The sequence below is a fragment of the Amycolatopsis sp. 3B14 genome, assembly GCF_050958625.1.
GTDB lineage: Bacteria > Actinomycetota > Actinomycetes > Mycobacteriales > Pseudonocardiaceae > Amycolatopsis_E > Amycolatopsis_E thermoflava.
The window spans coordinates 57,672-113,359 of sequence record NZ_JBHZEN010000045.1 but is presented as its reverse complement, the minus strand read 5'-3'; the positions used below and the strand labels follow the sequence as shown (position 1 = coordinate 113,359).

The following is a 55,688-nucleotide window of genomic DNA, read 5'->3' as shown; positions in this document are numbered from 1 at the left end:
TCCAGTGCCATGCGGATCCGCGGCACCGGCGCCAGTTCCGCGTTGATCGCCGGGACCAGCCGCGAGAACAGCAGCTCGGTGCCCCGCTGGCCGAGCGCGTCGTACAGGTCGGCCTTGTCCGCGAAGTGCCGGTACAGCACCGGTTTGGTGACCCCGGCGGCGACCGCCACGTCGTCCATCGCCAGGTCCGGACCGCGCTCGTCCAGCGCCTTCAGCGCCGCCTCGACGAACTCGGCCCGGCGCTCGACCCGGTGCTTGCGCCACCGGTCCCGGCGCGCGTCGCCGGTCGTAGGCTCGCCTGCCGAGGGGTGCTTGCCGCTGCGCTTGACACGATCCGTCACGCGCCTCATGCTACCAGAGGTAACTGTTACCACGGGTTACACAATGTGGGGAGCACGCGATGACGCGAACGCTGGACGACCACGGCCGCGAGAAGACCGCCGACCGGTTGCTGAAGTCCTCGGCCAACAAGTTCTACGACCCCGACGTCGACATCGACTGGTCCGCCCCGCTGGCCGAGGGCAAGCCCTTCCAGCTGGAGCGCCGCAGCTCGCTCTACGGCACGCACCTGTGGGACCGGCTCACCGAGGAACAGCGGCTCGAACTGGGCAAGCACGAGCTGGCGAGCATCGCCAGCAACGGCATCTTCTTCGAGGTGCTGCTGATGCAACTGCTGCTGAAGGAGGTCTACAACTCCGACCCGACCACGCGGCACGTGCAGTACGCGCTCGCCGAGATCGCCGACGAGTGCCGCCACTCGACGATGTTCGCGCGGTCGGTCGAGGCCGTCGGCGCGCCGGCGTACGGCCCGGTGAAGATCGTGCACCGCCTGGGCAAGCTGCTGCCGTTCATCGGCTACGGGCCCGCGCTGTACGGCTCGATCCTGGTCGCCGAGGAGATCCTCGACCGGATCCAGCGGGAGAGCATGGCGGACGAGGACATCCAGCCGCTGGTGCGCATGGTCAACCGCATCCACGTGCTCGAAGAGGCGCGGCACGTGACCTTCGCCCGCGAGGAGGTCACCCGCGGCATGGCGAAGTTGAACAAGGCCGAGCTGTTCTACCAGCGCTGGCTCATCGCCGTGGTCAGCTTCGCGATCACCCGCAGCCTGATCAACCCGCGCGTCTACAAGGCGGTCGGCCTCAACCCGCGCGAGGCGTGGGAGGCGGCCATGAACAACCCGCACTGGCACGAGACCCTCCGCTGGTCCGGCGAGCGCATCATGGCGTTCCTGGGCGACGCCGGGCTCGTCGGCCAGCCGGGCACGTACTGGTGGCGCAAGTCCTTCCTGCTGGGGGCCCGATGACGGCGACGGTCCGTCGGAGGGGGACGGACCGTCGCTTCACCACGAGCGACGGCACCGCCCTCCACGTCGAGCTGTCCGGACCGCGCGATGCCGCGGTCACCCTGGTGCTGGTGCACGCGTGGACGCAGGACCACCTGGAGTGGGACCCGGTCCTGCCGCTGCTGCCGACCGGCGTCCAGGTGCTGCGCTACGACCACCGCGGGCACGGCTGGTCGGAGCCGGCGAAGCCGGGGACGGCGACGGTCGCGCAGCTGGCCGACGACCTCGCTGAGCTGATCGCGGAGCTGGCGCCGGAGGGCAGGCTCGTACTGGCCGGGCATTCGATGGGCGGGATGACCGTGATGGCGCTGGCCGAGCGGCACCCGGAGCTGGTCGAATCGCGGGTGGACGGGGTCGCGTTCATCGCCACCTCGTGCTGCGACATGGACCGGCTCACGCTCGGGCTGAACGGGCGGGCCGGACGGGTGGCGGCGCGCGTCGACAAGACGTTCGGGCGGCTGCTGAACCGCTGGGGCGCCGAGCACGTGCCGATCCCGGCGCCGCTGGCCCGGCCGTCGGTGAAGTGGCTGGCGTTCGGGAAGAAGGTGCGGCGGGCCGACGTGCGGGCGATGACGGAGCAGTTCCTGCGTGCGCACCCGCGCAGCGTCGGCGGCTTCCGGGACTCGATGTCCGACCACGACCGGCGCAAGGCGCTGGCCACGCTGCGGGAGAAGCCGACCGTGGTCATGGTCGGCGACCGGGACCGGATCACGCCGGTGCACCACGCGCGCGTGATCGCCGAGGAGTTGCCGGAGGCGGAGTTCGTGCTCTTCCCCGGCGCGGGTCACGAGCTGACCTACGAGCGGACGCGCGAGGTCGCGAAGCGGCTGAGCCGCCTGCTGGAGAACTAGGCGGGCTCGCCTGGCGTGTGCTGGAGCGGGAAGCCGCCGCCGATGCCGCGCCAGGCGAGCGTCGCGGTCAGCGACACCGCCTCCTCACGGCTCATCGTGCTGTGGTGGGCCAGCCAGAACCGGGCGCTGACCTGGCTCAACCCGACCAGGCCGACCGCCAGCAGGCGCGCCCGGCCCTCGTCCAGGCCCGCGTCGGCGGTGATGGTGTCCGTGATCGCGTTGACGCACTCGGTGGTGGCGCGGTCGACGGCCTCCTGCACGACGGGCTCGCCCCGCAGGTCGGACTCGAAGATCATCCGGAAGGCGCCGGTTTCGCTGGCAACGAAGTCGAAGAACGCGCCGACGGCGGCCCGCACGCGGAGCTTGTTGTCGGTGGTCGAGGCGAGCGCCTCGTTCACGCGCGCGACCAGCTCGTCGACGTGGTTCTCCAGCAGCGCGGTGTAGAGGTCCAGCTTGCCCGGGAAGTGCTGGTACAGCACGGGCTTGCTGACCCCCGCCTGCTCGGCGATCTCGTCCATGGCCGCCGCGTGGTACCCGTTTGCCGAGAAGACCCGCTGCGCCGCGGCCAGAAGCTGAGCGCGCCGCTCGGTCCGGGGTAGCCGGACTCCCCGCTGTTGCGCCGCCGCAGTCTCCGTCATGCTTTCCTCCCAAAGAACCCGTTCGAGATTACTCGCCGGTATCGCCGAGTCGCCAAGGGCCGGGTGGGTAGGCATCCTGGATTGATGACCGACACCGTCCCGGCTTCCCGGCCGTCCCCGGATTCCGGGGCGCCCAGGGTGCCCGTCACGCACGTACCGCTGTCCACTCGTGAGTTACCCGAACTCGACCCGAAACTCCCGCCGTGGCCGGGGAAAACCGAGCAGGTCGGGGGCGTGTCGCTGCACGTCCGGCGCACGCCGGGCGCGGCGGAGGAGACCGTCCTCTACGTGCACGGCCTCGGCGGGTCGTCGACGAACTGGACGGACCTCGCCGCCCTGCTGGCGCCGACGGCCGGGGGAGCGGCGATCGACCTGCCCGGCTTCGGGTTCTCCGAGCCGGAACGCGCCTTCGATTTCAGCCTCGACGCGCACGCCGAGGTGGTCGCCAGGTTCGCGGAGGGGCTCGGCGCCGGCCCGGTGCACCTCATCGGCAACTCGATGGGCGGCGCGGTGTCGCTGCTCGTCGCGGCCCGGCACCCCGAGCTGGTCAAGACGCTGACGTTGATCTCGCCCGCGATGCCGGACCGGCGACCGGACCCGCGGCGGCTGTCCGACCCGCTGATGGCGCTGGCCTACCTGCCGATCGTCGGCCGCCGCGCCCGGCGCAAGCTCGCCGCCTACACCGCGCACCAGCGGGCCAAGCTGGTCATCAAGCTGTGCTTCGCCGACCCGGACTCCTTCCCCGAGCACCGGATGGCCGAGCTGGTCGAGGAGCACAGCGCCCGCGCCGAGCTGGCCTGGGCGAACGCGGCGATGTCGCGGAGCACGTTCGGGATCTTCCGCACCTGGTTCGCGCGGGGCGCCGCGTCGCTGTGGCGGGTGACGCCCAACGTGACGGTTCCCACGCTGGTCGTGTGGGGCACCGAGGACAAGGTGATCTCGGTCCGCCGGGCGGCCCGGACCGCGAAGCTGTTGCCGCGCGGGCGGCTCCTCGTGCTGCCGCGGACCGGCCACGTGGCGCAAATGGAACGCCCGGTTGTCGTAGCGAAGGCTGTTCTGGGTATGTGGGAGGCGGTCGCCGCCGGTTCGTGGTAGCCCATTCGAGTTACTCCGAGCCCGCTCCGTGACGGCTTGGTCGCGCGTTGCGTAACTCTGCGCATGTGGCAATCTGGGAGCCGTGAAGCGGGCGAGCAGCGGCGAGCGTGGCGAAGGACGGCGAGTGCAGTACGCGCCCCCGTCGGGCCGGCCGTCGGTTCGCCTGAGCGAGGACCGCTACCGGCCGCGTGCGCGGCGCGTGCAGGCCGAGCCGCTCGCCGCGTCGTGGAAGCCGCCGCAGGCGCAGCTCGAGCAGGACCCGGAGGAAGCCCGCCGGGAGCGGCGCCGCAAGGGCAAGGTGGGCCGTCTCGTCGGCGCCTACGGCTGGCGCGTGTACGCGCTGCCGGTCCTCGTCGTGATCACCGTCCTGGTGGTGTTCAACACCGCGACCGAGCCTGCCTCGCCGCAGACGGACTCCGCGGCGCAGACCGTCGACGGTGGCGCCGCGCAGGGCGGGGACAGCGCGCTCTCCGAACAACCGGCCGCGCCGCGCGACCTCAACATCCCCACCGCCGAGCTGCCGACCGGCGGTGATTTCACGCAGAGCGGCTCCATGGCCTACCACGTCGTCCCGGTGCCGAGCGACGGCGTGAGCGGCAAGGAGGCCGGCAGCGGCGGGAAGCTGTACCACTACACGATCGAGGTCGAGAACGGCATCGACGCGGCCAGTTACGCCGGCGACGACGCCTTCGCCAGCGCCGTCGAGCGGACGCTGTCGGACGTGCGCAGCTGGATCGGCACCGGCAAGGTCAAGCTGCAGCGCGTCGGCGCGGACTACCCGGACATCGACTTCCGCGTGAGCCTCACCACCCCGGAGACCGCCAAGCGGCCGGACGTGTGCGGGTTCAGCATCCCGTTCCCGACCTCCTGCTACTCGCGGTCCTTCGACCACCGCGTGGTGATCAACCTCGCCAGGTGGGTCCGCGGCGGGCTCGCGTTCACCGACCTCGGGATGTACCGGCAGTACGCGATCAACCACGAGGTCGGGCACGCGCTGGGGAAATCGCATGTGGGCTGCCAGGAGAACGGCGCGCTGGCGCCCGTGATGATGCAGCAGACCTTCGGCGTGTCGAACAACTACGTGGCCCAGCTGAACGCGGTCGACCAGTACAACTCGAAGGCCGTGCCCGCCGACGGCAAGACCTGCGTCCCGAACGCCTGGCCGGTGCTGCAGTTCGGCGATTCGGCTCCGGCCGGCTGACCGGTTCCACATCCTGGGACGGCGGGAAGAGTCCGGTCGCGCTCCGTGTTGTGGATACTTGGGGAAGCGACAACGACAGCCGCGCGATTTTGGAGGACCGATGGCAGGCACGCTGCCGCCGCTCGTGGAGCCGGCGGCCGAACTCACCAAGGAAGAGGTGGCCCGCTACAGTCGGCACCTGATCATCCCGGATGTCGGGATGGACGGGCAGAAGCGGCTGAAGAACGCGAAGGTGCTGGTCATCGGCGCGGGCGGCCTCGGCAGCCCCGCGCTGCTGTACCTCGCCGCCGCGGGCGTCGGGACGCTCGGTGTCATCGACTTCGACGTCGTCGACGAGTCGAACCTGCAGCGCCAGGTCATCCACGGCCAGTCCGACATCGGCAAGCCCAAGGCCGTCTCGGCCAAGGAGTCGATCGCCGAGATCAACCCGTTCGTCAACGTCATCCTGCACACCGAGCAGCTGACCACCGCGAACGCGCTGGACGTCTTCCGCGGCTACGACCTGATCCTGGACGGCACGGACAACTTCGCGACCCGTTACCTGGTCAACGACGCCGCCGTGCTGCTGGGCAAGCCGTACGTGTGGGGTTCGATCTTCCGGTTCGAGGGCCAGGTCAGCGTGTTCTGGGAGGACGCGCCGAACGGTCAGGGCCTGAACTACCGCGACCTCTACCCCGAGCCGCCGCCTCCGGGCATGGTCCCCTCGTGCGCCGAGGGTGGCGTGCTGGGCGTGCTGTGCGCCTCGATCGGCTCGATCATGGTGACCGAGGCGATCAAGCTGATCACCGGCATCGGCGAGCCGCTGCTCGGCCGCCTGATCAGCTACGACGCGCTGGAGATGAAGTACCGCGAGGTCAAGATCCGCAAGGACCCGGAGACGCCGAAGATCACCGAGCTGATCGACTACGAGGCGTTCTGCGGTGTCGTGTCGGACGAGGCGCAGCAGGCGGCGTCGGGCAGCACCATCACCCCGGCGGAGCTGAAGGCCAAGTTCGACGCGGGTGAGAACTTCGAGCTCATCGACGTCCGCGAGCCGCACGAGTACGAGATCGTGAACATCAAGGGCGCCAAGCTGATCCCGAAGGACCGCATCCTGTCGGGCGAGGCGCTGGCGGAGCTGCCGCAGGACAAGCCGATCGTGCTGCACTGCAAGTCGGGCGCCCGCTCGGCGGAGGCGCTGGCGGCGCTGCACCGGGCCGGGTTCAAGGACGCCACGCACCTCGGTGGCGGCGTGCTCGCCTGGGCGCGGCAGATCGACCAGAGCCTGCCGACGTACTGACGCTTGCCGGAAGGGGCCCGCCGCGGTGTTTGCCGCGGCGGGCTTTTTCGTTACTTCAACCACGTGGCGATGTCGTCGACCACCGCCTCGTCCACGTGCCGCGGGTGCGTGTACTGCTCGGGCCGGGAGGCTTCCGTACCGGGGAAGAACAGGTGGTCGCAGGCATCGTGGACGCGGATGTCCACATCCGCGCGGTGGGCGAGGCCCGCGCGCCAGCGGGCCAGGTCTTCGTCGACGGTCACCTGGTAGTCGCGGCCGCCCTGGAGGATCAGCATCGGCACGTCCAGCGCGGCGGCGGTCGCCACCGGGTCGTAGTCGCGCAGGTCCAGCCAGTACGACGCGGGGAAGCCGAACAGCAGGTCCGCGGCCGGGGTCGATGGTTTCAGGTCCGGGCCGCCGACCAACGTGGCCTGCCGGACGATCGTGTCCAGGAAACCGTCCGGCAGTGCCCCGAACGAGTCGAGGTGCCGGGCGACGCGGACCGCGGCCTCGTGCATCGGCTGTGCGACCGCGGCCAGCAGCACCATCCCGGCGACCGGCTCGGCGGCGGCGACGCGGGGCGCGACCTTGCCGCCCATGCTGTGCCCGGCGAGGAACACCCGGTCCACCTCCGGCCGCGTGGCCAGCAGCCGAACGGCGGCGCGTGAGTACGAGGTCGCGGTCGGCGCGGTCGCCGGCACGCTGACGCTGCCCGTCGGTGCCGGGCCGCAGGACCGCGACGAGACGACCGGACCGAACAAGCCGCTCAAGGACCTCGCGTGGGGTCTGGCGAGCCGTGGCTTGGCCGTCGTCCGGTTCGACAAGCGGGCCGGCGCGCAGACGATGGCCGAGGAGTACGTGCCCGACGCCTCGTGAACACCTTGGAGCTGCTCGCCCACCCGGTCCGGCTGCGGATCGTGCACGCGATGCGCGGCGGGCGCTCCCTGACCACCGCGGAGCTGGGCGACCTGGTGCCCGACGTCTCGAAGGCCACGCTCTACCGGCACGTGGACGTGCTCACCGGCGGCGGGGTACTGGAGGTCGCCGAGGAGCGGCGGGTGCGTGGCGCAGTCGAGCGCCGCTACCGGCTGCGCCAGGAGCGCGCGGTCGTCGACGCCGAGGGCCTGTCCGCCGAGGACTACCGGCGGGCGTTCACCACCGCGGTCGCCGCGCTGGTCGCCGAGTTCGGGGCCTACCTCGACCGCGACGGCGCGGACCCGGCCGCCGATCTGGTCGGGTTCCGGCAGCACGCCGTCTGGCTCAGCCGGGACGAACTGGAGGCGCTGATCGCCGACCTGCGCGCGGCGATCGCGCCCCGGCTGGCGAACCAGCCCACCGCGCAACGGGCGCGCTACCTGCTCAGCCCGATCCTCTTCCCGGCGGCCGAACCGACCGCTTGAACGCGGGAAAAACGTCGTCGTCACGGGGTAACCTCGGGCGGTGCCCGACGGTCCGAGAGCAGGTCAGCCACCGGCGACTGTCCTGATGGCGTTCGGCCTCCAGCACACCACCCCCGAGCCGCTGCCGGGCGGCCGGGCGCACCGCTGCGGCGACACCGTCCTGACCCCGGTGCGGGACCGGCCGAAGGCGCTCTGGCTGGCCGGCACCATGCACGCCCTCGACGTCCCCGACCTGCGCATCGCCCGGCCGCAGCGCGCCAGGGACGGGCGGTGGATCGTCGCCGGGTGGGCGGCCCGCCGCTACCTCGACGGCGCGCCCGAGCACCGGCACGACGAGATCATGCTCGCCGCCCTCAAACTGGCCCACGCCCTCACCGGCCTGCCGCGCCCGAAGCACCTCGCCGCGCGCACCGATCCGGACGGGATCGCCGACCGCGTCGCGTGGGGTGAGGCCGAGGTGCCGGTCGACGAGGCCAAGGGCGGCCGCTGGTTCGAAGTCCTCGCCGTGGCGCGAAGACCCGTGGGGTTGCCGGACCAGGTCGTGCCGGGCGACCTCTTCGGCGCCGTCCTCTTCGACGGTGACGCCCCGCCCGGCATCGTCGACTTCGACCCGTTCTACCGGCCCGCCGAATGGGGCGCCGCGGTCGCCGCCGTCGACGCGGTCGCCTGGGGCGACGCCGCCCCCGACTTCCTGCAGCGCTGGTCCCACCTGCCGGAATGGCCCCAGCTCCTGCTGCGCGCCGTGCTGTTCCGGTTGGCGGGCAACGCCCTCAGCCCGCGTGCCACGGCCGCTTCCCTGGACGGTTTGCGTGCCGCCGCGGCCGCGGTGAGTGAGATCCTGTAGCGCCGGTCACTTCTCACCGGGCATCCCTCGAAATGCCGTAGCAATGTCAAACGCCTGAAACATTCGGGAGTTTTCAGGTAACACGCCGTTCCTACCGTCTCTGGGCAGAGGCGGAAGGAGGTGCGCGTGACGCTCACCGCGGAACCCCAGGTCAAGGTGGCCACCCACTGTCCCTACTGCGCCCTGCAGTGCGGGATGAGCCTGTCCGGCACCGCCGTCGCACCCCGCGAGTTCCCCACCAACGGCGGCGGCCTGTGCCAGAAGGGCTGGACCTCGGGCAGCCTGCTCACCACCCCGGCGCGGCTGACCACGCCGCTGGTCCGGGTCGACGGCGAGCTGGTGCCCGCGACCTGGGACGACGCGCTCGACCTCGTCGCGCGCCGGATCGCCGAGGTCCAGGCCGAGCACGGCCGGGACGGGGTCGCCCTGTTCGGCGGCGGCGGCCTCACCAACGAAAAGAGCTACCTGCTCGGCAAGTTCGCGCGCGTCGCGCTGGGCACCTCGCAGGTCGACTACAACGGGCGGTTCTGCATGTCGTCCGCGGCGGCAGCGGGCAACAAGGCGTTCGGCCTGGACCGCGGGCTGCCGTTCCCGCTGACCGACGTCGGCGGGGCGGACGCGGTCCTGCTGATCGGCGCCAACCCGGCCGAGACCATGCCGCCGTTCATGCAGCACCTGCGCAGGGCCATCGACACCGGCGGGCTGGTCGTGGTCGACCCACGCCGCACGCCGACCGCGGACCAGGCGAGCCTGCACCTCGCGCCCGCGCCGGGCACCGACCTCGCGCTGGCGCTGGGCATCCTGCACGCGCTGGTCGCCGAGGGCCGGTTCGACCGCGACTACGTCGAGCGGCGCACCCGCGGTTTCGACGCGGTGTGGCAGATCGCGGCCCGCTGGTGGCCCGAGCGCGTCGAGCGGATCACCGGTGTCGCCGCCGCCGACCAGCGTCGCGTCGCCACCCTGCTGGCGAACGCCCGCAACGCCTACATCCTCACCGCGCGCGGCACCGAGCAGCACGCCAGCGGTTCGGACACCGTGAGCGCCTGGATCAACCTGGCGCTGGCGCTCGGCCTGCCCGGCCGCGAAGGCTCCGGCTACGGCTGCCTCACCGGCCAGGGCAACGGCCAGGGCGGGCGGGAGCACGGCCAGAAGGCCGACCAGCTGCCCGGTTACCGCAAGATCGACGACCCGGCCGCCCGCGAGCACGTCGCGCGCGTGTGGGGGGTCGACCCCGCCGAGCTGCCCGGACCCGGCCGCTCGGCCTACGAACTGCTCGACGCGCTGGGCACCGAAACCGGCCCCAAGGCAATGCTCGTGTTCGGCAGCAACGTCGTGGTGTCCGCCCCGCGCTCGGCGCACGTCGCGGACCGGTTGCGCAGCCTGGACCTCCTCGTCGTCGCGGACTTCGTGCTGTCCGAGACCGCCGCGATGGCCGACGTCGTACTCCCGGTCACGCAGTGGGCCGAGGAGAGCGGCACGATGACGAACCTGGAGGGCCGCATCCTGTTGCGGCAGAAGGCGATCGACCCGCCCGCCGGCGTCCGCAACGACCTGGAGGTCCTCAGTGGACTCGCGCAGCGCCTCGGCCAGCCCGCCGGACGCTTCCCGGTCGAGGCGAAGACGGTGTTCGCCGAACTCCGCGAGGCTTCGAGGGGCGGGCTCGCGGACTACTCCGGCGTCACCTACGAGCGCCTGCACGACGGCGAGGCGCTGTACTGGCCGGTGACCGGCGCCGCGCACGCCGGGACGCCGCGGATGTTCCTGGACACCTTCGCCCACCCGGACGGCCGCGCGCGGTTCGTCCCGGTCGAGCACCGCGGCCCGGCCGAGCCGACCGACGACGAGTTCCCGCTGATCGCGACCACCGGCCGGGTGCTGCAGCACTACCAGTCCGGGGCGCAGACCCGGCTGGTCGGCGAGCTGAACGACGTGGTGCCCGAGGCCTACGTCGAGGTGCACCCGGACACCGCCGCCCGCGCCGGACTGGCCGACGGCGACTGGGCGCGGGTGGTCTCCCGGCGCGGGGAGACCACCGCGCGGGTGCGGTGCATCGCCTCGATGCGGCCGGACACGGTGTTCCTGCCGTTCCACTTCCCCGGCGCGCAGCGGGCGAACCTGCTGACCAACCCCGCCCTGGACCCGACGAGCCGCATGCCCGAGTTCAAGGTGTGCGCGGTTCGCCTGACCACGAAGGACGGTGCGGAATGACCCGCAAGGTGGTGGTGCTGGGCTACGGCATGGCCGGGGCCCGGCTCGCCGACGAGATCCGGGCCCGCGATCCGGAGGGCACCCGCGTCACGCTGACCGTGATCGGCGAGGAGCCGCACGCCGCGTACAACCGCGTCCTGCTCTCCGCCGTCGTCGCCGGCACGATGCGCCCGGAGATGGTCCGCCTGCACGACGCCGGCTGGGCGGCCGCGCACAACGTCGACCTGCGCACGGACGTCAAGGCCGAGCACATCGACCGCGCCGCCCGGCGGGTCCGGCTCAGCGACGGGTCCACTGTGGACTACGACGCGCTGGTGCTGGCCACCGGCAGCCGCCCGTGGCTGCCGCCGGTCGAGGGCCTGACCCTGGACGACGGGACACCCGCGCCGGGCGTGGTCACCTTCCGCACGCTGGACGACTGCGACCGCATCCTGGACGCGGCCAAGGCCGGCGCGCCGGTCGCGGTGCTCGGCGGTGGGCTGCTCGGCCTGGAGGCCGCCCGCGGCCTGGCCGGGCGCGGCAACCTGGTGACCGTCGTGCACCCGGTCGGCCACGTGATGGAACGGCAGCTCGACGCCGGCGCGGGTGGCGTGCTGGCCAAGGCGCTGGGCGAGCTGGGCATCGACTTCAAGCTCGGCGCCGGCGCGGCCCGGTACCTGCCGGGCGACGGGCTCAAGCTCGACGACGGCAGCAAGGTGCACGCCGACCTGGTCGTCGTCAGCACCGGTGTGCGGGCCGAGACCACCCTGGCTGTCGACGCCGGTCTGGAGGTCGACCGCGGCGTCCTGGTCGACGGCGCGCTGCGCACCAGTGACGGCCGCATCCACGCGATCGGCGACTGCGCGCAGCACCCCGGCACCGTGTCCGGCCTCGTCGAGCCGGCCTGGCAGCAGGCCAAGGTGCTGGCCGACCTGCTGACCGGCGCCGACGTGTCCGCGCGGTACCGCGGCACGCAGGTGATCACCAAGCTGAAGGCGCGCGGCATCGACCTCACCGCGCTCGGCGACGTGCACACCGACGCCGCCGACCCGGACGCCGAGGTCGTCTGCCTGACCGACCCCACCCGGGGCCGCTACGCGAAGCTCGTCGTCCGCGGGGAGCGGGTGGCGGGGGCGATCCTGCTGGGTGCGCCGGACGCCGCCGCGAACATCACGCACCTGTTCGACCGGGGTGTCCCGGTTCCCGAAGACCGGCTCGCCGTCCTGCTCGGGCGCGCGCTGCCGGGCGGGGCGACCGTCGCGTCGAGCCCCGCCGACATCCCGGCGGCCGCCGTCGTCTGCCGGTGCAACTCCGTGACGAAGGGCCGGCTGGTCGAGGCATTCCGCGCCGGGGCCACCGACGTCACCGAACTCGCGTCCGTGACCAGAGCGACGACCGGATGCGGCAGCTGCCGCGACGCCGTGTGCGGCATCGCCGACTGGCTCGCGACCACCGCCTAGACCTTTCCGCATTGAAGGAGCAGGGATGACGACGACTGCCAGCGACACCACCGCGCCCAGCGGGCGCAAGCACTGGATCGAGCACTGGGAGCCCGAGAACGAGTCGTTCTGGGAGAGCACCGGCAAGAAGATCGCCAACCGCAACCTGTGGTTCTCGATCTTCTCCGAGCACATCGGCTTCTCCATCTGGACACTGTGGTCGGTCATGGTGCTGTTCATGGGGCCGCAGTACGGATTCTCGGCCGCCGACAAGTTCCTGCTGACCTCAACGCCGACGCTGGTCGGCGCGATCGCGCGGCTGCCATACAGCTGGGCGGTGGCGAAGTTCGGCGGTCGCAACTGGACGATCGTCAGCGCGTTGCTGCTGCTGATCCCGAGCGTCGGCGCGGCGATCGTGATGGAGCCCGGCACCCCCCTGTGGGGCTTCCTGATCGTGGCGGCGCTGGGCGGTGTCGGCGGCGGCAACTTCGCGTCCTCGATGACCAACATCAACGCGTTCTTCCCGGAGAAGGCCAAGGGCATGGCGCTCGGCCTGAACGCGGGCGGCGGCAACCTGGGCGTCGCCGTGATCCAGCTGCTCGGCCTGCTGATCATCGCCACGGCGGGCACCGGCGCGCCGCGGATCATCCTGTTCATCTACATCCCGCTGATCGTCGTCGCGGCGCTGTGCTCGGCGCTGTTCATGGACAACATCGCGTCCGTGAAGAACGACAAGAAGGCGATGCGGGAGATCATCGGCGACGCCCACACGTGGGTGATGTCGTTCCTCTACATCGGCACCTTCGGCTCGTTCATCGGCTACAGCTTCGCCTTCGGCCTCGTGCTGCAGAACCAGTTCGGCCGCACCCCGCTGCAGGCCGCCGCGGTCACCTTCCTCGGCCCGCTGCTCGGCTCGTTCTCCCGCCCGGCCGGTGGCTGGCTGGCGGACAAGCTCGGCGGCTCGCGGGTCACGTTCACCACGTTCGTCGGCATGGCGGCGATGACCGTCATCCTGATCATCGCGTCGAACACGAAGTCGCTGGCGTTGTTCACCACCGCGTTCATCGTGTTGTTCGTCCTCACCGGGATCGGCAACGGCTCGACCTACAAGAGCATCCCGGCCATCTTCCGCACCAAGGCCAAGGCGGCGATCGCGGCCGGCGCGGACGAGGCGGCCGAGCTGCTCAAGGCCCGCAAGCGCTCCGGCGCCCTGATCGGCCTCGCCGGCGCGATCGGCGCGCTCGGCGGCCTGTTCATCAACCTGGCGTTCCGCCAGTCCTTCTTGGACACCAAGAGCGGTGTCCCGGCGTTCGTCGGGTTCCTCGTCTTCTACGGGATCTGCTTCGTCCTCACCTGGGCCGTGTACCTCCGCAAGTCGGACGCCCCGGTGAGCGAGCGCGGGCTGGCTCTGGCCGGCGCCCGGGTCTGAAGCAAGAGAAAGCAAGCAGGAGGTTTCGGTAATGCGCACACTCGTCGTCGTCGGGAACGGCATGGTGAGCCATCGATTGGTGGAGGCACTGCGGGCCGAGGACACCGAGGGCGCCTGGCGGGTCGTCGTGCTCGCCGAGGAGCCGCGCCCGGCCTACGACCGGGTGGCCCTGACCTCCTACGTGGATGGCTGGGACGTCCAGGCGCTCACCCTGTCCGGTTCGGACTACGCGGGTGACGACCTCGTCGAGCTGCGGCTGGGCGACCCGGTCACGTCCGTGGACCGGGCGGCCAAGAAGGTGACCACCGCGTCCGGCCACGTGCAGGCCTACGACGCGCTGGTGCTGGCCACCGGCTCGCGGCCGTTCGTGCCGCCGGTGCCCGGCCACGACCTGCCGGGCTGCTTCGTCTACCGCACGATCGAGGACCTGGACGCGATCCGGGCCGCGGTCGAGCACGCGAAGGCGACCAAGCGCGGCCGCGCCGCGGCGATGGTCGTCGGTGGTGGCCTGCTCGGGCTGGAGGCGGCGAAGGCCCTGCGGGACATGGGCCTGTCGCCGCACGTGGTCGAGATGGCGCCGCGGCTCATGCCGATCCAGGTCGACGACGGCGGTGGCCGGCTGTTGCGCAAGCTGGTCACCGACCTCGACCTGACCGTCCACACCGGAACGTCGGCGGAGAAGATCGAGCAGGACGGCGACCGCCTGTTCACCAAGCTCACCAACGGCACCGAGCTGGACCTGGACCTGGTGGTGTTCTCCGCCGGTGTCCGCCCGCGCGACGACCTGGCCCGCTCGTCCGGTCTGGCGGTCGGCGAGCGCGGCGGCATCATCACCGACCTGGCCTGCCGCACGAGCGACCCGGACATCTGGGCGGTCGGCGAGTGCGCCGCCGTCGAGGGCCGCTGCTACGGCCTGGTCGCGCCGGGCTACACGATGGCCGAGATCGTCGCCGCGCAGCTGCTCGGCCGGGCAGGCGAGTTCCCGGGCGCGGACCTCTCCACCAAGCTCAAGCTGATGGGCGTGGACGTGGCCAGCTTCGGCGACGCGCACGCCACCACGGAGAACTCGGTCGAGGTCGTGCTCTCCGACGCCGTCGGCGGGTACTACAAGAAGCTCGTGGTGTCCGAACCCGATGAGCAGGGCGGACGACTCCTTCTGGGCGGTGTGCTGGTCGGCGACGCGAGCGCCTACAACCTGCTCCGGCCGCTGGTCGGCAGCCCGCTGCCGGCGGACCCGGCCGCGATGCTGGCTCCCGAGGGCGGTTCCAGCGCCGTGGGAGTGGACGCGCTGCCCGACGAGGCGCAGATCTGCTCGTGCAACGCGGTCAGCAAGGGCGCCATCACCAGCGCGATCCACGACCAGGGTTGCGACAGCGTCGCGAAGATCAAGGGCTGCACCAAGGCGGGCACGACCTGCGGTTCGTGCGTGCCGATGCTCGCGAAGCTGCTGGACGCCTGCGGGGTCGAGCAGTCCAAGGCGCTGTGCGAGCACTTCGCCTACTCGCGCCAGGAGCTGTTCCAGATCCTCAGCGCCACCCGCATCACCACGTTCGGCGAGCTGATCGCCAAGCACGGCACCGGCGCGGGCTGCGAGATCTGCAAGCCCGCGGTGGCCTCGATCCTCGCCACGCTGGACACGACCGACCGCGACGGCGGGCACGTCCTGGCCGGCGAGCAGGCCACGCTGCAGGACACCAACGACCACTTCCTGGCGAACATGCAGCGCAACGGCACCTACTCGGTGGTGCCGCGGATCCCCGGCGGCGAGATCACCCCGGCGAAGCTCAAGGTCATCGCCGAGGTCGCCGAGGAGTTCGGCCTCTACACCAAGATCACCGGCGGGCAGCGGATCGACCTGTTCGGCGCGACCGTGGACCAGCTGCCGCACATCTGGCGGCGGCTGGTGGACGCGGGCATGGAGTCCGGCCACGCGTACGGCAAGTCGCTGCGCACGGTGAAGTCCTGCGTCGGCTCGACCTGGTGCCGCTACGGCGTGCAGGACAGCGTGGGACTGGCTGTCGAGCTGGAGCTGCGTTACCGCGGCCTGCGCTCGCCACACAAGCTCAAGGCCGGGGTGTCCGGCTGCGCCCGTGAGTGCGCGGAGGCCCGCGGCAAGGACTTCGGCGTGATCGCCACAGAGAAGGGCTGGAACCTCTACGTCGGCGGCAACGGCGGCGCCCTGCCGCGCCACGCCGAGCTGCTGGCGTCCGACCTGGACAAGGACACGCTGATCACCTACATCGACCGGTTCCTGATGTTCTACGTCCGCACCGCCGACCGCCTGCAGCGCACCGCGCCGTGGGTCGAGGAGATGGACGGCGGGCTGGACCACCTGCGCGCGGTCATCGTCGACGACAAGCTCGGCATCTGCGAGGAGCTGGACGCCGCGATGGCCAAGCACGTGGAGAACTACGCCGACGAGTGGCGCGGCGTGCTGGAGGACCCGGAGAAGCTCGCCCGGTTCACGTCGTTCGTCAACGCGCCGGGCACGCCGGACCCGACCATCTCGTTCCGGGCGGAACGAGAGCAGAAAGTGCCCGTCCTGCTGGGTGTCCCGGAGGTGGTTTCGCGATGACCGCGGTGGAGGAGAAGCGCGCCACGGAGGTGGTCGAGATCTGCCGGTTCGACCGGTTGATCCCCGGTCGCGGGGTGGCCGCGCTGCTGCCGGACGGACGGCAGGTGGCGATCTTCCGCACCGTCACCGACGACGTCTACGCGCTGTCCAATGTGGATCCGTTCACCAAGGCCGCCGTGCTGTCCCGCGGGATCATCGGCGACGTCAAGGGTGTGCCGCACGTCGCATCACCCATGCTGAAACACCGTTTCGAGCTGGCCACGGGCTACTCTCTGGAGGACGAAACGGTGGCTGTGCGGAAGTATCCCGTGCGGGTGATCGAGGGCGTGGTGTACATCCAACCATGATCGATTCCTCCGGAATCCTCCCGCTCGCCGGTTTCGCGGTGGGCATCACGGCCGCGCGCCGCGCGGACGAGCTCGGCGCGCTGCTGGTACGCAAGGGCGCGACCGTGCGGTACGGGCCGGCGATCCGGATCGTGCCGCTCGCCGACGACACCGAGCTGCACGCCGCGACCGTGCGGATGCTGGAGGAGCCGGTCGACGTGGTCGTGGCGACCACCGGCATCGGGTTCCGCGGGTGGGTCGAGGCAGCAGAGGGCTGGGGCCTCGGCGAGGCGCTGGTCGACCAGCTCGGCAAGGCGTCGCTGCTGGCCCGCGGCCCGAAGGCGCGCGGCGCGATCCGGGCGGCCGGGCTGTCCGAGATCTACTCGCCCGCCTCGGAGAGCAGCGCCGAGCTGCTCCAGCACCTGCTGGAGTCCGGTGTGGAGGGTCAGCGGATCGCGGTGCAGCTGCACGGCGAGCCGTTGCCGTACTTCGTGGAGTCGTTGCGGGAGGCCGGGGCCGAGGTCATCGAGGTGCCGGTGTATCGCTGGGTGGGGCCCTCCGACCCGGGGCCGCTGGACCGGCTGATCGACGCGGTGCTGGACGGTTCGGTGGACGCGCTGCCGTTCACCAGCGCCCCGGCCGCGGCGAGCACGCTGGCCATGGCCAAGCGCACCGGACGTCTCGCGGCGCTGGTCGACGCGCTGACGCACCGGGTGCTGGTCGCGTGCGTCGGGCCGATCACCGCCGCCCCGCTGGCGGCCGTCGGGATCCCCACGGTGCAGCCGGAGCGGGCGCGGATCGGCGCGCTGGCGCGGACGGTGGCGCAGGCGCTGGTCGAGCGGTCGCCCAAGCTGTGCGCGGCCGGGCGGCTCATCGAGCTGCGCGGACAGGCGGCCATTGTGGACGGTCAGCTGTGTGAGGTGGCGCCCGCGCCGATGGCGGTGCTGCGGGCGCTGGCCCGCGAGCCCGGACGGGTGGTGTCGCGCCGGGAGCTGACGTCCGCGCTGCCCAGCGGCGGTGAGGAACACGCGGTGGAGACCGCGATCGGGCGGCTGCGCACGTCGCTCGGTGAGGGGAAGCTCGTGCAGACCGTGGTGAAGCGCGGATACCGGTTGGCGGTGGAACGATGATCGTGCTGGCAGCGCATGGAACGCGGGACCCGCAGGGCGCGCGGGTGATCGAGGAACTGGCCGACCGGGTGCGGGCCGAGACGCCCGTGCCGGTGCGGGTGGCCTACGCCGACGTGCGGCAGCCCGACGTCACCACGGTGCTCGACTCGGTGCGCGGCTACCAGGCGATCGTCGTGCCCGCGTTCCTGGCGGCCGGCTACCACGTGCGCACCGACATCCCGGCGCAGATCGCCGCGAGCGGGCACCGGAACGTCCTGCTGGCCGGCCCGTTCGGCCCGGCGCCGGAGCTGGTCGGCGTGATGCGCGACCGGCTGGAGTGGGCGGGTTATCGCGCGGGCGACGCGGTCGTGCTGGCCGCGGCGGGCTCCAGCGATCCGCGTGCGCTGGCCGAGGTGCGGGTCGCCGCGGATGCGCTGGGCGCGTTGCTGGGCGTGTCCGTGCAGGTGGGTTACGTCGCGACGGCGCGGCCCTCGATCGCGGACGCGGTCGCCAGGGCGCGAGGCCGCGGGCGGCGGGTGGCGGTGGCGTCGTGGCTGCTCGCGCCGGGGCTGTTCCAGCGGAAGGTGCTGGAGGCGGGCGCGGACGTGGTGGCGGACCCGCTCGGTGTGCACCCGGACGTCGTCGACCTGGTGCTGGCCAGGTACCAGCAGGCGCAGCGGCAGCTCGCGGTGGCCGCCTGACCCTTGTGGTTCGCTTGATGAAACAGTAGTTTCTGTTTTCGTGATGCGTTACACGAACAGGGTCGTTCTGATCACCGGTGCCGGGCAGGGGCTCGGCCGGGCCATGGCGCACAGGTTCGCCGACGAGGGGGCGTCGCTCGCGTTGTGCGACGTCAACGAGGGTGCGCTGAAGGAAACGGCGGTCGACTGCATCGATGTGCGCACGTCGGTGGTCGACGTGTCCGATCCCGAGCAGGTCGACTCCTGGGTCGCGGAGGCGCTGTTCGAGTTCGGGCGGGTGGACGTGCTGGTCAACAACGCCGGCGTGATCCGCGACAACCGGCTGGAGCGGATGACCGACGACGAGTGGGACGCGGTGCTGAACGTCAGCCTGCGCGGCATGTTCAACTGCAGCCGCGCGGTGTTCCCGGTGATGAAGCGGCAGGGGTACGGGCGGCTGCTGTCGTTCTCGTCGATGTGCTGGCGCGGCAACTTCGGGCAGGTCAACTACGCCGCGGCGAAGGCCGGTGTGGTGGGCATGGCGCGCACGATCGCGCTCGAAGGCGCCCGCCACGGCGTGACGTCGAACGCGATCGCGCCCGGGCTGATCGCGACCCCGATGCTGGCGTCGATGGACGAGCGGGCGCGGGCGAAGCTCGCCGCGCGGGTGCCTGCAGGGCACATCGGCGACCCGGAGGACATCGCGGAGGCCGCGGCGTTCCTGTGCTCCGAGGCGGCCGGGTACGTGACCGGGGTCGTGCTCGACGTCGACGGCGGGATCAGCATCGGCAGCGCGTTGCGCTGAGCTCACGCGCGCTGCGGTGAGCTCACGGGTGGTTCGCCGCGTCCGGCCGGGCAGCGGCCTGTCCGCGCCGTGGCCAATCCGCCGCGCCGCGCTTTGCCCAATGCGCCGCGCCGCGCCCAGCCGCGGCCTGTCCGCGCCCTGGCCAACCGTGGCTTGTCCGTGCCGTGCCAATCCGCCGGGTCGCGCCGTGCCAATCCGGCGTGCGCGCGGCCTGCTCGCGCCGCGCCTAGCCGTGGCCTGGTCCGCGCCCTGGCCAACCGTGGCTTGTCCGCGCCTGCCCAATCCGCCACGCTGCCCCGGCCAATCCGCCGCGTCGCGCCCGGCCCGCTTACGCCGGGGGCGCCCGGCCCGGCGCGTCAGCCCCAGCTCACCCGCAGATCCGCGAACCCCCGTGCTCGCGCGACGCGTTCGGCCTCCTCTTCCGCCGCCTTCCGTGCGGCGGGCGGCAGGGGGTCGAAGGCGGTGATCGTGAAGTCCAGGCGCTTGCGGCCGCTGCCCTTCGTCCGCCACACGCCGGCCACCTCGCCGCCCGCGAGGAGCGCTCCGGGGTTGCCCAGGATCTTCCACACCTCCTTCTGCCGCGCCCGGTCCGGCACCAGCACCGCCCGGTCGCGCGACTGCAGGAACGGGTCCCACGGCGGCAGCAACCGCAGCAGGTCGGGCTCCGGCGGGTTCTCCAGCGCGGCCACATCCCCGGACGGCAACCACACCTCGCGGCCCGCGAAGCGCACAGGCGTCAGGTCGTCCGGCCACATCCGCTTCGCGATCGCCGTCTTCGTGCCGACGAAATCCGCCGCCTCCTTGGGCGTCGCCGGGCCGTGCAGGTGCAGGTAGTCCCGGACAACGTGCATCGCCGCCTCAAGATCCGGCGTGGTCCGCATCCGCGACCTGCCCTCCAGCGGCGCGAGCGCCGCGGGCTGCGCGCCGGCCTCCAGGCGCACCCCGCCGTGGATCGCCGCCAGCCGCATGACCTGCTCCAGGATGTGGGTGGCCTGGCAACCGCGGCACCAGTACGACAACCCGGCCGGGATGATCTTCGTGACGGCCTCGCTCACCGCCCCCTTGGTCATCACCCGCGTCACGACCTTCCGGATCGCCCGCGCCGCCGTGAACAGGCCGTCCACCGCGCTCATCCCGGCCGCCTCGACCTGCTTGCGCTGCCAGCCCATCCGCGCCATCGCGTCGTCCTCGTCGAGCGGGACCAGCGCGGCGGTGACCCGGCCGATCTCGTCCGCGCGGTGGAAATGCGGCGCGCCGCGGTGCGTCCACGCCAGCACGAACCGCGGATCCTCCACAAAGGACTCCTCGGTGACCGGGCCGGGCAGTCGTGCCGCGAGCGCTATCGCCGCCGTCTCCCGCTGGGTGCTCTGCACGCCGAGGTCGAACACGGCCAGCCCGGCCGCGTCCGCGACGTCGCGGTGCAGACCCTGCGCCGCGATCCGGTGGGCGAGCACCTGCTCGCGGTCGACGTCGAGCATCACAGCCGGTGGTCGAAGGTGTAGTTCACGGTCTCGCTCGTCCCTCCGATCGTCCCGGTGCCCGCCAGCCCCGCCAGCTCACCGGTGCCCGAGCCCTCGACGACGGTGAACGTGCCCCGGATGCCGTCCGCGCCGTACGACACGTCGTGCCGGATGACGAAGCTGCCCTTGCGGCCGTCCACGCTGCCCTCGATCCGCTCGAACCCCGGCGCTGTCTGCGTGCTGCCGGTGTAGCCCTCTCCCGGGTAGTACAGCAGGTAGTCGCAGGCGGACTCGCCCTCGATCAGCCCGGAGTAGGTGAACGTGGCGTGCGCGTGGGCGTACCGGGGCCCGTCCTCGGGGCCGCTCACGACCTTCTCGTCCCAGGTCCGCATGGTGAAAGTGTTGGTCATGGCACCAAGTCTGACCCCCTTGCCTGACACCTTCTGTCAGGTTTTCCGGCGATAATGAGCCCATGCGCGCGAGCAGGTTGCTGTCGGTGCTGCTGCTCCTGCAGAACCGGGGTCGGATGACCGCCGAGGAGCTGGCGGAGGAGCTCGAAGTGTCGGTGCGGACCGTGTACCGGGACATCGAGTCGCTGTCGGCTGCCGGGGTGCCGGTCTACGCCGAACGCGGCCGGGCGGGCGGCTACCGGCTGCTCGACGGCTACCGCACCCGCCTGACCGGGCTGACCGGGGAGGAGGCGCAGTCGCTCCCGCTGGCCGGGCTGCCCGACGCGGCCGCCGAGCTGGGCCTGGGCACCGTGCTGACCGCCGCGCAGCTCAAGCTGTACGCCGCACTGCCGGACGAGCTGCGCGGCCGCGCCGGCAAGGTCGCCGAGCGGTTCGTGCTCGACGTGCCCGGCTGGTTCCGCGGCATCGAGAGCCTGCCGCACCTGGCCGAGGTGGCCCAGGCGGTGTGGGATTCGCGGCGTGTTTCGGTCCGGTACCGGCGGTGGGACAACAGCGAGACGAACCGGCTGCTGGAGCCGCTGGGGCTCATCCTCAAGGCCGGGAACTGGTACCTTGCAGCGCACTGCGACGGTGCGACCCGGACCTACCGGGTGTCGCGGATCCTCTCGCTCGAACCCGGCGCCGCGTTCGAGCGCCCGGCCGGGTTCGACCTCGCCGCCTACTGGCGGGAGTGGTCGGAGCAGTTCGAGCGGCGGATGTACCCGCGGGTCGCCGTCGTCCGGCTTTCCCCGCTGGGCCGCGAACTCGTACCGTTCTACCTGGGAGCGGTGGGCGCTCGCGCGCTGCGGGAGTGCCGTGCGGTTCCGGACGAAGACGGGTGGTTGCGCGTGGAGTTACCGGTGGAACCCGGCGCCCCGGCGCTCGGGGAGCTGTTGCGGTTCGGGCCCGAGCTGCAGGTGCTCGAGCCCGCCGACCTGCGTGACCGGGTGGCGGCCGCGGTGGGCCGGATGGGTGCGTTCTATGGGTGACCTGAGCGGAATCACGATCGGGGTGACCGCGGAGCGGCGGGCCGAGGAGTTCATCGGCGCGCTGGAACGCAACGGCGCCACGGTGCGGCACGCGCCGTTGATCCACATCGTGCCGCTGCCCGACGACGCCCGGCTGCGCGCCGCGACCGAGGAGGTCCTCGCCGAGCCGCTGGACGTCCTCGCGGTCACCACCGGCGCCGGTTTCCGCGGCTGGATCGAGGCCGCCGAGGGGTGGGGACTGCGCGACGACCTGCTCGCGTCGCTGACCAGGGCGCGGGTGTTCGTCCGCGGCCCGAAGGGCAAGGGCGCGGTGCGGGGCGTCGGGCTCACCGAGGAGTGGGCCGCGCCCGAGGAGAGCAACCGGCAGCTGTTCGGGCACCTCCTGGAAGCCGGTGTCGCCGGCGCGCGGCTGGCCGTCCAGCTGCACGGCTCGCCGCTGCCCGAGCACACTGCGCCATTGCGCGAAGCCGGCGCGCGGGTGATCGAGGTGCAGCCGTACCGGTGGGAGTGGCCCGCCGACCTGCACCCGGCGCACGAGCTGCTCGACGGCGTCCTCGACGGCCGGGTCGACGCGCTCGCGTTCACCAGCGCCCCGGCGAGCGCGAACATGCTGAACCTGGCCCGGGAACGCGGCACCTACGACGACCTGGTGCGCGCCCTGCGTGGCGACGTCGTGTGCGCCTGCGTCGGGCCGGTGACCGCCGCGCCGTTCACCGACGCCGGGGTGCCGACCCTGCAGCCGGAGCGGCAGCGGCTCGGTGCGCTGGTCAAGCTGCTGGTGGCGGAGCTGGGCACCTAGGTGTAGTGGCACGTCCAGGAGCCCGGCGATCCGGGCGGGGCCGAGCCGGCGATCCTGCCGCACGTGCAGAACCTTGCGCTCCACCTCCGCAGACGTTCGGGTCGGGGAGGTGCGGCGGGCGACTCGGGCGGGCGGCCAACCCGGCCTCACCGTCCTCCTGAAACCGGCGCAACCGCCTTGATCAACCCGACTCAACGACCGCACCGTCAACAACGTCCATGATCCCTACACCTAGGGGACGATCTCCGGGCCGCGACCGGATGTGCCCCGCCCCGCCGCTTCCTAGGTTCGGTGCATGGTCAAACCAAGATCGACAATCCGCAGTCTCGCGCTGCTCACCGCCGCCGCCTTCGCGCTCACCGTGGTCCCGGCGTCGGCCGACACGTCACTCGCCCTGCCGGCACCGTCCGGCCCGTTCGCCGTCGGCGTCACCGAGTTGCACCTGGTCGACCAGGCCCGCGACCGCGAGCTGATGGCGACGGTGCGTTACCCCGCCATCCACGACCGTGGCCCGCGGGCGCCGTACCTGACGCCCGGCGCCGCCGCCGTGATCGCCGAAGCGGACGCCGCCCGGATCGGCATGGACCCGTCCCGGCTGGACTATGGCTTCGCCACCAACGCGCGTTCCGGCGCGCCCGTCGCCGCGGGGCGCCTGCCCGTCGTGCTCTACACACCGGGCGCCGAGCAGCCTCGCGCGCTGGCGACCACCCAGCTGGAGGAGCTCGCGAGCCGGGGATACGTCACCGTCGCGTTCGACCATCCCGGCGAGACGTCCGTGGTGGAGTTCCCGGACGGCCGCCTGGTGCGCGGCTCCCTGCCACCGCAGAGCGTCGAGGTCGGCCGTCGGATGATCGCCACCCGCGTCGCGGACGCCCGGTTCGTCCTCGACCAGCTCGAAGTCCTCGCGCGGGGCGGCAACCCGGACGTCGCGCGGCGTGCGCTGCCCGCCCGGCTGGGCCGCTCGCTCGACCTGACCCGGATCGGCATGTTCGGGCATTCGGCAGGCGGGTTCACCACGGCCGAGACGATGCTGGCCGACCCGCGGATCGACGCGGGCGCCAACCTGGACGGCAGCATGGCCTACTCGCAGCGCGACCGGATCTTCGGGCAGGCCGTCGAGCAGGGCCTGGACCGGCCGTTCCTGCTGATGAGCGCCGGTGACCACAGCGCCGGCACGGACGGGTCCTGGCAGGAGTTCCTGGACAACCGGCGCGGCCCGGTCGAGCAGCGGCACCTCGCCGGCGGCGAGCACTTCAGCTACACCGACTACCAGTTCCTGCTGCCCCGGCTCGGCGTCGATCCAGCGGTCACCGCGCCCTGGATCGGCGACGTCGACGCCGCCCACAGCCTGGAGTTCCAGCGGACGAGCCTCGTCGAGTTCTTCGGCCAGCGGCTCTACGGCTGCCAGCGGTAGGTCTTCAGGTTGACCTTCTGACCGTCCGCCAGCACGCCTTCGGCCCGGAGCAGCTCCAGCTGCCGGTGCACGAGGTGCGGCGCGGGCGTGCCGTTGGCGCGCAGGATCCGGTGCCACGGCAGGTCCGCGCCGTCCTCGGACAGGATCCGGCCGATCATCCGGGGTGACGGGGCGCCGGCGATCGCCGCGATGTCGCCGTAGGTGGCGACCTTCCCCGGCGGCACGGTCGCGACCACCTCGCGCACCCGCTCGTGCAGCTCCTCGTCCACGTGACCAAACTACCGTCAAGGTGTGCCGGTCCCCGGTTCTGTCGGACGGTCGTGATTCCATGCGAGCGTGAGCGGAGAGGGCACCCGGTCCCGGGCGGGCGCGCGGCTGGTTCGGCTGCCCGTCCCCGAGCCGCGCCCGGAACGCTGGGACGAGGACGCGCGGGCGGTGCTGGCGGCGCCCCGCGGGTTCGTCCGGGTCCTCGGTGGACCGGGCACCGGCAAGACCACCTTGATCACGAGCGCGGCGGCGGCCCGCATCTCCGGCGGCGCCGATCCGGAGAGCCTGCTGGTGCTCACCGCGTCCCGCCGCGCCGCCAACGCCCTGCGCGCCGAGATCACCCGCCGCGTCACCGCGGGTGACGGCGTGCCCCGCACGATCCGCGAGCCGATCGTGCGCACCGTCCACTCGTACGCGTTCTCCCTGCTGCGCCTGCAGGCCGGGCTGCAGGACGTGCCGGCGCCGCGGCTGCTGTCCAGCCCGGAGCAGGACGTCGTGGTCCGCGAACTGCTGGCAGGCGACCTCGCGGAGGGCGCGCCGGACTGGCCCGAGCAGCTGCGGCCGGCGCTGGCCGTGCCCGGCTTCGCCGAGGAGCTGCGGGACCTGCTGCTGCGGGCCGCCGAGCGTGGCCTCGGCCCGGAGGACCTGGTCAAGCTGGGGCGGCGCAAGGACCGTCCGGAGTGGGTCGCGGCCGGGGTGTTCTGGCGGCAGTACGAGGAGGTCACCGTCCTGCAGGGGGCGGGAGGCAACGCCCTCGGCGCGCCCGGTTCGCCCGCGCTGGACGCGGCTGAGCTGGTCGCGAGCGCGCTCGTCGAGCTGGAGGGCGACCCCGACCTGCTGGCGCGCGAGCAGGCGCGGATCAGGCACGTGTTCGTCGACGACGCCCAGCACCTGGACCACCTGCAGTTCCGCCTGCTGCGGCTGCTCGGCACGGCGGCCGAGGACTTCGTCGTCACCGGCGACCCGGACCAGGCGATCTTCTCCTTCCGCGGCGCCGACCCCGGCCTGCTCACACGGGCCGACGCCGACGGCGGCCGCACGGTGACCCTGACCAGGACCCACCGCCTGAGCCTGGCCGTGCACGAGGCGGTGACGAAGCTCGGCGCGACCCTGCCGGGCGCGCAGCGGCACCGCGCGATCGAGGTCGACCCGTCGTCCGAAGAGGGTGAGGTCAAGGTCCGGTTGCTGCCGACCCCGTCCGCCGAGGCGAGCTGGGTCGCCGACCAGTTGCGCCGCGCGCACCTCATCGACGGCGTGCCGTGGTCGGAGATGGCCGTGCTGGTGCGCTCGCCGGGACGGTCGTTCCCCGTGCTGCAGCGGGCGTTGCGTGCCGCGGGCGTGCCGATCGCGTCGGCCGCCGACGAGCTGCCGCTGGCCCGCCAGCCCGCGGTCCGGCCGCTGCTCGCGGTCCTGCGGGTGGCGAGCGATCCCGGGCTGCTGGACGTCGACACCGCCGAGATGCTGCTGGCGTCCCCGCTCGGCGGCGCCGATCCGCTGGCGCTGCGCCGGATGCGGCGCGGTCTGCGGCGGCTGGAGCTGGCAGGCGGCGGTGAGCGGTCGAGCGACGAGCTGCTCGTGGAAGTGTTGCGGGACAACGACAAGCTCGGCGGACTGGCCGAGGCCGAGGCGGCGCCGATCCGCCGGGTCGGCGGGCTGATCGCGGTCGCCCGCGAGGCGATCGCCCGGGGCGCCGGGGTCGAGCAGGTCCTGTGGGACGTGTGGCGGGAGAGCGGCCTGCAGAAGCGGTGGGTGCGGCTGTCCGGCCGCGGCGGCACGCTGGGCGCGCAGGCCGACCGCGACCTGGACGCGGTGGTGGCGCTGTTCCACGCCGCGGGCAACTACGTCGACCGGTTGCCGAAGGCGAGCGTGGCGGCGTTCGCGGACTACCTGTCGTCGCAGAACATCGCGGGCGACAGCCTCGCCCCGGTGGCGATGCGCGGCGAGGGCGTGTCGATGCTGACCGCGCACGGCGCGGCCGGTCGCGAGTGGACGGTCGTCGCGGTGGCGAACGTGCAGGAGGGCAGCTGGCCGGACCTGCGGCTGCGCGGGTCGCTGCTCGGCGTCGAGCGGCTGGTGGACCTGCTCTCCGGGCTGGAGGAGGAGACGGTGTCCGCGACGGCGCCGATCCTCGCCGAGGAGCGGCGGCTGTTCTACCTGGCGCTCGGCCGGGCGAAGCGGACGCTGCTGGTGAGCGCGGTGATCGGGGAGGACGAGCAGCCCTCGCGGTTCGTCGACGACCTGGAGGCCAACAGCGCGGACGAGTCCGGGCTGGACTCGCGGGTCAAGCCACCCGGCCGGTCGCTGGTGCTGGCCGAGCTGGTCGGCGACCTGCGGCGCGCGGTGTGCGACCCGGAGGTGCCGCCGGACCGGCGGGCGCGGGCGGCGCGGCAGCTGGCGCGGCTGGCGCGGGCCGGGGTGCCCGGCGCGCACCCGGATTCCTGGTACGGCCTGGTGGAGACGTCGACGGACACCCCGCTCTACGGCGAGGGCGACGTGATCCGGATTTCGCCGTCCACTGTGGACACGCTGAAGAAGTGCCCGTTGCGGTGGCTGATCGAACGGCACGGTGGCTCCGACCCGGCCCAGCTGGCGGCGATCACCGGGACGCTGGTGCACGAGCTGGCGCAGGCCGCCGCGGACGGCATGGACGACGAGGGCCTGCGCCGCGCGCTGGACGACGCGTGGGCGAAGGTCGACGCCGGTGCGCCGTGGTTCTCGCGGCGGGAACGCAACCGGGTCGAGCAGATGGTGCGCAACTTCCTGACCTGGCTGCACAATTCGCGGCACGAGCTGCAGCAGATGGGGATCGAGCAGGACATCGAGGTGGAGCTGCCGGTCGGTGGTGACGGTCTGCTGGTCAAGCTGCGCGGCCGCGTGGACCGCTTGGAGCACGACGCCGAGGGCCGGCCGGTGATCGTCGACCTGAAGACCGGGAAGAACGCGGTGAGCGCCGCGGACGCCGAGCTGAACCCGCAGCTGGCGGCGTACCAGTTGTCCGTGCTGCTGGGCGCGTTCGGCGGCGGGAAGCGACCGGGCGGCGCGAAGCTGGTGTACCTGGCGAAGGCGCACAACAAGACCGGCGCGACGGTGCGGGAGCAGCCCCCGCTGGACGACGAGAGCGGCCGCGAGTGGCTGGAGCTGGTGCGAAAGGTGGCGGCCTCCGCGACGGGCCCCGCGTACGACGCGACGGAAAACCCGGACTGCGACCGCTGCCCGGCGAAGGGATCGTGCCCGCTGCGCCCGGAGGGCAGGCAGGTGACAGGCCCATGAGGATCCTTTCCAACTCCCGCCAGCCTGGGAGCCGCCCCACGACCGAACCCGCCGCCCGCGCCGAAGTCTCCGGCCGCGCTGAGCTCGCCGGTCCGGCTGGCCGGGCCGAACCCGCCGATCCCGTCAACCGAGCCGAACCCGCACTCCAATGACCGAGATCGCCTCCCCAGCTGAAGTCGCCCACGCGCTCGGCCTCCATCCGCCCACCCCCGAGCAGGCGGCGGTCATCGCGGCGCCCATCGAGCCCGCGCTGGTCGTCGCGGGGGCCGGGGCCGGTAAGACCGAGACCATGGCCGCCCGGGTCGTCTGGCTCGTCGCCAACGGGTTCGTCACCCCGGAGCGCGTCCTGGGCCTCACGTTCACCCGCAAGGCCGCCCGCCAGCTCGCCGACCGCGTCCGCGCCCGCCTGCGCCGCCTCGCCGGCTCGGGCCTCCTCGACCGCCTCGACCCGGGCGGCGCGCGCCGGGCCGCGGTGGTCGCCGGGGAACCGACCGTCCTCACCTACCACGCCTACGCCGGCCGCCTCCTCGCCGAGCACGGCCTCCGCCTGCCCGTCCAGCCCGGCGTCCGCCTCCTCTCCGAGACCAGCTCCTGGCAGCTCGCCCACCGAGTGGTCTCCACCTGGGACGAGGACCTGGACACCGACCGCGTCCCGGCCTCGGTCACCGCGCAACTGCTCGCCCTCACCGGCGAACTCGGCGAACACCTGGTCACCGAAGAAAAACTCGCCGACTACACGCGCTGGCTCTGCGACCTCATCGAACGAGCCCCGCGCGCCAAGGGGCAGCGCGCAGGCATGCCGAAGTCGCTCACCGACATCGTCGCCGCGCAGAAGTTCCGCCTCTCGCTCATCCCGCTGATCGAGGAGTACCAGCGCCGCAAACGGGCCGAGGGCGCGCTCGACTTCGCCGACCAGATGTCACTGGCCGCGACGCTCGCCGACAACCACCCGGCGGTCGCGGAGGGCGAACGCGCCCGCTACGGCGCCGTTCTCCTCGACGAGTACCAGGACACCGGCCACGCGCAGCGCATCCTGCTGCGCGCCCTGTTCGGCGGCGTCGAGAACGAACCGCTGCCGGTCACCGCGGTCGGCGACCCCGCGCAGGCCATCTACGGCTGGCGCGGCGCCAGCGCGGCCAACCTGCCCCGCTTCACCACCGACTTCCCGCGCCCCGGCCTGGAACCCGCCCGCGAGTACGGCCTGCTCACCAGTTTCCGCAACCCCGCCGAAGTCCTCGTCCTCGCCAACGGCATCGCCGAGCCGCTGCGGCAGCGCGGCCTCGGCGTCGAACGGCTCCGCGCCCGCGACGGCGCGCCGCCCGCCGACATCGAGGTCGCCCTGCTGCCGGACATCCGGACCGAACGCGAGTGGGTCGCCGACGCCCTGGCGCGGAGGTGGTTCGCCCACCAGGCCGAGCACGGCGCCCCGCCCACCGCCGCCGTCCTCGTCCGCCGCCGCGCCGACATGGCCCCGATCGCGGCCGAACTGCGGGCCCGCGGGTTGCCGGTCGAGGTCGTCGGTCTCGGCGGGCTCCTCGACGAACCCGAGGTGGCCGACCTCGTCGCCACCCTGCGCGTCCTCGCCGACCCCCTGGCTGGGACCGCCGCCGCCCGCCTGCTCACCGGCGCCCGCTGGCGGCTGGCGGCCGCCGACCTGGCCGCGTTGTGGCGGCGCGCCAACGAGATCTCCGCGCCCCCGCCCACCGAAGAGTCCAAGGTGGACGACCTGTTCGCCGAACGCGCCGAGCAGACCGGCCTGATCGACGCGCTGGACGATCCGGGTGACCCCAAGCGCTACTCGCCGGAGGGCTACCGCCGGATCCGGGAACTGGGCCACGAGCTCGCCGCGCTGCGCCGCCGGCTGGACCAGTCGCTGCCCGAGCTGGTCGCCGACGTGGAGCGGACCATGCTGCTCGACGTCGAAGCGCAGGCCCGCCCCGGCAGCGCCCGCCGCGCGCACCTGGACGCGTTCGCCGACGTGGTCACCGACTTCGCCGAGACCTCGCCCACCGCCACGCTGATGTCCTTCGTGGACTACCTCGCCACCGCCGCGCACGCCGAGGACGGCCTCACCCCGGGCGAGGTCGAGGTGGTGCCGGACCGGGTGCAGGTGCTGACCGTCCACTCCGCGAAGGGCCTGGAGTGGGAGGTCGTCGCCGTGCCGCACCTGGCGCGCGAGGTCTTCCCGAACAAGCGCCGGTCCTCGTCGTGGCTGCGCACGGTCACGTCGCTGCCCGCCGCGCTGCGCGGCGACTCCGAGGACCTGCCGAAGCTGCGCGTGTCCGACGGCATGGACCGCAAGGAGGTCATCGAGGCCTTCGAGATCCACGAGCAGGACTTCGCCGAGCGCGAGGCGGAGGAGGAACGCCGCCTCTGCTACGTCGCGCTGACCCGCTCCGAGCGCGCCCTCATCGTCTCCGGGCACTGGTGGAACGAAACCAGCGCACGGCCGAAGGGCCCGTCGGACTTCCTGGTCGAGGTCGGCGAACTGGCGAAGGAGGGCGTCGGCAAGGTCGCCGTCTGGGCCGACGAGCCGCCTGCCGACGAGGAGAACCCGCTGGTCAGCCAGGCCCGGTCGGCGCAGTGGCCGTCCGACCCGCTGACCGGCCGCCGCGACGCCGTGCACGAGGGCGCGGACCTGGTGCGCACCGCGCTGGCCGAGGGTGAGGTCGAGGAGACGGACGAGGACGACCCGGACGGCTGGATCGCCGACACCGACGTGCTGCTCGCCGAGTTCGCCAAGCGCAGCGGCACGGCCGAGCAGGTCGCCCTGCCGGACCACCTGTCGGTGAGCCAGCTCGTCGAGCTCGCCGCGGACCCGGCCGGGCTGGCCCGCCGCCTGCGCCGCCCGCTGCCGGTGCCGCCCAACACCTTCGCCCGCCGCGGCACCGCCTTCCACGGCTGGCTGGAGCGCCGCTTCGCCGGCGACCGCCTGTTCGACCTCGACGAGCTGCCCGGCGCCGCCGACCCGGACGAGGCCGGCGACGACGAACTCGAAGCGCTGCAGGAGGCCTTCGACCGGAGCGCATGGGCGGCCCGCACTCCGCACGAGGTGGAGGTGCCGTTCTCCACCGAGGTGGACGGCGTGACCGTGCGCGGGCGCATGGACGCCGTGTTCGCCGACCCGGACGGCGGCTGGACCGTCGTGGACTGGAAGACCGGCGCGGTGCCCGAGGAGGGCCGGATGGCTTCGCTCGCCGTGCAGCTGGCGGCGTACCGTCTGGCTTGGGCGTCGCTGTCCGGAACGCCGTTGGAGAAGGTGCGCGCCGCCTTCCACTACGTCCGCGAAGACCACACGCTGCGCCCGGTGGACCTGCTCGACGCGGACGGTCTGCGCGACCTCCTGCGCAGTGTGCCGCAGCCCTAGCGAGGCCTGACATGATCGCTTACGATCCGCGGGTGCGTGTCGCGGACGAACCGGACCACTCGCTCGTCGGCGTCGTCCGGATGCCGGAGCCGGCCCTCAGCCCGATCCGGTCCATCGGCAGACGGATCCTCGGTGCACTGCTGGCGCTCGTCGCCGCGGTGTTCATCGTCTACCTGGGGCGGGACGGCTACCGGGACGTCAACGAGGACGGCCTGTCGCTGCTCGACGCGTTCTACTACGCCACGGTGTCGCTGTCGACCACCGGCTACGGTGACATCACCCCGGTCACCAACTCGGCCCGGCTGATCAACGTGCTGGTGATCACGCCGCTGCGGGTGCTGTTCCTCATCGTCCTGGTCGGCACGACCCTCGAGGTGCTGACCGAGCGGTCGCGGCAGGCGTTCCGGATCCAGAAGTGGAGGACCAAGGTGCGGGACCACGTGGTGGTCGTCGGGTTCGGGACCAAGGGCCGGGCCGCGGTCAAGACCCTGCTCGGGGACGAGGCGATCGAGCCCAACAAGATCGTCGTGGTGGACACCGACCAGCAGGCGCTGGACGCGGCAGCCGCGCTCGGCCTGGTCACCGTGCACGGGTCGGCCACCCGCTCGGACGTGCTGCGGGTGGCGGCCGTGCAGCGGGCGCGCGCGGTCGTCGTCGCCGCGGACCGGGACGACTCGGCGGTGCTGGCCACGCTCACCGCGCGGGAGCTGGCCCCCAAGGCGCACATCGTGGTCTCCGTGCGCGAGGCGGAGAACGTCCACCTGCTCAAGCAGTCCGGCGCCAACCAGGTGGTGGTGTCCAGCGAGACCGCGGGCAGGCTGCTCGGCATGGCGACGTCCACGCCGGTCGTGGTGGACATGTTCGAGGACCTGCTGACGCCCGAGTCGGGGCTGGCGATCGCCGAGCGCCCCGCGGAGAAGTCCGAGGAGGGCGGTTCGCCGCGGCACCTGCCGGACATCGTGCTCGGCGTGGTGCGCGACGGGCAGCTGTACCGCGTGGACGCGGCCGCCGTGGACGCCATCGAACCCGGCGACCGGTTGCTCTACGTGAAGAAAGTGACCCCGGCCGACCGGGTTGAGTGATAGATCTCGGCAGCCCGTCGGCGGCTGTGCTTCACCCGGACCTTCTGGAAGCATGGGGATCGTGCTGCGCTGGAACACCCTCGCCGTCGCCGTGCTGGTCGGCATCGCCATCGTGACCGCCGTGTGGTGGGCGGGGCCGGGGATGCTGGGCACCGCGGCCGCCGCGCAGGGCACGGTCGCGCAGGCCACCGTCACCAAGGGCGCCGAGTGCTCCGAGCCGAACCCGCAGGAGACGGTGGAGATCACGATCGGCGGCCAGACCCGCGCCGGGGTGCTGGACGCGTGCGGGCACGACCAGAACGACCGCGTCGACGTCACCGTGCCGGCCTCGGTGGGGGACGGGGAAATCCAGGTGCACCTGGCGGACGTGGTGACCGGCCACGACGACCTGCGCCGCCCGATCGGGCTGGCGCTGCTGGCGCTCAGCTGCCTCGGCGGGGGCACGTACGCGTTCCTGGTCCACCGAGGCCCGCGCCAGGCGGAGGCGGCGAAAGTCGTCTGAGGGCGCGGTTCGAGGGGTTGGTGCGGCTTACGGCGCCGCTCCACCAGCGCGTCAGCTCACCTCGGATGCCGGTGCCGCGAACGTGTTGCACTTCGCGATCCGGTTGAACTGCGCGCCCGTCCGCCACCACTGCGCGTAGTGCGCGTTGGTGCCGTGGTCGGCGCTGCCGGAGGTGTTGTCGCCGCGGGTGTCCTGGTCCCGCCAGGCCTTGGCGTACATGTCGCGCGTCACCGAGCCGCCCCGGTCGACCACCGCGCCCAGGAACATCCCGGAGAAGCACTGCGCCTGCAGCTCCTTGCGCCGCGACAGCTCCAGGCCGGCCGGGGTGTTCTGCCCGACGGCGTAGATCTGCTGCCACACCGCGTCCATGATCCCGGCGACCTCCTGCACGTGGTGGCCGTACTCGTGCGCGAACAGCGCCAGGTAAACCCCCGGGTTGTCGCCGTACTGGTCGGTCTGCAGCCCGCGGAACGGCACGTACAGATTGTCGTCGCAGTAGTAGGCCGCGGTCGCCACGCTCACCGCGATCGTGCCGCACGCGGTGGTGAAGTGGGTGCCGGTCGGGAAGTGCAGGTTCGGCGGGGTGAACGGCAGGTTGTACCGCTCCAGGAACTGGCCCCACGCCTCGTTGAGGCACTGGTCGGCGGCGGTGAAGAAGGCCTCGGCCGAGGCCTGGTCGCTGTGCCACTCGGGCAGCTCGCAGGCGAAGTTCTGCAGGCCGTCGTCCGGGTTGCGCAGGATCGGGTGGTTCGCCAGCTCCAGGATCTTCTCGCCGTCCACCGCGCCGGTCGCCGCGCCAGCCGCGTTGCCGCCGCTCACCGCGGTGGTCGTCGGCGCGGCCACGGTCGGCGACGACGGGGCCGGCCCGTTGCCGATCGCGATGAACACCACCAGCCCGGCCAGCAGCACCGCGACCGCGCTCAGCACGAACGCGGTGACCGGCCGCGAGGAACGACGCTGTGCCCGGTGCCGCGGCGCGGAGGAGGGCGGCGGCAACGGTTCCCGAGGGCGCTGCGGCGGAGGCGTCATCGGGCGCCAGCATAGTCAGCGCCCGTGCTGTGCGAGTGAGATCACGACTCGGCGGCGGCCGCGTGCCACCCGTGGCCGGTGCCGGACCGCTCTGCGAGAGTGGGCGGCGAAGCGACCCGCAGTCAGTTGGAGTACACCCGATGAGTGACACCGGAGGCTGGACCGGCCCCGATCCGAAGGACCGGCCGGACGACTCGACGCCTCCTGCCGGCAACCAGATGCCGCCCGCGCCGCCCCCGCCCGACGTGCCCTACCAGCAGCAGGGCTGGGGTCCGCGGCCCGGTTACGGCAAGCCCGGCGTGATCCCGCTGCGCCCGCTGACGGTCGGCGAGATCCTCGACGGCGCCATCACGACCATGCGCCGCCATCCGGCGCTGGTGTTCGGCTCGTCGGCGGTCGTCGCGGTGATCGGCGCGGTGCTGCAGCTGCTGGCCAGCCGCTACCTGCTGCCGGACGTCCAGACGCTGCAGAACCTCGGCCCGGCCGCCACCGACCAGCAGATCCAGGACGCGGCGCTGGACGTGCTCGGCGACACGGCGCTGATCACCGGGGTCGCGCTGATCATCACCGTGCTCACCCAGACCTTCCTGTCCGGTTTCCTGACCGTGGTCATCGGCAAGGCGGTGCTGGGCAAGCCGGTGACCTTCGCGGAGGCGATGGCCGAGGCGAAGCCCCGGTTCCTGCCGCTGCTCGGCGCCACGATCGTCTACGTCCTGCTGGTCGCGGCCGGTTCGGTGCTGTGCCTGATCCCGGGCATCTGGCTCTACACGCTGTTCGGCCTCACCACGCCCGCACTGGTGCTGGAGCGCGCGAAGGTCGGGCAGGCGCTGTCCCGGTCCCGGCAGCTGGTGTCCGGCTCGTGGTGGCGGTGCTTCGGCATCCTGCTGCTGGCCGGCCTGATCGCGACCGTGCTGCAGTACCTCGTGGACATCCCGTTCAGCCTCGGCGCAGGCGGCACCGACGTGCTGACCGGTGAGGCCGTCCCGGCCGGGTGGGGCGCCCTGCTGCTCGTCGCGGTGGGACAGGTGATCGCGCAGACGATCGTGCAGCCGTTCGTCGCGAACACCACCGCCCTGCTCTACATCGACCAGCGCATGCGCAAGGAGGGCATGGACCTCCAGCTGGCGCGGGCGGCGGGCACCGCTTGATCCGGGGCCTGCTCGCCGAGGTGCCCGTCGTCGTCGACGCCGACGACGCGCGCCGCGCCGCCGAGGCCGAGCTGTCCGACCCCGCCTACGCCCTGGCGCAGCCGAGCTGGTTCGACCGCGCGATCGGCTGGCTCGCCGAACGCGTCGCCGACCTGTTCAACGGCGCGGCGGGCCTGGTGCCCGGCGGCGGCTTCGGCGTGCTCGTGCTGATCGCGGTGCTGGTGCTGGTGATCGTGGTGGTGCGGCTGCGGGTCGGGCCGCTCGCCCGGTCCGCGCGCAGGCCGGCCGCGGTCTTCGCGGACCGTTCGCGCACCGCGCAGGACTACCGCGACGCGGCCGAGCGGGCGTCCGCCGCGGGCGAGCTGGACGCGGCGGTCCGCGACCGGTTCCGCGCCGTGGTCCGGACGTTGGAGGAGCGCGGCGTGCTGGACGAACGCGCCGGGCGCACCGCCGACGAGGCGGCTCGCGAGGCCGGTCGCCCGCTGCCGTCCGCCCGCGAGGCGTTGCGGCAGGGCGCGGAGCTGTTCGACGCCGTGCACTACGGCGGCCGCCCGGCCACCGCCGAGGGCTACCAGCGCCTGGCCGAACTCGACGAGCTGGTCCGCCGGACCCGTCCCGAGGTGCCTGCGTGACCAGTGTGTCTCCCGACTCGCGGCGGATCTGGCGGGCGGCTCGCACGCCCGTGGTGATCGCGGTGATCGTGCTCATCGGCGCGGTGATCGTGCTCCTGACCTCGGCAGGCGAGCAGCGTGGGTCGCTCGACCCGGAGTCGGCCGCGCCCGGCGGCTCGCGCGCGCTGGCGCGGCTGCTCGAACGGGAGGGTGTGCGGATCGTCCCGGCGCGGACCTACGCCGAGGCCGAAGCCGCGCTGCAGGGCGACGCCACCCTGCTCGTGACCGGTCCCGGCCGCGTGGAACCGGGCCGGCTCGCCGCGCTGCGGTCCCGCGCCACGGACGCGGTGCTGGTCGGCCCCGACGATCCGGTGCTCGACATCCTCGCGCCCGGCGTGGTCGTCAGCGGCGAGGTCGATCCCGCCGCGCGCGAGCCCGGGTGCACGGTGGCCGGCGCGGTCGCCGCGGGCAACGCTGTGCTGGGCGGCTTCACCTACGAGGCGCACGGCCGCGCGCGCGGCTGCTACGACGGCACCCTGCTGCAGCTGCCCGGCGACCGCGGCACCACCACGATCCTGGGCGGCGGCGCGCCGATGACCAACGACCGGCTCGACGAGGCGGGCGACGCGGCGCTGACCATGCGCCTGCTCGGCCGCCACGCGACGCTGGTCTGGTACGTGCCGACGCCGGGTGACGCGGGCGCCGGGATCGTGGCGCGGTCGTTCACCGACCTCATCCCGCGCCCGTGGCTGTTCGGCGCGGTCCAGCTCGGCGTGGCCGCGGTGCTGTTCGCGCTGTGGCGGGCCCGGCGGCTCGGGCCGGTCGTGTCGGAACGGCTGCCGGTCGTCGTCCGCGCCGCCGAAACCACCGAGGGCCGCGCCCGGCTCTACCGCCGTGCGGGGGCGACCGGACACGCCGCGGCTACGCTGCGGCAGGCGGCGATCGACCGCGTGCGGCCGCTGCTCGGCCTCGGCGCGGGCGCGGAGCCTGCGGCCGTCGTCGCCGCGGTCGCGGCCCGCACGGGACGGCCCGCCGCGGCCGTCGGGGAGCTTCTGTACGGTCCGGCGCCGGGGGACGACGCCGGTCTGGTCCGCCTCGCCGACGAGCTGGACCGCATCGAGAGGGAGATCAGTTGACCAGCACGGACACCACTTCGGACGCCCGGAACGCGTTGGTCGCGTTGCGCGCCGAGGTCGGGAAGGCGGTGGTCGGCAATGACGCCGCGGTCACCGGGCTCATCATCGCGCTGCTGTGCCGTGGGCACGTGCTCGTCGAGGGCGTGCCGGGGGTGGCGAAGACGCTGCTGGTGCGGGCCCTGGCGACCGCGCTGGACCTGGACACCACGCGAATCCAGTTCACGCCCGATCTGATGCCCGGCGACGTCACCGGCTCGATCGTCTACGACTCGCGCTCGGCCGAGTTCTCCTTCCGCGAGGGGCCGGTGTTCACGAACCTGCTGCTCGCCGACGAGATCAACCGCACCCCGCCGAAGACCCAGTCCGCGCTGCTGGAGGCGATGGAGGAGCGGCAGGTGTCGGTCGACGGGCGGCCGCGACCGCTGCCGGACCCGTTCACCGTCATCGCGACCCAGAACCCGGTCGAGTACGAGGGCACCTACCCGCTGCCGGAGGCGCAGCTGGACCGGTTCCTGCTCAAGCTCACCGTGCCGCTGCCGACGCGCGAGGACGAGATCGGCGTGCTGGCCCGGCACGCGCAGGGGTTCGACCCCCGTGACCTGTCCGCCGCCGGGGTGCGGCCGGTCGCCGGGGCGGCGCAGCTCGCCGTCGCGCGGGCCGCGGTCGCCGGGGTGACGGTCGGGCCGGAGGTGCTCGGCTACATCGTCGACCTGTGCCGGGCGACGCGCGCGATGCCCTCGGTGCGGATCGGGGTGTCCCCGCGTGGCGCCACGGCGCTGCTCGCCGCCACGCGGGCGTGGGCCTGGCTGTCCGGCCGCGGGTTCGCGACGCCGGACGACGTGAAAGCGCTCGCGCGGCCCGCGCTGCGGCACCGGCTGGACCTGCGGCCGGAGGCCGAGCTGGAGGGCGCGACCGCGGACGGCGTGATCGAGCGCGTGCTGGCCACCGTCCCCGTCCCGCGCTGACATGGCGATCACCGGCCGGGCCGGCCTGCTGGCGCTCGTGGGCATCGTCGTGGTGGCGCTCGGGGTGCCGTCGTGGACCGGTGTGCTCGCGGTGCTCGGCGTGATCGCGGTGCTGGTGGCCGTGGACCTGCTGCTCGCGGCGTCCGTGCGGGGGCTGGTGTTCGCGCGGTCCGGGGCGACGTCGGCGCGGCTCGGGGAGCCGGTCGAGGTGACGCTGTCGGTGACCAACCCCGGTTCCCGTCCGCTGCGCGGCTTGCTGCGGGACGCGTGGCCGCCGAGCGCGGGCGTGGCGCAGGACCGGTTCCGGATCGTGGTGCCGCCGGGGGAGCGGCGGTCGGTCGTGGTGCGGATGACGCCCGTGCGGCGCGGCGACCGGTCCTCGGCGCGGGTGACTGTGCGCGCGCTCGGTCCGCTCGGGCTGGCCGGGCGGCAGGGGTCGCACCGGGTGCCCGGCAGTGTCCGCGTGTTGCCGCCATTCCGCAGCCGCAGGCACCTGCCGTCGCGGCTGGCGCGGCTGCAGCAGCTCGACGGGCGGCAGGCGGCGCTGGTGCGCGGCGAGGGGACGGAGTTCGACTCGCTGCGGGAGTACGTGATCGGCGACGACGTGCGGTCGATCGACTGGCGCGCGTCGGCGAGGGCGGCGGATGTCATGGTGCGGACGTGGCGTCCCGAACGGGACCGGCGGGTGCTGCTGGTGCTGGACACCGGGCGGACGTCGGCGGGCCGGGTCGGCGATGCGCCACGCCTCGACGCCGCGATGGACGCCGCGTTGTTGCTCGCGGTGCTGGCTTCACGGGCGGGGGACCGGGTGGATTTCCTCGCCTACGACCGGCAGGTGCGGGCGGACGTTCGCGGGCTGGCGGCCGGGGAGCTGCTGCCGGGCCTGGTGAACGCGATGGCGCCGCTCGAGGCGAGCCTGGTGGAGACCGACGCGCGCGGCATGGTGGCCGAGGTGCTGCGCCGCGCCAGGCGGCGGTCGCTGGTGGTGCTGCTGACCGGGCTGGACGCCGCGCCGCTGGAGGAGGGCCTGTTGCCGGTGCTGCCGTCCGTGGTCGGGCGGCACCAGTTGTTGGTGGCCGGCGTGGCGGACCCCGGGGTCGCGGCGATGGCCCGCGCCCGCGGCGACGCGGAAGCGGTCTACGAGGCGGCGGCCGCCGAACGGACTCTGGCGGAGCGCCGCCACGTGACTGGTTTGCTGGCGCAGCGCGGGGTCGAGGTGGTCGACGCGGTGCCGGACGAGCTGGCGCCGGCGTTGGCGGACCGGTACCTGGCGCTGAAGGCCACCGGCCGGTTGTAACCGCACACCCGCCGCGGGTCCCGCACCCACCTGGCGCTCGCGGTCGCTGGCCTCGCGCCCGCGATCGCCGGCCTCGCGCTCGCGGGTTCCGCACCCGCCGGCCTTGCGCCCGGGACGCTTCGCGCCTGCGCCCGCTGGCCTGGCGCTCGCGGTCGCTGGCCTCGCGCCCGCGCCCGCTGGCCTCGCGCGCGCGGGTTTCGCACCCGCTGGCCTTGCGCCTGGGACCGCTTCGCGCCTGCGCCCGCTGGCCTGGCGCTCGCGCCCGCTGGCCTCGCGCCCGCGGGTTCCGCACCCGCTGGCCTTGCGCCCGGGACGCTTCGCGCCTGCGCCCGCTGGCCTGGCGCTCGCGGGCCCTGACCTCCCGCCGGCGCCCGCCGGCCTCGCGCCCGCCGCGAGCGCATCCCGACGATGTGCGACGTCAGTCGGTGGCGATCACCATGAACAGGCGCGTGCTGAGGCGCTGCATGAGTTCCTCCGGCACCTCGCCGAGCTGCCGCGTCAGCGACTCCTTCGGCACGTGGTCCAGCCAGGTGTACCGCACCCAGCCGCCCGCGCCGGTGGCCACGCTGAGCGGCACGGCGTGCTCGATGACCTCCATCGTCACCACGTGCTCGTCGTCGATGTCGTTCAGCATGTTGCCCGAGAAGACCAGCACCCGCCGCGAGCCGCCGGACACCGCCCAGATCTGTCCCCTACGCGGCCGAAGAGCCACGGGCACGCCAGTCGTCCGCGGCGGCGCGCACCTGCTCGGGGTGCTCGGCGTTCCACCGCGCCTGCTGCTCGCACAGCTGCCGGTACGCCTCGCGCTCCACGGCAGCCCGGACCCACTCGCCCACGGACTGCCCCGCCGCCTCGGCGAGGGCCGTCACCTGCGCGTACGTGTCATCGGAAAGCTCCAGCCGCATGCCCATCACCATAGAGCCGGCCACCGACAATCGCGGGCAGCGGCGTGTCAGCCCGCCTCGGGCAGCAGGTCACCGCGGTGCCGGGCGTCCACGTCCCCGGTGACCCCGGCCCGCGCGGCCCGCCGCCCCAGCACGAACACGTACACCAGGAACAGCACCTCGGCCGCCGCGCCGATCGCGATCCGCGCCCACGTCGGCAGCCCGGACGGCGTCACGAACGCCTCGATCACGCCCGACACCAGCAGCACGCACGCCAGCCCCAGAGCCATCCCGGCCGCCGCCCGGCCTTCCTGCGCGAGCGCAGCCGCCCGGGAGCGCCGCCCCGGGTTGACGACCGTCCATCCCAGACGGAGACCGGTGCCCGCCGCGACGAACACCGCGGTCAGCTCCAGCAATCCGTGCGGCGTGATCAGGCCGAAGAAGACGTCCAGCCGCCCGGCCGCCGCCATGAACCCGGCCGACAGACCGACGTTGAGCACGTTCTGCCACAACGCGAACAGCACCGGGATCCCCAGCAGCACCCCGAAGAACAGGCAGGTCGCCGCGACCCACGCGTTGTTCGTCCACACCTGCGCGGCGAACGAGGCGGCCGGGTTGCTGGAGTAGTAGGTCTCGAACTGCCCGCCCGGCTCGGTGAGCGCCCGGACGTCCTCCGGCGCGGCGATGCTCGCCTGCAGTTGCGGGTCGCCCGCGATCCACGCCCCGATCAGCCCGCCCACCAGCACCGACACCAGCGCGGCGGGCAGCCACCACCGGACCGTCGTGTAGACCGCGGCCGGGAAGCGCTGCGCGAAGAACAGCCCGACCTCGCGCCAGGCCGGGTTGTGCGACCCGGTGACCGCCGAGCGGGCGCGCGTGACCAGCGACGACAGCCAGGACAGCAGCGCCGGGTCCGGCGCCGACGACCGCACCACCGACAGGTGCGTCGCGGCCCGCTGGTAAAGGGTGACCAGTTCGTCGGCCTCCGGACCGGTCAGCCTGCGCGTGGCCAGCAGCTGGTCCAGCCGGGCCCATTCGGCGCGGTGGGCCGCGACGAACAGGTCCACGTCCATGGGGGCAGATTACAGTGGGGCGGTGACAGGCGAACCCGATCTGGTGACCGGCGAGGCCGTCGTGCTGGAGCTGCCGATAGCGCAGGTCGCCAGCCGGGCCGCGGCGTTCGCCATCGACGTTGCGGTCCAGGCCGGGGCGCTCCTGCTCTTCATGCTGGCGCTCACCGTGTCCGGGGTGACCGACGAGGCGTTGCTGGCCGCGCTGGCTCTCGGTTTCTTCGTGCTGGTTCGGGTCGGGTACTCGGTGCTGTTCGAGACGCTCGGCCGGGGGATCACGCTCGGCAAGATGGCGATGGGGCTGCGCGTGGTGCGCGACGACGGCGGCCCGGTCCGGTTCCGGCAGACCCTGACGCGGGCGCTGGCCGGCGCGATCGTCGACTTCGGACCGGTGCTGGCGTGGAGCGCGGTCGCGTTGTTCGTGTCGCTGTTCTCGCCGCGGTCCAAGCGGGTCGGCGACTACCTGGCCGGCACGGTGGTGATCAGGGAGCGTGCGCCGCGGACGGTCGCGCCGCACATCACGATGCCGCCGGCGCTCGAGGGCTGGGCGGCGCAGCTGGACCTGACCAGGCTGAGCGACGAGCTGGCCCTGATGGCGCGGCAGTACCTGGCGCGGTACGCCGAGCTGAGCGACCGGGCGCGGGAGCCGTTGGGACACCAGCTGGTGCAGGACGTCGCCGCCCGGATCGGCGCGCCGCCGCCGTGGGGTGTGCCGCCGTGGGCGTACCTGCAGGCAGTGCTGGCCGAGCGGCGCCGCCGGGCCGGGGGATACGTGGGAACGCCGGGCTGGACCCCGGTGGCGGCGCCGGTTGTGCCCGTGGCGGTGCCGCAGGTGGGGGCGTCGCCGGTGGTGTCACCCCCGCCGCAGGTGGGGGCGCAGCGAGTGGTGGCACCTTCGGCGGAGGTGGGGGCGCCGGTCGCCGCTGTGCCGGTGACCTCGCCGACAGCGGAGCCGGGGGAGCCGACTCCGCCGCGTGGTTTCGTGCCGCCGAGCTGATCACCGGCTGGATCAGCGGCAGCCCCGCCGCCTCAGACGTCGGGCGTTCCCGCCACCGCAGGCGCCCAGGCGATCCCGCCACCGCCGCGGCGATTCGGAGGCTGATCCTGGATCAGGTCGGGGTGCGTGAGAGGTCGTCAATCCGCAGGGCAACGGCAGCCCTCGCTGCCGCGGGCGCCGCGCGTTCCCGTCACCGCCGTGGCGAGTCGGGCGCTGATCCTGGATCAGGCCGGGGTGCGTGAGAGGCCGTCAATCCGCAGGGCAACGGCAGCCCCCGCTGCCGCGGGTGCCGCGCGTTCCCGCCACCGCAGGTGCCCAGGCGTTCCCGTCACCGCCGTGGCGATTCGGGGGCTGATCCTGGATCAGGTCGGGGTGCGTGAGAGGTCGTCAATCCGCAGGGCAACGGCAGCCCTCGCTGCCGCGGGCGCCGCGTGTTCCCGTCACCGCCGCGGCGATTCGGGGGCTGATCCTGGATCAGGTCGGGGTGCGTGAGAGGCCGTCAATCCGCAGGGCAACGGCAGCCCCCGCTGCCGCGGGCGCCGCGCGTTCCCGTCACCGCCGCGGCGATTCGCGCGATTGATTCAGGCCGCCGAGGCCAGCCGTGCGCCGCCGTCTACCCGGAGCACCACTCCGGTCGTGTAGGTGTTGTCCGTCAGGAACGCGATCGCCGCGGCGATGTCGTCCGGCGTGCCCACCCGGCGCGCCGGCAGCCCGGCCGCCATGGCTTCGAACGTCGCCGCCTTGGTGTCCGCGTCCAGAAAGTCCCACCACGGCGTGTCGATCACGCCCGGCGACACCGCGTTGACCCGCACCGGCGCCAGTTCCACCGCCAGCACCGGCACCATCGCCTCGATCCCGGCGTTCACCGCGGCCAGCGCGGCCGTCCCGGGCATCGCCGCCCCGGCGGACGCCGCCGTCACGAACGTCAGCGAACCCCGCAGCACCGGCAGCGCCGCCCGCGCCGCGGCCGTGTGCGGCACCAGCTTCCCCTCGACGCCCTCGCGCACGCCGTCCATGGTCAGGTCGGCGAACGCCGTCGTCCCGGGCGCCCCGGTCACCGTCACGACCAGGTGGTCCACCGGCCCGCTCGACGCGAAGAACGCCTGCAGCGCTTCGTAGTCTCGCGCGTCCACGACCTCGCCCCGCGCGTCGCCCAGCTTCGCGAGTGCGGCGTCGAGCTTCCCGGCGTCGCGTCCGGTCACGATCACCTCCCGGCCGCTGTCGACCATGCGGTGCGCGGTCGCCAGCCCGATTCCCGAGGTGCCACCCAGGATCACGACTCGTTCGGTCACGATCTCCTCCAATTTCGAGACACTGTGCACCGTAAATATATTCGAGGCACGGTGTCTTGTAAAGTTCCCCGCATGAGAGGACGCCCCCGCAGCGAAGAGGCCCGGCGCGCGATCCTGGACACCGCCCTGCGCATCTGCCACCGCGACGGCTACCAACAGGTGACGATCAAGGCGATCGCCGACGAGGCCGGTGTCGGGCGGCAGACCGTCTACCGCTGGTGGCCGGACAAGGCACAGGTGCTGCTGGACGCCCTCATCGACCTCCGCGAACGCGAACCGCGGCTCGACGAGGACACCGGCGACGCCCTGCGCGACATCGAGCGGATCCTCGCCCGCACGTTCGCGCTCACCCACGAGTCGACCGGGCGCGCGCTGGTCGGCCTGATGGCCGAGGCCCAGAACGACCCCGCGTTGTCGGACCGGTTGCAGGGCACGGTCATCGGCCCGCGGCGCGACGTCCTGCACCGGTTCCTGCGGCAGGGCGTCGAGGCGGGGCAGCTCGCCGAGAACGTCCCGCTCCCGCTCGTCGTCGACTTCGCGTTCGGCACGATGTGGTACCGCCTGCTCAGCAAGCACGCCCCGGTCGACGACCGGCTCGCCGCCGACATCACCGCCGCCATCGCGCGCCTGCTCGCCCGCTAACCTGCGCGGGTGCGATGGCTGTGCGCCGCCCTGGTGCTGATCACGCCCCCGTTGCCTGCCCTGCCGAACGGCGCCGAGATCGAGATGCGGCTCCAGCCGGACGGCTCGCTCTCGGTCGTGGAAGCGATCGACGTGCAGCACCGCACCACCCGGACCATCCGGCTCCGCGTGCCGTCCGGCGACCACCGCGACCGCGTGCACACCCTTCGCGACCTCGCCATCGAGGGCTCCGGATCGGCCGAGCGGCGCGCGGACGCCGTCACCGTCACCCTCAACCCCGGCACCGCCATCCTCCGGTACACAGTGGACGGTGCGGTCCGGGACGCCGGTGACCGCCTCGAGGTGACCTGGACCCTGGCGGGCTGGGACACCGCCCGCACGCTCGTCCGCGCGAGCTTCGCCGCGCCGCGCATCGCGATCGGCGTTCGCTGCACCGGCTGCACCGCCGCGCAGAACGACCAGACCGGCCTCAGCCGCTTCGCCGTCCAGCGCCTGGAACCCGGGCAGACGCTGGACATCGCGGTCGACCTGCCAGCAGGCACGGTCCCCGCCAACGCCCGCATCCAGCCGGCGAAGACCCTGGCCGGCGCGTTCGCGCTCACCGCGCCGGTCGCGACCGCATGGGCCGCCTTCGGGCTCCTGCTCCTCGCCGGGGCGGTGTCGCTCCTGCTCGCCCGCCGCGAACGCCGGCCGCTGCCGTCCGGGTTCACCGCCGAGCCGTTCGCCACCCCGGACGGTGTTCTGCCCGGCCACATCGCCCTGCTCCGCGGCGGCGACCCGGTGGTCGTCACCGCCGTCGACCTGGCGATCCGCAGCTACCTCGGGCCGGACGCCGGACCGGCCCACCCGCCCGACGACCGGCTCACCGGATTCGAGCGCCGCATCCTCGCCGGCGACGACCCCCGCCAGGACCTCGAAGCCGACGCGATCCGCCGCGGCTGGCTCCGCCCGCCCGGCCGCGCGCGCCGGGCCGGCATCCGGATCACCTGCTACGGCCTGTTCCTGACGATCGTGCTCGCGCTCACCGCCGGCTACGCGCAGCTCGGCGTGATCCTCACGCTCACCGGGCTCGCATTGGCGCTCGCCGCCCGGCACCTCCCGGGTCGAACGAGCCGCGGCCGCACCCTCGCCCGGCGCCTGCGTGACCCGGCCGAACTGCCCGCCGGTGACCGCTTCGTGCCCTACGCGCTGGCCCTCGGGCGGCCGGCGCCGGACACCGCGTTCGCTCTCGGTGAATTCCTCGTTGCCCTGCAGGACCGTCGCCGGACCCCGGCCCCGTGATGGCCGTATGGTGGGGCCCATGGCCGAGACCTCCCGCTTCACCCTGCACAACGGCCTGCGCGTAGTGCTCGCGCCGGACCCGACCGCTCCGGTTGTCGGCGTCGCCGTGCACTACGACGTGGGCTTCCGCTCCGAGCCGGAGGGGCGCACCGGGTTCGCGCACCTGTTCGAGCACCTGATGTTCCAGGGCAGCGAGAGCCTGGAGAAGCTCGCGCACTTCAAGATCGTGCAGTCCAGCGGCGGCACCTTCAACGGGTCGACCCACCCGGACTACACCGACTACTACGAGGTGCTGCCGTCCGCGGCACTGGAGCGCGCGCTGTTCCTCGAGGCCGACCGCATGCGCGCGCCGAAGCTGACGCGGGAGAACCTCGCCAACCAGATCGACGTGGTGAAGGAGGAGATCCGCCTCAACGTGCTGAACCGGCCCTACGGCGGGTTCCCGTGGATCCTCCTGCCGCCGGTGCTCTACTCGACGTTCCCCAACGCGCACAACGGCTACGGCGACTTCACCGACCTGGAGCAGGCCAGCCTGGACGACTGCGCGGCCTTCTTCGACACCTACTACTCGCCGGCCAACGCGGTGCTCACCGTCGCGGGCGACTTCGAGCCGGACCGGGCACGCGAGCTGATCGAGAAGCACTTCGGCGACGTGCCGCACCGCCCGGCGCCGCCGAAGCGCTCGTTCGCCGAGCCACCGCCCGCAGGCGAGGTCCGCGGCCAGCACACCGATCCGCACGCGCCGCTGCCCGCGCTGGCCGTCGGCTACCGGATGCCGGACCCGGTCGGCGAGCTGGACGCCTACCTCGCGAACCTGGTGCTGGCCGGCGTGCTGACCGACGGCGACGGCTCCCGGCTGCAGCAGCGGCTGGTGCACCGCGAGCCGCTGGTCACCGACATCGGCGCGGGCGCGGGCCTGTTCGGCCCGTTCGAGGCGCGCGACCCGGACACCTTCTCGATCACCGCCATCCACTCGCCGGACGTCTCCGCGGAGCGGGTGCTGGCCGCGGTCGACGAGGAGCTGGAGAAGCTGGCCGCCACGCCGCCGGACGCGCAGGAACTGGCCAAGGTCACCGCGCGCTGGAGCGCGAGCCTGCACGCCGAGCACGACCGGCTGATGTCCCGGACGCTGTCGCTCGGCGCGTTCGAACTGCTCTACGGGGACCCGTCCCTGGTGTCCCGGCTGCCGGACCGGATGGCTGCCGTCACCGGCGAGGACGTGGCCGCCGCCGCCAAGGCGCTGCGGCCCGACTCGCGCGCGGTCCTGCTCGTCGAGCCCGAAGGGGGAGCGAAGTGACGTCCGTCGACCACCGCAGCGCCGAGGAGATCGGCCGCACCGCCACCGGACCGCGCCCGGTCCCGGAGCTCGGCGCGCAGAAGGCCGCGGCGGATCTGTCCCACGTGGACACCGTGCTGTCCAACGGCCTGCGCCTGCTCGCGGTCCGCAAGCCGACGGTGCCGTTGGTGGAGTTGCGGCTGCGGATCCCGTTCGGCGGCACGGCGCCGCTGCACGCGGCCACCGCCGAGGTGCTCGCCGAGACCATGCTCACCGGCACCGCCCGGCGCGACCGGATCGAGATCGACACCGAGCTGGCGCTGATCGGTGGCGAGCTGGACACCGTGGTCGACCCCGAGCGGCTGACCATCTCCGGCAACGGTCTGGCCACCGGCCTGCCGACGCTGCTGGACGTGCTCGCCGACGCGCTCACCGCCGCGTCCTATGTGGACGACGAGGTGGCGCGCGAGTCGGCCCGGCTGGTCGAGCGGCTGGCGGTGTCGCGCACGCAGCCGCGGGTGATCGCCCGCGAGGCGCTGCTGAGGCACGTCTACGGCGACCACCCGGCCACCCGCGAGGTGCCGCAGGCCGCCGATGTGGAGCAGGTGACGCCGGAGGCCGTCCGCGCGTTGCACACCGCCGCGGTGCTGCCGCGTGGTTCGGTGCTGGTGATCGTCGGCGACATCGACCCGGAGCGGATCGCGGCCGACGTCGAGCGCGTCCTGGGCGGCTGGTCGTCCGACGCGTCGGCGGTCGTGATGCCCGGCCTGCCCGAGGTCACGGGTGGTGACCTGCTGCTGGTGCCGCGGGCCGGCGCCGTGCAGTCGCAGATCCGGCTCATCGCGCAGTCGCTGCCGCGCACGGACCCGCGGTACGCCGCGCTGCAGCTGGCGAACATGACCTACGGCGGCTACTTCTCCTCGCGGCTGGTGGAGAACATCCGCGAGGACAAGGGCTACACCTACAGCGCGCACTCCGGGTTCGAGTTCACCGGCACCACGGCGACGGTCGGCGTCGACGCGGACACCGCGAACGAGGTCACCGCGGCCGCGCTGCTGGAGACCCGCTACGAGCTGGGCAGGCTCGCGGTCGTGCCCCCGACGGCCGAGGAGGTCGAGTCGGTGCGCCAGTACGCGGTCGGCTCGCTGCTCACCGCGACGTCGTCGCAGGCCGGGCTGGCCAGCCAGCTCGCCGCGCTGACCGCGGCCGGCCTCGGTGTGGAGTGGCTGGCCGAGCACCCGGAGCGGGTCGCCGCGGTCACCGTGGAGGAGGTCGCCGAGGCCGCGCTCGACTTCTTCGCCCCGGCCCGGTTCACCGGTGTCGTGGTGGGTGACGCCGCGACGCTCGCGCCGCAGCTGACCGCGCTCGGCGGGGTCACCGTGGGGGAGCCCGGCAAGTGACCGTCGCACCGTTCACGCTGGGCCGCCTCCCGACGCTCTCCCGGTCCACTGTGGACCGACAGGAGACGCTGCGCACCAACCCGGAGCGTCTGCGCGCCCGGTGGCCGGACGCGCAGGTCATGCTGCTGGACAAGCAGTTGCGCACGCCCGTGCGCGAGGGAGAAGCGGTCCTGGCAACCCGCAAGGCGCTGACGTTCGGCGAGGAGCCACCCGCGGACGCGGTGTTCCTCGGCGAGTGGCAGGGCGTCGACTACTGGTCGCTGCCGGGCGAGCCGGAGGGCGAACCGGAGATCGTCGAGATCCCGGGCAGCTGGGGCGTGCCCGAGGAGGCGCCGCGGGTCGACGGCGAGCTGTGGGTGACGCTGCGGGCGCACGGCGACCAGCTGGACGACACGGCCGCCGGGCTGTTCACCACGGCGCAGGCGCTGCGGGTGTGGCACCGGCAGGCGCGGTTCTGCGTGCGCGACGGCAGCCCGACGCACCTGGTGCAGTTCGGGTGGGCGTCGAAGTGCGAGGCGTGCGGCCGCGAGGAGTACCCGCGCACCGACCCGGCGATCATCTGCCTGGTGCACGACGAGGAGGGCGTCAACGGCGAGCACGTCCTGCTGGCGCGCCAGCCGGTCTGGCCGCCGGGGCGGTACTCGGTGCTGGCCGGGTTCGTCGAGGCAGGCGAGTCGCTCGAGGGCTGTTGTGTGCGGGAGATCCGGGAGGAGGTCGGCGCGGACGTCCACGACGTGCGGTACCTGGGCAGCCAGCCGTGGCCGTTCCCGCGCTCGATCATGCTGGGCTTCGCCGCGAAGGCCGACGCGTCCCGCCCGCTGGTCCCGGCCGACGGCGAGATCGAGGCCGCGCTGTGGGTGCCGCGCGCCGAGGTGCGCGCGGCGTTCGAGGCGAAGGGCCGCCCGGTCCCCATCCTCGGCGGCGCGAGCGAGCTGATCCTGCCGGGAAACTCGTCGATCGCGCGCGTGATGCTGGAAGCCTGGGCCTACGCGGATCGGGGCTGATGCGAGAAGCCGGTCGTCGCGCCGGGACCTCGAAAGGGGAACCGCGGGCGTCGACCGGCTCCGCACGCGCCGTCGCCGGGGACGCGTCACTGCTGGGCTTCTGGCTGGACCGTGTCGCGTTCGGCTGACTCGGCGTTGTGCTTCGCCAGGCGCAGCCACCGCCGCATGATGAACCCGGCGAACGGCCCGACCACCGTCCAGTACCGCGCGAACCGGTTGCGGGACAACGGATCCGTCGTCGCCGTGCGGGTTTCGGTGGTCAGCAGCGACCGGCCCGGCCCGTACGGCTGGACGACGAAGTTCAGCGCCACCTTGCCGTAGCCCGGCTCGTCGAACCCGGCGAACTCGCCCGGCTCGAACCGCCGGAACTCCAGCTGCGTCGCCGTCATGAACTTGCCGATCATGCCGACCACGAACTCGGTGCCCGGCCGCTCGTCGAGCAGCACGAACGCGGCCTGGTACTCCTCGGCCGGCAGGGATTCCGGTGGCGGCTCGGTGTCGCCGCGGATCCGGTCCGCGATGGCGGCCGGGATCGCGCGGGCGCGGCCGAGCACCCGCAGCAGGGGCACGGCCTGGGCGACCTTGTCCGGGTCCAGGTCGCGGACCGCGCGGTAGGCCGCGTCCGGTGGCGTGTCGACGACGATGGCGTCGAGCTGGTGCGCCTCGTGGACGGGCAGGTATTCGTCGATCAGGAGTTTTTCGGTCATGCCGCCAGCGTTCTGCGGCGGCGCGCACGGCATAAGGGGCCTTCGGCACCAACCGAAGGCCCCTCGGCCTCAGGCGAGCAGTGCGCCCAGCGGCAGGATGATCGCGATCGCGACCACCGAGATCACCGTCTCCATGATCGACCAGCTCCGGATGGTCTGGCCGACGGACAGCCCGAAGTACTCCTTGACCAGCCAGAAACCGGCGTCGTTGACGTGCGAGAAGAACAGCGAACCGGCGCCGATCGCGAGCACCAGCAGCGCGGCGCCGGTGGGCGACATCGTCGCCGCCAGGCCGGACACCAGCCCGGCCGCGGACACCGTCGCCACGGTGGCCGAGCCCGTCGCGAGCCGGATCAGCACCGCGACCAGCCAGCCGAGCAGCAGCGCCGGGATGTTGGCGCCCTCGGCGAGCTGCGTGACGACGTTGCCGACGCCCGCGTCGACGAGGATCTGCTTGAACCCGCCGCCGGCGGCGACGATCAGGATGATCCCGGCGATCGGGCCGAGCGAGTCGCCGATCGTCGAAGCCAGCCGGTCGCGGGTGAACCCGGCGGCGCGGCCGAGCGTGAACATGCCGAGCAGCACGGCGGCGAGCAGCGCGATCAGCGGGTCACCGACGAAGTCCAGCACCCGGCGGACCGGGTTGCCGCTGTCGGCGACGATGTCCGCGATCGCCTTGCCCAGCATCAGGACCACCGGCAGCAGCACGGTCACCAGCGTCGCGGTGAAGCTCGGCCGCGGCCGCTCGTCCTCGCTCCCGCCCGCGGCCGGGATCAGGTGTTCCGGGGCCTTCGCCTCGGGCACCCAGCGCGCGGCGAGCTTGCCGAACAGCGGGCCCGCGATGATCACGGTCGGGATGGCGACCAGCAGGCCGAGGCCGAGCACGATGCCGACGCTCGCGTTCAGCGCGCCGGCCGCGGCGAGCGGGCCCGGGTGCGGCGGGACCAGGCCGTGCAGCACGGAAAGCCCGGCCAGCGCGGGGATCCCGACCAGCATCAGCGGTTTGCCGCTGCGCTTGGCGACCAGCAGCACGACCGGGATGAGCATGACCAGGCCGATCTCGAAGAACATCGGCAGCCCGATCAGGGCGGCGACCAGCGCCATCGCCCACGGCAGCGCCTTCGACGAGGTGCGGGACAGGATCGTGTCGACGATCTGTTCCGCCCCGCCGGAATCGGCCAGGAGCTTGCCGAGCATCGCGCCCAGCGCGATCAGCAGGCCGACCGACGCGACGGTCGAGCCCACCCCGCTGGAAAAGCTCTTGATCACTTTGTCGACCGGCAGGCCGCCCAGCAGGCCGACGACCATCGATCCGATGATCAGCGACAGGAAGGCGTGCATGCGGGCCTTGCTGATCAGCACCACGATCACGGCGATGCCGATCAGGGTCGCGACGACCAGGCGGGTGTCGTGACCCGTCCAGGCGGCGGCGAGAGTACTCACGGCTGCTCCTTTGCCAGCTCGGTGAGCGCGCGGTCCACGATCGCCGAGGGGGCTTCGAGGATGTCGGCGATCAGGCCGCGCTCATCGGTTTCGAGGGGTTCGAGGTCGGCGAGCTGGGAGTCCAGCAGCGACACCGGCATGAAGTGCCCGGTGCGCCCCTGCATCCGCTCCGCGAGGACGTCGCGCGGGCCGTCGAGGTGCAGGAACCACAGTTCCCCGCCGGTCCGCAGCACGTCGCGGTAGCGCCGCTTCAGGGCGGACGACGACACCACGCCGCCCGTGGCCTGGTGGCCGGAGATCCACGCCGCGATGGCGTGCAGCCACGGCCACCGGTCGTCGTCGTCGAGCGGGTGGCCGGACGACATCTTCGCGATGTTGGCCGGCGGATGGAAGGCGTCCGCTTCGGCGTATTCGACGCCGAGGCGCTCGGCCAGCGCCGAACCCACCGTCGTCTTGCCCGAACCGGCGACTCCCATCACGACGATGACCGTCATTGGCTTCGCTCCTCAGACCTCGCTGTCACTCGATCAGTGCAACGCAAAAGTACTACTTATTCAACCCACAAGTACTACTTAATCGAATCAGTGGTCTAGCGTCACCTTCGTGGCCGAGGGAATTCACGAGCGCATGCTCGACGCGGTGGGCACCGCGATCGCCTGCGGCAAGCTGCCGCCGGGGACGGTGCTGCGGCTGGAGGAGCTGCAGCAGAACCACGGCGCCTCGCGCACCGTGGCGCGTGAGGTAGTCCGCGCGCTGGAGGCGATGCGGCTGACCACGAGCAAGCGCCGCGTCGGGATCACCGTGCGGGACTGCGCCGACTGGAACCACTACGACCCCCGGTTGATCCGCTGGCAACTGGACGGCGAGCAGCGCCCCGTCGCCCTGCGCAACCTGATGGAGCTGCGGTGGGCGGTCGAGCCGAGCGCCGCGCGCTTCGCCGCGATCCGCGCGACACCCGAGGAGCGCGGGCGGCTACGGGCACTGGGTGCCCGGCTGGAGGTCACCGCACACGCGCGGGACCTGCACACCTTCCTCGGGCACGACATCGCTTTTCACCACCTGGTGCTCGCGGCGTCGGGCAACCCGATGTTCACGCAGCTCTCCGCGGTCGTCGCGGAGGTGCTGACCGGGCGGACCGAGCACGGCCTGATGCCGCCGGAACCGCAGCCGGAGGCGGTCGCGCTGCACCTGGAGGTCGCCCGCGCCATCGACGAGGCGGACGCCGACCGGGCCGAGCGCGCGATGCGGGACATCATGGTCCAGGCGCGCGACGAGGTCGCCCAGCAGTTCGAGTAGCCTCACGGCGGATACCGACCTCGGGGGGAGCCACGAGTGAGTGCCGCACGGGCGATCGGACTGCTGCTGGGGGCGGCGGCGGACGGGGTGATCGGCGAGCCGAAGCGCGGACGGCCGGTCACCGTGTTCACCCGCGCCGTCCGGACCGTCGACGCGAGCCTGCCCGAGCACCGCCTCGCCGGGGTCGCCTTCGCCGGCGGGCTGGCCGGCTCGGCCGTCGTGGCCGGGGTGCTGGCGGAGCGGTCACTGCGGCGCAGCCCGGTCCTGCAGGCGCTCGGCACGGCCGTCGCGACGTGGGCCGTCCTCGGCGGCGCCGGTCTCGCGGCCGACGGCACCGAACTGGCCCGCGATCTCGAAGAGGGCGAACTCGACGCGGCCCGCGAGACGTTGTCCGAACTGGACAGCAGGCAGACCGGCGGGCTGAACGTCGTCGGCCTGTCCCGGGCGTCGGTGGAGTCGGTCGCGCAGCACACCGCGGACGCCGTCGTCGGCCCGCTGTTCTGGGGCGCGGTCGCCGGGATGCCCGGCCTGCTCGCCGCGCGGACCGTGTCGGTGCTGCGGACCGGTGACCCGACCCGTCCGGCGGGATGGTTCGCGCGGCGCCTGGACGACCTGGTCAACCTGCTGCCGACGCGGTTCGCCGCCGCGCTGACGGTGTCGAGCGCGCCGGTGGTCGGCGGCTCGGCGGCCGGGGCGTGGCGCGCGTGGCGGCGGGACACCGCGGCCCACCCGAGCCCGAACGCCGGCCGGATGGAGGCGGCGTTCGCGGGCGCGCTGGAGATCCGCCTCGGCGGCCGCACGGTCTACCCGCACGGCGTCGAGGAGCTGCCGGTGCTGGGCGACGGCCGGAACCCGGACGCCGGGCACGTCACGCGCGCGGTGGAGTTGTCGCGTGTGGTCGGGTGGCTGGCCGGGGTCAGTTCCGCTGTGCTGGCTGCTCTGTTCGGTCTTCGCCGCCGGTCTCGTTAGCCGCCGCGTCGTCCTCGGCGAGGATCTCGGCGACCGATTTGCGCTTGCGCTTGTTCTTCTCGGCCATCTCGTTGAGCACGCCGCCGGGCTTCAGCTCGCGGACCGTGAAGTACACCAGGCCCGCGATCGCCATGACCCCGAACGCGATCCACTGCAGCGCGTAGGAGAAGAACGGGCCGGCGTCGGTCTGGGGCAGCGGCAGCGCGTTGAGCACGCCAGGCTGGTCGGAGTCGAGCTGGAAGTAGCCGCTGCGGATGTCCAGGCCGCTCGACCGCGCCACCACCCGGGAGTCGACGCTGTAGCTCTGCAGCTTGCCGTGGGTGGAGGCGTCGGCGAACGCGTCCCGGTTCTTCGGGTCGTTCTCGTCCTCGCGGATCCGCGCGACGATCGTCACCGTGCCTGCGGGCGGTGCGGCGTAGGGCGGGACCTCGGTGCGGGAGTCCGGCTGGAGGTAGCCCCGGTCGACGAGGACGACCTGTCCGTCGGTCGCGCGGAACGGGGTGAGCACCTCGAACGCGGGCTGCCCCTGCACGGTCCGCAGCCGGGCGACGACCTCGTGCTCCGGCAGGTAGGAGCCGGTGATCTCGACGCGGGTCCACTCGGTGTCGGTGTCGGGGACGGCGCCGGGCGGGAGAACGTCGTTCAGCGGACGCGGGCCGGCGGTGAGAGAGGCCTCGATGGCCCTGTTCTGGGCTTCGCGCTCGTCGTTGCGGGAGAACTGCCACGGGGACAGCAGCGTGAAGCAGGCGAACGCGAACGCGAGCACACCCACCACGAGGGCGAGCCAGCTCGGCCGGAGGAGGAACTTCAGCCGCACACCCCTACGGTAGGCCGTCCGCGGTGGGAGGCGTGTGGGGAGGTCAGCGCAGCGTGTGGCAGGTGACACCTGTGGTGCCTGCCGCGCGTTGCACGACAGGGCGCCTCAGCGTGCCAGCGCCGCCTCAGCCGCGCGCAGCGCCTGCCGCGCGTAGCCGGCCCCGAACACCGCCGCGTGCATGAGCAGCGGGAACAGCTGGTGCAGCTCCACGCGCTCCCGCCAGCCGTCGGCGAGCGGGGCGTCCAGGTCCTTCGCCGCCTCCTCGTACGCGCCCAGGATGTGCTCCAGCAGCGGCGTGCCGAACAGCCGCAGCATCGCCAGGTCCGTCTCGCGGTGCCCGCCGTGCGCGGCCGGGTCGATGAGCCACACCGCGCCCTGCCCCCAGTGCACGTTGCCGCTCCACGCGTCGCCGTGCAGGCGGGACGGCGGTTCGGCCGGGCCGCCCAGCTCGGGCAGCCGCGCGCACAACCGCTCGAACACCTGCGCCTGCCCCGCGTCGTACAGGCCCTGGTCCACGCACATCCGCACGTACGGCAACACGCGGTGCGAACCGTAGAACGTCGCCCAGTCTGGGCACTCCTCGTTGCGCATCGGGGCGAGACCCATCCACGCGTCGGCCGGTCCGCCGGGTGGCGGCGAACCGTACGCGGGCGCGCCCCGCAGGTGCAGCCGCGCCAGGCCGCGCCCGAACGCCTCCGCCGCGGCCGTCTCGGGGTACGTCGGCGGCACGTACTCCATGACGATCCACTCGTCGTCGTGCGCGTGGACCCGCGGGACCGGCACGTCGCCGTGCTCGCCGAGCCACCGCAGCCCGGCGGCTTCGGCGGCGGTCGCGCCGGGCCCGCTGCCCTGCTTCGCGACCAGCACACCCCGCCCCTCGGCGGTCACCAGGCACACCGCGCCCCCGCTGCGGCGCACGCCGGTGACCGGGACTCCCAGCAGCCGTTCGACGGCTTCGCGAACGCTCATGTCCAGCACCTTTTCGTCTGCCCGCCGTCACGGTAACCGCGCGCGGCCGCGACCGCATGAGCGCAGCTCAGAGCCGCGCCTTCGCCCAGTCCAGCAGAGCGGGAACGGTCCGCTCGACCATCGCGAGGACCTCGTCGAACCCGTCGTCGCCGCCGTAGTACGGGTCCGGGATCTCCGCGCCGTCGGGGGCTTCGGGGTCGAAGGACCGCAGCAGCCGCACGCGCTCGGGGTCGTCCACCAGCCGGCGCAGTTCCCGCAGGTGGCCCCGGTCGGCGGCGAGCAGCAGGTCGGCGGCCAGGTGGTCGCTGTCGACCTGCGCGGCCACGTGCTTGCCGGTGTAGCCGTGCTCGCGCAGGGTCTCGCGGGCACGCGGATCGGCCGGTTCGCCGACGTGCCACGGCCCGGTGCCGGCGCTGGTGACGCGGACCCGGTCGGCGAGCCCGGCGCGCTCCAGGTGCGCCCGGAAGACGATGGCCGCCATGGGGGACCGGCAGATGTTGCCGGAACAGACGAAGCAGATGTGCAGGCTCGGCTCGGTCACACCCCGCAGTCTGCCCCACGCCGCATGCGAAGATCCCCCCATGCCCGCCCTCGCCGAAGTGATCGCCGCACTGGAGGACGCCTACCCGCCCGCGCTCGCGGAGAGCTGGGACGCGGTCGGCCTGGTCTGCGGC

54 protein-coding genes (2 of these 54 cut by a window edge) are annotated in these 55,688 nt (G+C 73.1%); 37 read left to right on the top strand and 17 right to left on the bottom strand.

Going from position 1 to position 55,688, the window contains the following annotated elements; genetic code table 11:
- A protein-coding gene (locus ACCP09_RS25070) for a TetR/AcrR family transcriptional regulator (RefSeq protein ID WP_433750738.1) crosses the window boundary here: on the bottom strand, positions 1-350 show its 5' portion. 418 nt of this gene lie to the left of the window's left edge; 350 of the gene's 768 nt are visible here — the first part of the coding sequence; it begins with the start codon at positions 348-350; its stop codon lies beyond the left edge, outside the window.
- Positions 351-400: 50 nt separating this feature from the next.
- On the opposite strand from ACCP09_RS25070, the gene ACCP09_RS25065 reads away from it, so the two are divergent.
- Positions 401-1,306: an AurF N-oxygenase family protein gene (locus ACCP09_RS25065; protein ID WP_400989396.1), complete on the top strand. Its 906-nt coding sequence runs from the start codon at positions 401-403 to the stop codon at positions 1,304-1,306.
- The gene (locus ACCP09_RS25060; protein ID WP_123683818.1) at positions 1,303-2,196 is read left to right on the top strand and encodes an alpha/beta fold hydrolase; all 894 of its coding nucleotides are present in this window, start codon (positions 1,303-1,305) and stop codon (positions 2,194-2,196) included. Before ACCP09_RS25065 ends, ACCP09_RS25060 begins: the two co-directional genes overlap by 4 nt.
- Here ACCP09_RS25060 and ACCP09_RS25055 read toward each other — a convergent pair.
- On the bottom strand, positions 2,193-2,834 hold the full coding sequence (locus ACCP09_RS25055; RefSeq protein WP_027936128.1) for a TetR/AcrR family transcriptional regulator: 642 nt from the start codon (positions 2,832-2,834) through the stop codon (positions 2,193-2,195). The genes ACCP09_RS25060 and ACCP09_RS25055 overlap by 4 nt on opposite strands.
- Before the next feature lie 84 nt (positions 2,835-2,918).
- Between ACCP09_RS25055 and ACCP09_RS25050 the strand changes: the two genes are divergently transcribed.
- The 3 genes from ACCP09_RS25050 (at position 2,919) to moeZ (ending at position 6,409) form a co-directional block, all read left to right on the top strand.
- Complete coding sequence (locus tag ACCP09_RS25050) at positions 2,919-3,929, top strand: alpha/beta fold hydrolase (RefSeq protein ID WP_433750733.1); 1,011 nt, start codon at positions 2,919-2,921, stop codon at positions 3,927-3,929.
- A 124-nt stretch (positions 3,930-4,053) separates the two neighbouring features.
- Complete coding sequence (locus ACCP09_RS25045) at positions 4,054-5,130, top strand: DUF3152 domain-containing protein (protein ID WP_433750730.1); 1,077 nt, start codon at positions 4,054-4,056, stop codon at positions 5,128-5,130.
- A 100-nt stretch (positions 5,131-5,230) separates the two neighbouring features.
- Positions 5,231-6,409 carry an adenylyltransferase/sulfurtransferase MoeZ gene (moeZ, locus tag ACCP09_RS25040; RefSeq protein ID WP_017986964.1) on the top strand — a complete coding sequence of 393 codons (1,179 nt, stop codon included), beginning with the start codon at positions 5,231-5,233 and terminating at the stop codon, positions 6,407-6,409.
- A gap of 50 nt (positions 6,410-6,459) precedes the next feature.
- On the opposite strand, the gene ACCP09_RS25035 is transcribed toward moeZ, so the two are convergent.
- Positions 6,460-7,017 (bottom strand): alpha/beta hydrolase family protein, encoded by a 558-nt coding sequence (locus ACCP09_RS25035; RefSeq protein ID WP_433750726.1) that lies wholly within the window; start codon positions 7,015-7,017, stop codon positions 6,460-6,462.
- 10 nt (positions 7,018-7,027) lie between these two features.
- Between ACCP09_RS25035 and ACCP09_RS25030 the strand changes: the two genes are divergently transcribed.
- From ACCP09_RS25030 to fabG, 11 genes are all read left to right on the top strand, one after another.
- Positions 7,028-7,264 carry a hypothetical protein gene (locus ACCP09_RS25030; RefSeq protein WP_433750723.1) on the top strand — a complete coding sequence of 79 codons (237 nt, stop codon included), beginning with the start codon at positions 7,028-7,030 and terminating at the stop codon, positions 7,262-7,264.
- Complete coding sequence (locus tag ACCP09_RS25025) at positions 7,261-7,788, top strand: helix-turn-helix domain-containing protein (RefSeq protein WP_433750720.1); 528 nt, start codon at positions 7,261-7,263, stop codon at positions 7,786-7,788. The genes ACCP09_RS25030 and ACCP09_RS25025 overlap by 4 nt, the downstream gene beginning before the upstream one ends.
- 40 nt (positions 7,789-7,828) lie before the next feature.
- Positions 7,829-8,632 (top strand): TIGR02569 family protein, encoded by an 804-nt coding sequence (locus ACCP09_RS25020; RefSeq protein WP_378334755.1) that lies wholly within the window; start codon positions 7,829-7,831, stop codon positions 8,630-8,632.
- A gap of 195 nt (positions 8,633-8,827) precedes the next feature.
- The gene (locus ACCP09_RS25015; RefSeq protein ID WP_433750755.1) at positions 8,828-10,840 is read left to right on the top strand and encodes a molybdopterin oxidoreductase family protein; all 2,013 of its coding nucleotides are present in this window, start codon (positions 8,828-8,830) and stop codon (positions 10,838-10,840) included.
- Complete coding sequence (locus ACCP09_RS25010; RefSeq protein WP_433750716.1) at positions 10,837-12,279, top strand: FAD-dependent oxidoreductase; 1,443 nt, start codon at positions 10,837-10,839, stop codon at positions 12,277-12,279. The genes ACCP09_RS25015 and ACCP09_RS25010 overlap by 4 nt, the downstream gene beginning before the upstream one ends.
- Before the next feature lie 25 nt (positions 12,280-12,304).
- On the top strand, positions 12,305-13,687 hold the full coding sequence (locus ACCP09_RS25005) for a nitrate/nitrite transporter (protein WP_027932357.1): 1,383 nt from the start codon (positions 12,305-12,307) through the stop codon (positions 13,685-13,687).
- Positions 13,688-13,718: 31 nt separating this feature from the next.
- Positions 13,719-16,262 (top strand): nitrite reductase large subunit NirB, encoded by a 2,544-nt coding sequence (gene nirB, locus ACCP09_RS25000; RefSeq protein WP_027932356.1) that lies wholly within the window; start codon positions 13,719-13,721, stop codon positions 16,260-16,262.
- Positions 16,259-16,609, top strand: a complete 351-nt coding sequence (gene nirD, locus ACCP09_RS24995) for a nitrite reductase small subunit NirD (RefSeq protein ID WP_433750712.1) — start codon at positions 16,259-16,261, stop codon at positions 16,607-16,609. The genes nirB and nirD overlap by 4 nt, the downstream gene beginning before the upstream one ends.
- A complete protein-coding gene (locus tag ACCP09_RS24990; protein ID WP_123683810.1) occupies positions 16,606-17,718 on the top strand; it encodes a uroporphyrinogen-III synthase in 1,113 nt (370 codons plus the stop codon). The genes nirD and ACCP09_RS24990 overlap by 4 nt, the downstream gene beginning before the upstream one ends.
- Positions 17,715-18,398, top strand: coding sequence for a sirohydrochlorin chelatase (locus ACCP09_RS24985; protein ID WP_027932353.1), 684 nt, complete (start codon positions 17,715-17,717; stop codon positions 18,396-18,398). Before ACCP09_RS24990 ends, ACCP09_RS24985 begins: the two co-directional genes overlap by 4 nt.
- Before the next feature lie 43 nt (positions 18,399-18,441).
- Complete coding sequence (gene fabG, locus ACCP09_RS24980) at positions 18,442-19,182, top strand: 3-oxoacyl-ACP reductase FabG (RefSeq protein WP_123683808.1); 741 nt, start codon at positions 18,442-18,444, stop codon at positions 19,180-19,182.
- A gap of 356 nt (positions 19,183-19,538) precedes the next feature.
- On the opposite strand, the gene ACCP09_RS24975 is transcribed toward fabG, so the two are convergent.
- Positions 19,539-20,660, bottom strand: a complete 1,122-nt coding sequence (locus ACCP09_RS24975; RefSeq protein WP_433750707.1) for a DNA glycosylase AlkZ-like family protein — start codon at positions 20,658-20,660, stop codon at positions 19,539-19,541.
- Positions 20,660-21,052: a DUF3224 domain-containing protein gene (locus ACCP09_RS24970; RefSeq protein ID WP_433750704.1), complete on the bottom strand. Its 393-nt coding sequence runs from the start codon at positions 21,050-21,052 to the stop codon at positions 20,660-20,662. The genes ACCP09_RS24975 and ACCP09_RS24970 overlap by 1 nt, the downstream gene beginning before the upstream one ends.
- A 62-nt stretch (positions 21,053-21,114) precedes the next feature.
- Here ACCP09_RS24970 and ACCP09_RS24965 point away from each other — a divergent pair, with 62 nt between their 5' ends.
- The 3 genes from ACCP09_RS24965 to ACCP09_RS24955 all read left to right on the top strand — a co-directional run bounded on the left by ACCP09_RS24965 (position 21,115) and on the right by ACCP09_RS24955 (position 24,293).
- Positions 21,115-22,080: a helix-turn-helix transcriptional regulator gene (locus ACCP09_RS24965; RefSeq protein ID WP_017986978.1), complete on the top strand. Its 966-nt coding sequence runs from the start codon at positions 21,115-21,117 to the stop codon at positions 22,078-22,080.
- The gene (locus ACCP09_RS24960) at positions 22,073-22,879 is read left to right on the top strand and encodes a uroporphyrinogen-III synthase (RefSeq protein ID WP_378334759.1); all 807 of its coding nucleotides are present in this window, start codon (positions 22,073-22,075) and stop codon (positions 22,877-22,879) included. The genes ACCP09_RS24965 and ACCP09_RS24960 overlap by 8 nt, the downstream gene beginning before the upstream one ends.
- A 295-nt stretch (positions 22,880-23,174) precedes the next feature.
- The gene (locus tag ACCP09_RS24955) at positions 23,175-24,293 is read left to right on the top strand and encodes an alpha/beta hydrolase family protein (RefSeq protein WP_433750699.1); all 1,119 of its coding nucleotides are present in this window, start codon (positions 23,175-23,177) and stop codon (positions 24,291-24,293) included.
- Here the strand turns inward: ACCP09_RS24955 and ACCP09_RS24950 are convergent.
- A complete protein-coding gene (locus tag ACCP09_RS24950) occupies positions 24,275-24,562 on the bottom strand; it encodes an MGMT family protein (RefSeq protein ID WP_020419763.1) in 288 nt (95 codons plus the stop codon). The two genes, ACCP09_RS24955 and ACCP09_RS24950, sit on opposite strands and share 19 nt — an antisense overlap.
- Positions 24,563-24,629: 67 nt before the next feature.
- Between ACCP09_RS24950 and ACCP09_RS24945 the strand changes: the two genes are divergently transcribed.
- From ACCP09_RS24945 to ACCP09_RS24930, 4 genes are all read left to right on the top strand, one after another.
- On the top strand, positions 24,630-27,830 hold the full coding sequence (locus tag ACCP09_RS24945) for an ATP-dependent helicase (RefSeq protein ID WP_433750696.1): 3,201 nt from the start codon (positions 24,630-24,632) through the stop codon (positions 27,828-27,830).
- A 148-nt stretch (positions 27,831-27,978) separates the two neighbouring features.
- Positions 27,979-31,197, top strand: a complete 3,219-nt coding sequence (locus ACCP09_RS24940) for an ATP-dependent helicase (RefSeq protein ID WP_433750693.1) — start codon at positions 27,979-27,981, stop codon at positions 31,195-31,197.
- Positions 31,198-31,208: 11 nt separating this feature from the next.
- Positions 31,209-32,279: a potassium channel family protein gene (locus ACCP09_RS24935; RefSeq protein ID WP_017986984.1), complete on the top strand. Its 1,071-nt coding sequence runs from the start codon at positions 31,209-31,211 to the stop codon at positions 32,277-32,279.
- A 52-nt stretch (positions 32,280-32,331) separates the two neighbouring features.
- Positions 32,332-32,781, top strand: a complete 450-nt coding sequence (locus ACCP09_RS24930) for a hypothetical protein (RefSeq protein ID WP_433750689.1) — start codon at positions 32,332-32,334, stop codon at positions 32,779-32,781.
- 51 nt (positions 32,782-32,832) lie between these two features.
- Here the strand turns inward: ACCP09_RS24930 and ACCP09_RS24925 are convergent, their stop codons facing one another.
- Positions 32,833-33,708, bottom strand: coding sequence for a neutral zinc metallopeptidase (locus tag ACCP09_RS24925; RefSeq protein WP_433750752.1), 876 nt, complete (start codon positions 33,706-33,708; stop codon positions 32,833-32,835).
- Positions 33,709-33,950: 242 nt separating this feature from the next.
- On the opposite strand from ACCP09_RS24925, the gene ACCP09_RS24920 reads away from it, so the two are divergent.
- From ACCP09_RS24920 to ACCP09_RS24900, 5 genes are read left to right on the top strand one after another with little or no spacing between them, the layout of a single operon-like run.
- Positions 33,951-34,958, top strand: coding sequence for a glycerophosphoryl diester phosphodiesterase membrane domain-containing protein (locus ACCP09_RS24920; RefSeq protein WP_123683800.1), 1,008 nt, complete (start codon positions 33,951-33,953; stop codon positions 34,956-34,958).
- The gene (locus ACCP09_RS24915; protein WP_433750685.1) at positions 34,955-35,590 is read left to right on the top strand and encodes a DUF4129 domain-containing protein; all 636 of its coding nucleotides are present in this window, start codon (positions 34,955-34,957) and stop codon (positions 35,588-35,590) included. The genes ACCP09_RS24920 and ACCP09_RS24915 overlap by 4 nt, the downstream gene beginning before the upstream one ends.
- A complete protein-coding gene (locus tag ACCP09_RS24910; RefSeq protein ID WP_433750682.1) occupies positions 35,587-36,705 on the top strand; it encodes a DUF4350 domain-containing protein in 1,119 nt (372 codons plus the stop codon). Before ACCP09_RS24915 ends, ACCP09_RS24910 begins: the two co-directional genes overlap by 4 nt.
- On the top strand, positions 36,702-37,670 hold the full coding sequence (locus tag ACCP09_RS24905) for an AAA family ATPase (protein WP_027932338.1): 969 nt from the start codon (positions 36,702-36,704) through the stop codon (positions 37,668-37,670). Before ACCP09_RS24910 ends, ACCP09_RS24905 begins: the two co-directional genes overlap by 4 nt.
- A 1-nt stretch (position 37,671) precedes the next feature.
- Complete coding sequence (locus ACCP09_RS24900; RefSeq protein WP_433750678.1) at positions 37,672-38,967, top strand: DUF58 domain-containing protein; 1,296 nt, start codon at positions 37,672-37,674, stop codon at positions 38,965-38,967.
- A 418-nt stretch (positions 38,968-39,385) separates the two neighbouring features.
- On the opposite strand, the gene ACCP09_RS24895 is transcribed toward ACCP09_RS24900, so the two are convergent.
- The 3 genes from ACCP09_RS24895 to ACCP09_RS24885 are packed head-to-tail and all read right to left on the bottom strand — an operon-like array spanning position 39,386 to position 40,924.
- On the bottom strand, positions 39,386-39,643 hold the full coding sequence (locus tag ACCP09_RS24895) for a hypothetical protein (RefSeq protein WP_017986992.1): 258 nt from the start codon (positions 39,641-39,643) through the stop codon (positions 39,386-39,388).
- 16 nt (positions 39,644-39,659) lie between these two features.
- A complete protein-coding gene (locus tag ACCP09_RS24890; RefSeq protein WP_157360654.1) occupies positions 39,660-39,872 on the bottom strand; it encodes a ribbon-helix-helix protein, CopG family in 213 nt (70 codons plus the stop codon).
- Positions 39,873-39,919: 47 nt separating this feature from the next.
- Positions 39,920-40,924 (bottom strand): stage II sporulation protein M, encoded by a 1,005-nt coding sequence (locus tag ACCP09_RS24885; RefSeq protein WP_123683796.1) that lies wholly within the window; start codon positions 40,922-40,924, stop codon positions 39,920-39,922.
- Between the two features lie 22 nt (positions 40,925-40,946).
- On the opposite strand from ACCP09_RS24885, the gene ACCP09_RS24880 reads away from it, so the two are divergent.
- The gene (locus ACCP09_RS24880) at positions 40,947-41,918 is read left to right on the top strand and encodes an RDD family protein (RefSeq protein WP_433750673.1); all 972 of its coding nucleotides are present in this window, start codon (positions 40,947-40,949) and stop codon (positions 41,916-41,918) included.
- 581 nt (positions 41,919-42,499) lie between these two features.
- Here the strand turns inward: ACCP09_RS24880 and ACCP09_RS24875 are convergent.
- Positions 42,500-43,210, bottom strand: a complete 711-nt coding sequence (locus tag ACCP09_RS24875) for an SDR family oxidoreductase (protein ID WP_027932334.1) — start codon at positions 43,208-43,210, stop codon at positions 42,500-42,502.
- Between the two features lie 72 nt (positions 43,211-43,282).
- On the opposite strand from ACCP09_RS24875, the gene ACCP09_RS24870 reads away from it, so the two are divergent.
- From ACCP09_RS24870 to nudC, 5 genes are read left to right on the top strand one after another with little or no spacing between them, the layout of a single operon-like run.
- On the top strand, positions 43,283-43,852 hold the full coding sequence (locus ACCP09_RS24870) for a TetR/AcrR family transcriptional regulator (protein ID WP_027932333.1): 570 nt from the start codon (positions 43,283-43,285) through the stop codon (positions 43,850-43,852).
- A 9-nt stretch (positions 43,853-43,861) separates the two neighbouring features.
- Positions 43,862-45,133, top strand: coding sequence for a DUF2207 domain-containing protein (locus ACCP09_RS24865; protein WP_433750668.1), 1,272 nt, complete (start codon positions 43,862-43,864; stop codon positions 45,131-45,133).
- Positions 45,134-45,152: 19 nt separating this feature from the next.
- Positions 45,153-46,430 carry a M16 family metallopeptidase gene (locus ACCP09_RS24860; protein ID WP_123683793.1) on the top strand — a complete coding sequence of 426 codons (1,278 nt, stop codon included), beginning with the start codon at positions 45,153-45,155 and terminating at the stop codon, positions 46,428-46,430.
- A complete protein-coding gene (locus tag ACCP09_RS24855) occupies positions 46,427-47,809 on the top strand; it encodes a M16 family metallopeptidase (protein ID WP_431902528.1) in 1,383 nt (460 codons plus the stop codon). The genes ACCP09_RS24860 and ACCP09_RS24855 overlap by 4 nt, the downstream gene beginning before the upstream one ends.
- Positions 47,806-48,813 carry an NAD(+) diphosphatase gene (gene nudC / locus ACCP09_RS24850; RefSeq protein WP_027932329.1) on the top strand — a complete coding sequence of 336 codons (1,008 nt, stop codon included), beginning with the start codon at positions 47,806-47,808 and terminating at the stop codon, positions 48,811-48,813. The genes ACCP09_RS24855 and nudC overlap by 4 nt, the downstream gene beginning before the upstream one ends.
- An 86-nt stretch (positions 48,814-48,899) precedes the next feature.
- On the opposite strand, the gene ACCP09_RS24845 is transcribed toward nudC, so the two are convergent.
- The 3 genes from ACCP09_RS24845 to ACCP09_RS24835 all read right to left on the bottom strand — a co-directional run bounded on the left by ACCP09_RS24845 (position 48,900) and on the right by ACCP09_RS24835 (position 51,457).
- Positions 48,900-49,520, bottom strand: coding sequence for a hypothetical protein (locus ACCP09_RS24845; protein ID WP_433750663.1), 621 nt, complete (start codon positions 49,518-49,520; stop codon positions 48,900-48,902).
- A gap of 69 nt (positions 49,521-49,589) precedes the next feature.
- Entirely contained in the window at positions 49,590-50,963 is a 1,374-nt protein-coding gene (locus ACCP09_RS24840; protein WP_378365094.1) for a gluconate:H+ symporter, read from the bottom strand.
- Positions 50,960-51,457: a gluconokinase gene (locus tag ACCP09_RS24835; protein WP_433750658.1), complete on the bottom strand. Its 498-nt coding sequence runs from the start codon at positions 51,455-51,457 to the stop codon at positions 50,960-50,962. The genes ACCP09_RS24840 and ACCP09_RS24835 overlap by 4 nt, the downstream gene beginning before the upstream one ends.
- A 133-nt stretch (positions 51,458-51,590) precedes the next feature.
- Between ACCP09_RS24835 and ACCP09_RS24830 the strand changes: the two genes are divergently transcribed.
- Both ACCP09_RS24830 and ACCP09_RS24825 read left to right on the top strand, forming a co-directional pair.
- Positions 51,591-52,259, top strand: coding sequence for a FadR/GntR family transcriptional regulator (locus ACCP09_RS24830; protein ID WP_020419738.1), 669 nt, complete (start codon positions 51,591-51,593; stop codon positions 52,257-52,259).
- Between the two features lie 36 nt (positions 52,260-52,295).
- Positions 52,296-53,228 (top strand): cobalamin biosynthesis protein CobD/CbiB, encoded by a 933-nt coding sequence (locus tag ACCP09_RS24825; protein WP_027932325.1) that lies wholly within the window; start codon positions 52,296-52,298, stop codon positions 53,226-53,228.
- Here ACCP09_RS24825 and ACCP09_RS24820 read toward each other — a convergent pair.
- The 3 genes from ACCP09_RS24820 to ACCP09_RS24810 form a co-directional block, all read right to left on the bottom strand.
- Complete coding sequence (locus ACCP09_RS24820) at positions 53,176-54,045, bottom strand: SURF1 family cytochrome oxidase biogenesis protein (RefSeq protein ID WP_433750654.1); 870 nt, start codon at positions 54,043-54,045, stop codon at positions 53,176-53,178. The two genes, ACCP09_RS24825 and ACCP09_RS24820, sit on opposite strands and share 53 nt — an antisense overlap.
- Positions 54,046-54,150: 105 nt before the next feature.
- On the bottom strand, positions 54,151-55,014 hold the full coding sequence (locus ACCP09_RS24815) for a fructosamine kinase family protein (RefSeq protein ID WP_209436850.1): 864 nt from the start codon (positions 55,012-55,014) through the stop codon (positions 54,151-54,153).
- Positions 55,015-55,081: 67 nt separating this feature from the next.
- Positions 55,082-55,555, bottom strand: coding sequence for a low molecular weight protein-tyrosine-phosphatase (locus ACCP09_RS24810; protein WP_027932322.1), 474 nt, complete (start codon positions 55,553-55,555; stop codon positions 55,082-55,084).
- 40 nt (positions 55,556-55,595) lie between these two features.
- Between ACCP09_RS24810 and ACCP09_RS24805 the strand changes: the two genes are divergently transcribed.
- Positions 55,596-55,688, top strand: partial view of a Nif3-like dinuclear metal center hexameric protein gene (locus tag ACCP09_RS24805; RefSeq protein WP_433750649.1) — the 5' end (the start) only. The gene runs 714 nt beyond the window's last position; 93 of the gene's 807 nt are visible here — the first part of the coding sequence; the start codon lies at positions 55,596-55,598; its stop codon lies off the right edge, out of view.

Excerpts from the sequence above, each read along its gene's own strand:
- ACCP09_RS25065 (WP_400989396.1), top strand. The coding sequence starts at position 401 with ATGACGCGAACGCTGGACGACCACGGCCGCGAGAAGACCGCCGACCGG.
- ACCP09_RS25060 (WP_123683818.1), top strand. The coding sequence starts at position 1,303 with ATGACGGCGACGGTCCGTCGGAGGGGGACGGACCGTCGCTTCACCACG.
- ACCP09_RS25055 (WP_027936128.1), bottom strand. The coding sequence starts at position 2,834 with ATGACGGAGACTGCGGCGGCGCAACAGCGGGGAGTCCGGCTACCCCGG.
- ACCP09_RS25050 (WP_433750733.1), top strand. The coding sequence starts at position 2,919 with ATGACCGACACCGTCCCGGCTTCCCGGCCGTCCCCGGATTCCGGGGCG.
- moeZ (WP_017986964.1), top strand. The coding sequence starts at position 5,231 with ATGGCAGGCACGCTGCCGCCGCTCGTGGAGCCGGCGGCCGAACTCACC.
- ACCP09_RS25015 (WP_433750755.1), top strand. The coding sequence starts at position 8,828 with ATGAGCCTGTCCGGCACCGCCGTCGCACCCCGCGAGTTCCCCACCAAC.
- ACCP09_RS25010 (WP_433750716.1), top strand. The coding sequence starts at position 10,837 with ATGACCCGCAAGGTGGTGGTGCTGGGCTACGGCATGGCCGGGGCCCGG.
- ACCP09_RS25005 (WP_027932357.1), top strand. The coding sequence starts at position 12,305 with ATGACGACGACTGCCAGCGACACCACCGCGCCCAGCGGGCGCAAGCAC.
- nirB (WP_027932356.1), top strand. The coding sequence starts at position 13,719 with ATGCGCACACTCGTCGTCGTCGGGAACGGCATGGTGAGCCATCGATTG.
- nirD (WP_433750712.1), top strand. The coding sequence starts at position 16,259 with ATGACCGCGGTGGAGGAGAAGCGCGCCACGGAGGTGGTCGAGATCTGC.
- ACCP09_RS24990 (WP_123683810.1), top strand. The coding sequence starts at position 16,606 with ATGATCGATTCCTCCGGAATCCTCCCGCTCGCCGGTTTCGCGGTGGGC.
- ACCP09_RS24985 (WP_027932353.1), top strand. The coding sequence starts at position 17,715 with ATGATCGTGCTGGCAGCGCATGGAACGCGGGACCCGCAGGGCGCGCGG.
- fabG (WP_123683808.1), top strand. The coding sequence starts at position 18,442 with ATGCGTTACACGAACAGGGTCGTTCTGATCACCGGTGCCGGGCAGGGG.
- ACCP09_RS24975 (WP_433750707.1), bottom strand. The coding sequence starts at position 20,660 with ATGCTCGACGTCGACCGCGAGCAGGTGCTCGCCCACCGGATCGCGGCG.
- ACCP09_RS24970 (WP_433750704.1), bottom strand. The coding sequence starts at position 21,052 with ATGACCAACACTTTCACCATGCGGACCTGGGACGAGAAGGTCGTGAGC.
- ACCP09_RS24965 (WP_017986978.1), top strand. The coding sequence starts at position 21,115 with ATGCGCGCGAGCAGGTTGCTGTCGGTGCTGCTGCTCCTGCAGAACCGG.
- ACCP09_RS24960 (WP_378334759.1), top strand. The coding sequence starts at position 22,073 with ATGGGTGACCTGAGCGGAATCACGATCGGGGTGACCGCGGAGCGGCGG.
- ACCP09_RS24955 (WP_433750699.1), top strand. The coding sequence starts at position 23,175 with ATGGTCAAACCAAGATCGACAATCCGCAGTCTCGCGCTGCTCACCGCC.
- ACCP09_RS24940 (WP_433750693.1), top strand. The coding sequence starts at position 27,979 with ATGACCGAGATCGCCTCCCCAGCTGAAGTCGCCCACGCGCTCGGCCTC.
- ACCP09_RS24935 (WP_017986984.1), top strand. The coding sequence starts at position 31,209 with ATGATCGCTTACGATCCGCGGGTGCGTGTCGCGGACGAACCGGACCAC.
- ACCP09_RS24930 (WP_433750689.1), top strand. The coding sequence starts at position 32,332 with ATGGGGATCGTGCTGCGCTGGAACACCCTCGCCGTCGCCGTGCTGGTC.
- ACCP09_RS24920 (WP_123683800.1), top strand. The coding sequence starts at position 33,951 with ATGAGTGACACCGGAGGCTGGACCGGCCCCGATCCGAAGGACCGGCCG.
- ACCP09_RS24900 (WP_433750678.1), top strand. The coding sequence starts at position 37,672 with ATGGCGATCACCGGCCGGGCCGGCCTGCTGGCGCTCGTGGGCATCGTC.
- ACCP09_RS24890 (WP_157360654.1), bottom strand. The coding sequence starts at position 39,872 with ATGCGGCTGGAGCTTTCCGATGACACGTACGCGCAGGTGACGGCCCTC.
- ACCP09_RS24885 (WP_123683796.1), bottom strand. The coding sequence starts at position 40,924 with ATGGACGTGGACCTGTTCGTCGCGGCCCACCGCGCCGAATGGGCCCGG.
- ACCP09_RS24870 (WP_027932333.1), top strand. The coding sequence starts at position 43,283 with ATGAGAGGACGCCCCCGCAGCGAAGAGGCCCGGCGCGCGATCCTGGAC.
- ACCP09_RS24860 (WP_123683793.1), top strand. The coding sequence starts at position 45,153 with ATGGCCGAGACCTCCCGCTTCACCCTGCACAACGGCCTGCGCGTAGTG.
- ACCP09_RS24845 (WP_433750663.1), bottom strand. The coding sequence starts at position 49,520 with ATGACCGAAAAACTCCTGATCGACGAATACCTGCCCGTCCACGAGGCG.
- ACCP09_RS24835 (WP_433750658.1), bottom strand. The coding sequence starts at position 51,457 with ATGACGGTCATCGTCGTGATGGGAGTCGCCGGTTCGGGCAAGACGACG.
- ACCP09_RS24830 (WP_020419738.1), top strand. The coding sequence starts at position 51,591 with ATGCTCGACGCGGTGGGCACCGCGATCGCCTGCGGCAAGCTGCCGCCG.
- ACCP09_RS24815 (WP_209436850.1), bottom strand. The coding sequence starts at position 55,014 with ATGAGCGTTCGCGAAGCCGTCGAACGGCTGCTGGGAGTCCCGGTCACC.